Annotated in this window: 53 protein-coding genes and 1 tRNA gene (2 of these 54 only partly in view); 13 read left to right on the forward strand and 41 right to left on the reverse strand. The window is 67.8% G+C overall.

Annotation, left to right across the window (positions count from 1 at the left end):
• Positions 1-1354, forward strand: the 3' portion of a protein-coding gene (locus L5G33_RS05305; RefSeq protein ID WP_236997108.1) for a precorrin-2 C(20)-methyltransferase. 134 nt of this gene lie to the left of the window's left edge; 1354 of the gene's 1488 nt are visible here — the last part of the coding sequence; the start codon falls outside the window, past its left edge; the stop codon is at positions 1352-1354.
• On the opposite strand, the gene L5G33_RS05310 is transcribed toward L5G33_RS05305, so the two are convergent.
• The 4 genes from L5G33_RS05310 to dprE2 are packed head-to-tail and all read right to left on the reverse strand — an operon-like array spanning position 1342 to position 4925.
• On the reverse strand, positions 1342-2094 hold the full coding sequence (locus L5G33_RS05310; protein WP_236997109.1) for a cobalt-precorrin-6A reductase: 753 nt from the start codon (positions 2092-2094) through the stop codon (positions 1342-1344). The two genes, L5G33_RS05305 and L5G33_RS05310, sit on opposite strands and share 13 nt — an antisense overlap.
• The gene (cobM, locus tag L5G33_RS05315) at positions 2087-2863 is read right to left on the reverse strand and encodes a precorrin-4 C(11)-methyltransferase (RefSeq protein ID WP_236997110.1); all 777 of its coding nucleotides are present in this window, start codon (positions 2861-2863) and stop codon (positions 2087-2089) included. Before cobM ends, L5G33_RS05310 begins: the two co-directional genes overlap by 8 nt.
• Positions 2860-4179 (reverse strand): precorrin-6y C5,15-methyltransferase (decarboxylating) subunit CbiE, encoded by a 1320-nt coding sequence (gene cbiE, locus L5G33_RS05320; RefSeq protein WP_236997111.1) that lies wholly within the window; start codon positions 4177-4179, stop codon positions 2860-2862. Before cbiE ends, cobM begins: the two co-directional genes overlap by 4 nt.
• Positions 4176-4925, reverse strand: coding sequence for a decaprenylphospho-beta-D-erythro-pentofuranosid-2-ulose 2-reductase (gene dprE2 / locus L5G33_RS05325; protein WP_236997112.1), 750 nt, complete (start codon positions 4923-4925; stop codon positions 4176-4178). Before dprE2 ends, cbiE begins: the two co-directional genes overlap by 4 nt.
• A gap of 65 nt (positions 4926-4990) precedes the next feature.
• Between dprE2 and L5G33_RS05330 the strand changes: the two genes are divergently transcribed.
• Entirely contained in the window at positions 4991-5404 is a 414-nt protein-coding gene (locus tag L5G33_RS05330; protein WP_236997113.1) for a PPOX class F420-dependent oxidoreductase, read from the forward strand.
• Positions 5405-5417: 13 nt separating this feature from the next.
• Positions 5418-5996 (forward strand): SagB/ThcOx family dehydrogenase, encoded by a 579-nt coding sequence (locus L5G33_RS05335; RefSeq protein ID WP_236997114.1) that lies wholly within the window; start codon positions 5418-5420, stop codon positions 5994-5996.
• Between the two features lie 262 nt (positions 5997-6258).
• Here L5G33_RS05335 and L5G33_RS05340 read toward each other — a convergent pair whose 3' ends face one another.
• Positions 6259-7371, reverse strand: coding sequence for a M24 family metallopeptidase (locus L5G33_RS05340; protein ID WP_236997115.1), 1113 nt, complete (start codon positions 7369-7371; stop codon positions 6259-6261).
• A 40-nt stretch (positions 7372-7411) separates the two neighbouring features.
• Between L5G33_RS05340 and L5G33_RS05345 the strand changes: the two genes are divergently transcribed.
• On the forward strand, positions 7412-8377 hold the full coding sequence (locus L5G33_RS05345) for a 5'-3' exonuclease (RefSeq protein ID WP_236997116.1): 966 nt from the start codon (positions 7412-7414) through the stop codon (positions 8375-8377).
• 53 nt (positions 8378-8430) lie between these two features.
• Here the strand turns inward: L5G33_RS05345 and L5G33_RS05350 are convergent, their stop codons facing one another.
• The 14 genes from L5G33_RS05350 to L5G33_RS05415 form a co-directional block, all read right to left on the reverse strand.
• Entirely contained in the window at positions 8431-9483 is a 1053-nt protein-coding gene (locus L5G33_RS05350) for a DUF4333 domain-containing protein (protein ID WP_236997117.1), read from the reverse strand.
• 102 nt (positions 9484-9585) lie between these two features.
• Complete coding sequence (locus L5G33_RS05355; protein WP_236997118.1) at positions 9586-12333, reverse strand: DEAD/DEAH box helicase; 2748 nt, start codon at positions 12331-12333, stop codon at positions 9586-9588.
• Between the two features lie 3 nt (positions 12334-12336).
• The gene (gene tatC, locus L5G33_RS05360) at positions 12337-13338 is read right to left on the reverse strand and encodes a twin-arginine translocase subunit TatC (RefSeq protein ID WP_236997119.1); all 1002 of its coding nucleotides are present in this window, start codon (positions 13336-13338) and stop codon (positions 12337-12339) included.
• An 18-nt stretch (positions 13339-13356) separates the two neighbouring features.
• Entirely contained in the window at positions 13357-13641 is a 285-nt protein-coding gene (tatA, locus tag L5G33_RS05365) for a Sec-independent protein translocase subunit TatA (protein ID WP_236997120.1), read from the reverse strand.
• 99 nt (positions 13642-13740) lie between these two features.
• The gene (locus L5G33_RS05370; RefSeq protein WP_236997121.1) at positions 13741-14709 is read right to left on the reverse strand and encodes a helix-turn-helix transcriptional regulator; all 969 of its coding nucleotides are present in this window, start codon (positions 14707-14709) and stop codon (positions 13741-13743) included.
• Entirely contained in the window at positions 14706-15647 is a 942-nt protein-coding gene (locus tag L5G33_RS05375; RefSeq protein ID WP_236997182.1) for a helix-turn-helix transcriptional regulator, read from the reverse strand. The genes L5G33_RS05370 and L5G33_RS05375 overlap by 4 nt, the downstream gene beginning before the upstream one ends.
• 67 nt (positions 15648-15714) lie before the next feature.
• Positions 15715-17073 carry a Pup--protein ligase gene (pafA, locus tag L5G33_RS05380; RefSeq protein WP_236997122.1) on the reverse strand — a complete coding sequence of 453 codons (1359 nt, stop codon included), beginning with the start codon at positions 17071-17073 and terminating at the stop codon, positions 15715-15717.
• A 93-nt stretch (positions 17074-17166) separates the two neighbouring features.
• Positions 17167-17892: a proteasome subunit alpha gene (prcA, locus tag L5G33_RS05385; RefSeq protein ID WP_236997123.1), complete on the reverse strand. Its 726-nt coding sequence runs from the start codon at positions 17890-17892 to the stop codon at positions 17167-17169.
• The gene (prcB, locus tag L5G33_RS05390) at positions 17889-18734 is read right to left on the reverse strand and encodes a proteasome subunit beta (protein WP_236997124.1); all 846 of its coding nucleotides are present in this window, start codon (positions 18732-18734) and stop codon (positions 17889-17891) included. Before prcB ends, prcA begins: the two co-directional genes overlap by 4 nt.
• Positions 18731-18922 (reverse strand): ubiquitin-like protein Pup, encoded by a 192-nt coding sequence (locus L5G33_RS05395; RefSeq protein WP_236997125.1) that lies wholly within the window; start codon positions 18920-18922, stop codon positions 18731-18733. The genes prcB and L5G33_RS05395 overlap by 4 nt, the downstream gene beginning before the upstream one ends.
• Before the next feature lie 73 nt (positions 18923-18995).
• Positions 18996-20501 carry a depupylase/deamidase Dop gene (dop, locus tag L5G33_RS05400; protein WP_236997126.1) on the reverse strand — a complete coding sequence of 502 codons (1506 nt, stop codon included), beginning with the start codon at positions 20499-20501 and terminating at the stop codon, positions 18996-18998.
• Positions 20502-20582: 81 nt separating this feature from the next.
• Positions 20583-23195, reverse strand: coding sequence for an FHA domain-containing protein (locus L5G33_RS05405; RefSeq protein WP_236997127.1), 2613 nt, complete (start codon positions 23193-23195; stop codon positions 20583-20585).
• A gap of 59 nt (positions 23196-23254) precedes the next feature.
• Positions 23255-24922: a proteasome ATPase gene (arc, locus tag L5G33_RS05410; protein ID WP_236997128.1), complete on the reverse strand. Its 1668-nt coding sequence runs from the start codon at positions 24920-24922 to the stop codon at positions 23255-23257.
• 84 nt (positions 24923-25006) lie between these two features.
• Positions 25007-25837 (reverse strand): tRNA (adenine-N1)-methyltransferase, encoded by an 831-nt coding sequence (locus L5G33_RS05415; protein WP_236997129.1) that lies wholly within the window; start codon positions 25835-25837, stop codon positions 25007-25009.
• Positions 25838-25899: 62 nt separating this feature from the next.
• On the opposite strand from L5G33_RS05415, the gene L5G33_RS05420 reads away from it, so the two are divergent.
• Positions 25900-26757, forward strand: a complete 858-nt coding sequence (locus L5G33_RS05420; protein ID WP_236997130.1) for a thioesterase family protein — start codon at positions 25900-25902, stop codon at positions 26755-26757.
• A gap of 59 nt (positions 26758-26816) precedes the next feature.
• Here L5G33_RS05420 and hisG read toward each other — a convergent pair whose 3' ends face one another.
• The 4 genes from hisG to metH form a co-directional block, all read right to left on the reverse strand.
• On the reverse strand, positions 26817-27665 hold the full coding sequence (hisG, locus tag L5G33_RS05425; protein ID WP_236997131.1) for an ATP phosphoribosyltransferase: 849 nt from the start codon (positions 27663-27665) through the stop codon (positions 26817-26819).
• A 13-nt stretch (positions 27666-27678) separates the two neighbouring features.
• Positions 27679-27942: a phosphoribosyl-ATP diphosphatase gene (locus L5G33_RS05430; RefSeq protein ID WP_236997132.1), complete on the reverse strand. Its 264-nt coding sequence runs from the start codon at positions 27940-27942 to the stop codon at positions 27679-27681.
• A 120-nt stretch (positions 27943-28062) separates the two neighbouring features.
• Positions 28063-28746: an HAD family hydrolase gene (locus tag L5G33_RS05435; protein ID WP_236997133.1), complete on the reverse strand. Its 684-nt coding sequence runs from the start codon at positions 28744-28746 to the stop codon at positions 28063-28065.
• Between the two features lie 66 nt (positions 28747-28812).
• Positions 28813-32424 (reverse strand): methionine synthase, encoded by a 3612-nt coding sequence (gene metH / locus L5G33_RS05440; RefSeq protein WP_236997134.1) that lies wholly within the window; start codon positions 32422-32424, stop codon positions 28813-28815.
• A gap of 51 nt (positions 32425-32475) precedes the next feature.
• Between metH and L5G33_RS05445 the strand changes: the two genes are divergently transcribed.
• Complete coding sequence (locus tag L5G33_RS05445) at positions 32476-33348, forward strand: PAC2 family protein (protein WP_236997135.1); 873 nt, start codon at positions 32476-32478, stop codon at positions 33346-33348.
• A gap of 15 nt (positions 33349-33363) precedes the next feature.
• Here the strand turns inward: L5G33_RS05445 and L5G33_RS05450 are convergent, their stop codons facing one another.
• The 6 genes from L5G33_RS05450 to L5G33_RS05475 all read right to left on the reverse strand — a co-directional run bounded on the left by L5G33_RS05450 (position 33364) and on the right by L5G33_RS05475 (position 38268).
• Entirely contained in the window at positions 33364-33672 is a 309-nt protein-coding gene (locus L5G33_RS05450; protein WP_236997136.1) for a hypothetical protein, read from the reverse strand.
• A 4-nt stretch (positions 33673-33676) separates the two neighbouring features.
• Entirely contained in the window at positions 33677-34927 is a 1251-nt protein-coding gene (mshC, locus tag L5G33_RS05455) for a cysteine--1-D-myo-inosityl 2-amino-2-deoxy-alpha-D-glucopyranoside ligase (RefSeq protein WP_236997137.1), read from the reverse strand.
• Positions 34928-35005: 78 nt separating this feature from the next.
• Positions 35006-35821, reverse strand: coding sequence for an SCO1664 family protein (locus L5G33_RS05460; RefSeq protein WP_236997138.1), 816 nt, complete (start codon positions 35819-35821; stop codon positions 35006-35008).
• Complete coding sequence (locus L5G33_RS05465) at positions 35818-36534, reverse strand: DUF3090 domain-containing protein (RefSeq protein ID WP_236997139.1); 717 nt, start codon at positions 36532-36534, stop codon at positions 35818-35820. The genes L5G33_RS05460 and L5G33_RS05465 overlap by 4 nt, the downstream gene beginning before the upstream one ends.
• A 45-nt stretch (positions 36535-36579) precedes the next feature.
• Positions 36580-37254, reverse strand: a complete 675-nt coding sequence (locus L5G33_RS05470; protein WP_236997140.1) for an MSMEG_4193 family putative phosphomutase — start codon at positions 37252-37254, stop codon at positions 36580-36582.
• Positions 37255-37422: 168 nt separating this feature from the next.
• Positions 37423-38268: an undecaprenyl-diphosphate phosphatase gene (locus L5G33_RS05475; RefSeq protein ID WP_236997141.1), complete on the reverse strand. Its 846-nt coding sequence runs from the start codon at positions 38266-38268 to the stop codon at positions 37423-37425.
• A gap of 57 nt (positions 38269-38325) precedes the next feature.
• Here L5G33_RS05475 and L5G33_RS05480 point away from each other — a divergent pair, with 57 nt between their 5' ends.
• Together L5G33_RS05480 and L5G33_RS05485 are read left to right on the forward strand one after the other, a co-directional pair.
• On the forward strand, positions 38326-39363 hold the full coding sequence (locus L5G33_RS05480) for a YncE family protein (protein ID WP_236997142.1): 1038 nt from the start codon (positions 38326-38328) through the stop codon (positions 39361-39363).
• Between the two features lie 67 nt (positions 39364-39430).
• Complete coding sequence (locus tag L5G33_RS05485) at positions 39431-40531, forward strand: quinone-dependent dihydroorotate dehydrogenase (protein WP_236997143.1); 1101 nt, start codon at positions 39431-39433, stop codon at positions 40529-40531.
• A 55-nt stretch (positions 40532-40586) separates the two neighbouring features.
• Here the strand turns inward: L5G33_RS05485 and L5G33_RS05490 are convergent, their stop codons facing one another.
• Both L5G33_RS05490 and L5G33_RS05495 read right to left on the reverse strand, forming a co-directional pair.
• Positions 40587-41126 (reverse strand): YbhB/YbcL family Raf kinase inhibitor-like protein, encoded by a 540-nt coding sequence (locus L5G33_RS05490; protein WP_236997144.1) that lies wholly within the window; start codon positions 41124-41126, stop codon positions 40587-40589.
• 40 nt (positions 41127-41166) lie between these two features.
• Positions 41167-42498, reverse strand: a complete 1332-nt coding sequence (locus L5G33_RS05495) for a M20/M25/M40 family metallo-hydrolase (RefSeq protein ID WP_236997145.1) — start codon at positions 42496-42498, stop codon at positions 41167-41169.
• Between the two features lie 91 nt (positions 42499-42589).
• Here L5G33_RS05495 and L5G33_RS05500 point away from each other — a divergent pair.
• Positions 42590-42675, forward strand: a tRNA-Leu gene (locus L5G33_RS05500).
• A 209-nt stretch (positions 42676-42884) separates the two neighbouring features.
• Here the strand turns inward: L5G33_RS05500 and meaB are convergent.
• Genes meaB through L5G33_RS05515 form a run of 3 tightly spaced genes read right to left on the reverse strand, consistent with a single transcriptional unit; the run spans position 42885 to position 48094 of the window.
• Positions 42885-43880, reverse strand: a complete 996-nt coding sequence (gene meaB / locus L5G33_RS05505; RefSeq protein ID WP_236997146.1) for a methylmalonyl Co-A mutase-associated GTPase MeaB — start codon at positions 43878-43880, stop codon at positions 42885-42887.
• A 46-nt stretch (positions 43881-43926) separates the two neighbouring features.
• Positions 43927-46170, reverse strand: a complete 2244-nt coding sequence (scpA, locus tag L5G33_RS05510; protein ID WP_236997147.1) for a methylmalonyl-CoA mutase — start codon at positions 46168-46170, stop codon at positions 43927-43929.
• A gap of 4 nt (positions 46171-46174) precedes the next feature.
• Positions 46175-48094, reverse strand: coding sequence for a methylmalonyl-CoA mutase family protein (locus L5G33_RS05515; RefSeq protein ID WP_236997148.1), 1920 nt, complete (start codon positions 48092-48094; stop codon positions 46175-46177).
• Between the two features lie 111 nt (positions 48095-48205).
• On the opposite strand from L5G33_RS05515, the gene L5G33_RS05520 reads away from it, so the two are divergent.
• From L5G33_RS05520 to L5G33_RS05530, 3 genes are all read left to right on the forward strand, one after another.
• Positions 48206-48946 carry a TVP38/TMEM64 family protein gene (locus L5G33_RS05520; RefSeq protein WP_236997149.1) on the forward strand — a complete coding sequence of 247 codons (741 nt, stop codon included), beginning with the start codon at positions 48206-48208 and terminating at the stop codon, positions 48944-48946.
• Between the two features lie 89 nt (positions 48947-49035).
• Positions 49036-49617, forward strand: coding sequence for a hypothetical protein (locus L5G33_RS05525; RefSeq protein ID WP_236997150.1), 582 nt, complete (start codon positions 49036-49038; stop codon positions 49615-49617).
• A complete protein-coding gene (locus L5G33_RS05530; RefSeq protein ID WP_236997151.1) occupies positions 49614-50183 on the forward strand; it encodes a hypothetical protein in 570 nt (189 codons plus the stop codon). Before L5G33_RS05525 ends, L5G33_RS05530 begins: the two co-directional genes overlap by 4 nt.
• Before the next feature lie 47 nt (positions 50184-50230).
• Here L5G33_RS05530 and L5G33_RS05535 read toward each other — a convergent pair whose 3' ends face one another.
• Entirely contained in the window at positions 50231-51070 is an 840-nt protein-coding gene (locus tag L5G33_RS05535) for a DUF3097 domain-containing protein (protein WP_236997183.1), read from the reverse strand.
• A gap of 87 nt (positions 51071-51157) precedes the next feature.
• Between L5G33_RS05535 and L5G33_RS05540 the strand changes: the two genes are divergently transcribed.
• Positions 51158-51946: an Rv1486c family protein gene (locus L5G33_RS05540; RefSeq protein ID WP_236997152.1), complete on the forward strand. Its 789-nt coding sequence runs from the start codon at positions 51158-51160 to the stop codon at positions 51944-51946.
• 25 nt (positions 51947-51971) lie between these two features.
• On the opposite strand, the gene L5G33_RS05545 is transcribed toward L5G33_RS05540, so the two are convergent.
• From L5G33_RS05545 to L5G33_RS05570, 6 genes are all read right to left on the reverse strand, one after another.
• A complete protein-coding gene (locus tag L5G33_RS05545; RefSeq protein WP_236997153.1) occupies positions 51972-53042 on the reverse strand; it encodes a ferrochelatase in 1071 nt (356 codons plus the stop codon).
• Between the two features lies 1 nt (position 53043).
• Entirely contained in the window at positions 53044-53877 is an 834-nt protein-coding gene (inhA, locus tag L5G33_RS05550) for an NADH-dependent enoyl-ACP reductase InhA (RefSeq protein WP_236997154.1), read from the reverse strand.
• A gap of 46 nt (positions 53878-53923) precedes the next feature.
• Positions 53924-54658 carry a 3-oxoacyl-ACP reductase FabG1 gene (gene fabG1 / locus L5G33_RS05555; RefSeq protein WP_236997155.1) on the reverse strand — a complete coding sequence of 245 codons (735 nt, stop codon included), beginning with the start codon at positions 54656-54658 and terminating at the stop codon, positions 53924-53926.
• Between the two features lie 138 nt (positions 54659-54796).
• A complete protein-coding gene (locus L5G33_RS05560; RefSeq protein WP_236997156.1) occupies positions 54797-55789 on the reverse strand; it encodes a VWA domain-containing protein in 993 nt (330 codons plus the stop codon).
• Entirely contained in the window at positions 55786-56727 is a 942-nt protein-coding gene (locus L5G33_RS05565; protein WP_236997157.1) for a DUF58 domain-containing protein, read from the reverse strand. The genes L5G33_RS05560 and L5G33_RS05565 overlap by 4 nt, the downstream gene beginning before the upstream one ends.
• Positions 56714-57369: the 3' portion of an AAA family ATPase gene (locus tag L5G33_RS05570; RefSeq protein WP_236997158.1), read on the reverse strand. The gene runs 472 nt beyond the window's last position; 656 of the gene's 1128 nt are visible here — the last part of the coding sequence; its start codon lies off the right edge, out of view; the stop codon is at positions 56714-56716. Before L5G33_RS05570 ends, L5G33_RS05565 begins: the two co-directional genes overlap by 14 nt.

A 57369-nucleotide genomic window follows, 5' to 3' on the forward strand; every position in this document is an offset into this window, starting at 1 on the left:
GTCGGTGGCGCGCCCCTACCTGCGCGACGGGCAGACCCACGAACGACTCATGTATCCGCTGACGGTCGAGACCACCGACCACCCCGGCGGATATGCGGGAGCGATGAGCGACTTCTACACCGCGAGTGCGGCCCGACTCGCCGAGCATCTGGACGCCGGCCGCGACGTCGTGCTCCTGGCCGAAGGCGATCCGCTCTTCTTCAGCTCGTACATGCACATGCACAAGCGTCTCATCGACCGGTTCGACGCCGAGATCATCCCGGGCGTCACCTCGGTGAGCGCGGCGTCGGCCGCTGTCGGCATCCCGCTGGTCGAGGGCGAGGAGACCCTGACCGTGCTGCCCGGGACGGCGGAGCCGGGTGAGCTCGTCGCCGGCTTCCGTTCGGGGAAAGCACTCGCCGTGATGAAACTCGGTCGAACCTTCGTCAAGGTCCGCGACGCTCTCGTGGCGGCCGGCCGGCTCGACGAGGCGTGGTATGTCGAGCGTGCGTCGACCGATCGCCAGCGGGTGGAACGCGTCGCCGACGTCGATCCGGCGACGGTCCCCTACTTCTCGCTGATCGTCGTGCCGGGCGGCCGCAACAATCCGTTCGCGGGCGAGACGTCGAGCGCCGGCGAAGTGGTCGTCGTCGGCCTGGGCCCCGGCCCGGTGGACCAGACGACCCCGCAGGTGTCCGCAGAGCTCGCCGCCGCGACCGACCTCATCGGCTACCGCACCTACCTCAAGCGGGTCGCCGCACGGCCCGGGCAACGCGTGCACGCCAGCGACAACCGGGTCGAAGCCGAACGCGCCGAGTTCGCGCTGGACCTCGCGTCACGCGGCGGCCGCGTCGTCGTCGTCTCATCCGGCGACCCTGGCGTGTTCGCGATGGCGGCGGCGGTGGCCGAGGTAGCGTCCGAACCTGCCTGGCAGCACGTCCGCGTCCGCGTGGTTCCGGGGGTGAGCGCCGCGCACGCCGTCGCCGCTGCCGCCGGTGCGCCGTTGGGGCACGACTTCGCGGTCATCTCACTGTCCGACCTGCTCAAACCCGGTGCGGTGATCGAGGACCGACTACGCCACGCGATCGCCGCGGACCTCGCCGTCGCGATCTACAACCCGGCGTCGTCGAAGCGGACCGAGCAGATCGTCCGGTTGAAGGAACTCCTCGCCGAGCTCGTCCCCGCGGACCGCGTCGTGATCCAGGGGCGCGACGTCGGAGGCCACGGCGAACGCGTGTCCGTGACGACCGCTGCCGAGTTCGATCCGTCGACGGTCGACATGCGCACCCTGGTGATCATCGGTTCGTCGTCGACGGTCGCAGCGCGTCGCTCGGGCGGCGACCTGGCGTTCACGCCCCGCCATTACGGCCGATAGCGCTGCAGCAGCATCCGTACCCGCGCGGCCGCGTCGTCGGCGGTCGGCGCCGTCTCGATCGACGTCGGCTCACTCGGCCGGTCGACGACGACCACCTCGATTCCCCGTTCGGCGGCCGCACGGAGTTTCGCGGAGGTCAGCGGCCCGCCGCTGTTCTTCGTCACGAGCAGATCGATCGCGTGCCACTCCAACAACTCCCGCTCAGACTCCACCGTGTACGGTCCCCGCGAGCGCAGGAGCTCGTGGTGCGGCGGGAGCTCCGTGTCGGGCGCATCGACGACGCGGATCAGGAACCAGGCGTCGTCGACGCAGGCGAACGCTCCAACATCCTGGCGACCGGTGGTGAGGAAGACCCGGCCACCGCGTGCAGCGACGACGGTCGCCGCCGCATTGATGTCCGGCACACGAGTCCAGCGGTCCGCCGGTTCCGGCTCCCACGCCGGGCGCGCCAAGCGTAGGTATGCCACTCCGGCGGCCGCACACGCCGCCACGGCGTTCGGCGTGATCCGTGCGGCGAACGGATGCGTCGCATCGACGACGACGCGGACCCCGTTCCCGCGAAGATAGTCCGCGAGCCCGTCCCGGCCGCCGAACCCGCCGATCCGCACCTCGCCGACCGGCAACCGTGGGCTCTGCACCCGGCCCGCCAGTGAACTCACCAGGTCGACGCCGTCGTCGACGAGCGCGGCGGCGACGGCACGCGCCTCGCCGGTGCCGCCCAGGACGAGGACGTCAGGCATCGGCGGCACCGGTGCGCAGCTTGCTCATCCGGGTATGCGAGTACAGGTAGCTGTCCACGAGAGCCGGATGTGCGGCTCCGTCGAGCGCCGCTCCGACGAAGATGACCGCGGTCTTGGTGATACCGGCGTCGGCCAATGATTGCGGAAGGTCGGCGAGTGGCGCTCGCACGATCTGCTGATCGCCGCGCGAGGCGAACGCGACGGTGGCGGTCGGGCAGCCGGCGCCGTAGTGCGGCATGAGGTCGGCGACGATCTGCTCGGTGCGGTGCGCGGCGAGGTGCAACGCCAACGTCACCCCGGTGCGTGCGAGCGACGCGAGGTCCTCCCCCGGCGGCATGTTCGTTGACAGGGTCGACACACGGGTGATGAGTAGGCTCTGCGCGACGCCCGGCACGGTGAGTTCGGCGTCCAGTGCCGCGGCGGCCGCCGCGAACGCCGGAACACCGGGAACCAACTCGTACGGGATGTCGAGGTCGCGCAGCCGCCTGGTCTGCTCAGTGAGCGCCGAGTACAGCGCGAGGTCGCCCGAATGCAGCCGCGCGACGTCGTGGCCGGCGGCGTGAGCCGCCGCGATCTCGGCGACGATCCGGGTGAGCGGCATCGTCGCGGTGTCGACAGCAACGGCGCCGTCCGGCAGCCGGTCGAGGAGTTCTCTGGGTACGAGGGATCCCGCGTACAGGCAGGTCTGGCATCGTGCGAGGAGGTCGGCGCCGCGCACGGTGATCAGGTCTGCGGCTCCGGGGCCTGCCCCGATGAAGTAGACGGTCATCGCATTCCTTCGTCATCGGTTCGGACAGCTGTCCACTGGACGATCGGCAGCGCCGGCCGCCACGCCGTCGAACGGCCAAGCGGTGCAGCACGTTCGACACTGACGCGCATCAGGTCGCCTCCCCACCGGTCGGCCGCGTCGGAGATGAGGCGTTCGGTCTGCAACGTGACCGCGTTGGCGACGATCCGACCCCCCGTAGGCAGTGCCGCCCACGCCCGTTCGAGGAGGTCGGCGGACAGTCCGCCGCCGACGAAGACGGTGTCCGGCCTCGGGGCGTCGGTCAATGCGTCCGGTGCGGCGCCGCGCAGTTCCAGTCGGTCGGCGACGCCGTGCCTACGCGCGTTCTCGACGATGTGCGACGTTCGTGCCGGGTCGGCCTCGAAGGCGACGGCCCGGCCCGTCTGGGCCAGCCGCAACCATTCGATGCAGATGCTCCCGGCGCCGGCGCCGATGTCCCAGAAGGTTTGACCGTCGGCGGGCCGCAGCGCGCTGACGGTGAGCGCGCGGATCGGGCGCTTGGTCAACTGGCCGTCATTGGTGAACTCGTCGTCGTCGAGTCCCGGCGCGCGACTGTGTGCGGGCCCGACACAGTCGACGGCGACGATGTTGAGTGGGGACGGCGTGCCCGTCCAGGTGGCGGCGTGCCCGCTGTCGACGCGTTCGGTCCGTGCGCCGAGGTCGGACAGCACCGTCATCGACGACGCGCCGAATCCGGCGGCGGTCAACAGATCTGCGACGTCGGCGGGCGTCGCCGCGTCCCGCGAGAGGACGAGCGTCCGCGCACCGCCGGTGAGATGGCCGAGAAGTGTCTCGACGGGCGCGGTCACCAGGCTGACGACGCGGGTGCGGGCGAGATCCCAGCCGAGACGTGCCGCGGCCAGGGATGCGCTCGACGGGTGCGGGATCACCCGGACGCGCTCAGCGCCGAACGCGCGGACGAGCGAGGCACCCACCCCGTGGAACATCGGGTCGCCGCTGGCCAACACGTGGATCGGCGCCGCCGCGGCCGTCGAGTCCGGGCTATTCGAGTCTGGGCTATTCGAGTTTGGGTTATTCGAGTTTGGGTTATTCGAGTTTGGGTTATTCGAGTTTGGGTCAATCGAGTGTGCGGCGATCCCGTCTGCGAGTTCGGCCAGGTGCGCACTCATCGGGCTCCGCCAGACCACGCGATCGGCGCGGACTTCACCGGGCAGGAGGCGCAGTTGCCGGGTCGATCCGTAGACGATCCTGGCCCGCGACAGTTCGGCCTGTGCGGCGGCGGCGAGCCCGGACCAACCGTCGGCGCCGACGCCGACGACGATGACGTCGGCGCTCACCGCGACAACCGTCGCCAGATCGCGCGCGGCACGAATCGCATCGCGAACGCGACCGCCCGCAGCCTGCCGGGGATCCAGACCTCGCCACGCCGTTTGCGGTAGGCGGTCGCGACTGCGTCGGCGACTTGATCGGCAGTCACCGACATCGGTGCGGGTTCGACGCCGGACGCCATCAGATCCCGGGTCATCGCACCGATGACGAAACCAGGGCGGGCCAACAGCAGGTGGACGCCGCTGCCGTGCAACGCATCCGCAAGGCCGCTCGCGAAACCGTCGAGGCCGGCTTTGGTCGACCCGTAGACGTAATTGCCCTTGCGGACCCGGACTCCGGCGATCGACGAGTAGACGATGATGGTGCCCGATCCCTGCTCGCGAAGCGCCACCGCGAGGGGCGTGAGGACGCTGATCTGCGCGTAATAGTCCGTGTGGGCGATCGCGAGGGCGTGTTCGACGTCCGTCTCGGCGCGAGCGGCGTCGCCGAGAATGCCGAACGCGATGATCGCCGCTTCGATCGGCCCGTGGTCGGCGACGATCGACGCGATGAGACCGGGGTGCGACGACACGTCGTCGGCGTCGAAGGCGACCGTGTGCACCCGCGTCGCGCCCGCGGCCTGCAACACCCGGGACTCCACGGCGAGATCGTCCGGTCGTCTGGCCGCGAGCACGACCGCATTGCCTGCGGCCAGCCTGACTGCGGTGGCGACGCCGATCTCGCTGCGTCCGCCGAAGAGCACAATGGTTCCCACCCCTGCAGTATTCCAGTCGCCCGCCGATGGGTGTCGAGACGGCGCGCGCCGATAGTGTCGAACACATGCCGCACACTCTCTCGGACCTCTCGCCCGCCGCCCACGACCTTCTCACCGAGCGGCATATCGCGACGTTGGCAACGGTGCGCGCCGACGGCACGCCACACGTCTGCCCGGTCGGTGTCACCGTCGACCTCGACGCCGGAGTCGCACGGGTGATCACCTCCGGCGGTAACCAGAAGGCGACGAACGCGGCACGCGGCGGGTACGCCGCTCTGACGCATGTCGACGGTGCTCGATGGCTGACCGTCGAAGGTCCGGCTCGGGTGCTCACCGACGCGGACTCAGTCCACGACGCCGAAGTCCGCTACGAGGCTCGGTATCGACAGCCGAGGGAGAACCCCAAGCGCGTGGTCATCGAAGTGACGTGCCAGCGGGTCCTCGGTTCGGCCACGATGTTCACCGAGCCCGACGCATGATCGCGGCTGTCGGATGACAGGACTGACCGATCTCCTGGCCCGTCGCCGGTCTACGAAGGCGTACCGGCGCGATCCGATCGATGCCGACGTGCTGCGCGATCTCGTCGCCACGGTGGCCGGACCGAGTCGTCATGGGCGGCGCGGGCACGGGTCTGCACACGCCCGATACGACGTCCACATCACCGTGATCACGCACGCGGTGACCGGTGTCGCGGCCGCGGCGTACCGCTACGATCAGCCGCTCGACGACCTCGTGCCGGTCACCACCGGCGACTTCCTCGCAGCGGTCGCGGACGCGACTATCGACGCGGACTGGCTCGCGGACTGTCCGGCCGCCCTTGTTCTCTCCGCCGACACCGCGGCAGCCGACGACGCGTTCGCCGATCAGGGGAAGGACCGGGGCACACGCTTCTGTTGGATCGAGACCGGCCTGATCGCGCAGAACGTCTACCTCTGGGCGGCCGAGACCGGTTTCGGCACCGTCCTCCTCGGCGGCGTCGACGACGACGCGATCGCGGCGGCCGCCGCTCAGTGGCTCCCGCCGGGACACATCGTCACCGCGGTCATGCCGGTCGGCACAGTTCCGCACTGAGTCTCCGCGGGAATGCTGCCCCTGGCCGCGTTGGCCGGGGCCCGCGGTCGGCCGCGCACGATCGCGGTCGCATGACGTGCCGCCCCCGCCAACCGAACCAACACCGCTGAGGCCCGACACCGTCGCCACGACGTTGCCCGACCTGAGCGGTGTTGGTTTGCGGGGTTGACACCCCACATCCTCCACGAGGCCGGCGACCACAGTGACGAGTTATCGTCACTGACGAGCTACCAGCCTGGTGACGAACGTGTGGGCGCCGGCACTAGAGCTGCACCAGACCGTGCGGACGGGTGTTCAACGGCTCGCAGCCGTCCGCGGTGAGCACGACGATGTCTTCGATGCGGGCGCCCCATTCCCCTGCGACATAGATGCCGGGTTCGATGCTGAACGCCATACCCTCGCGGAGCACATCGTCGTTGCCAGCGACGATGTACGGCTCCTCGTGCACGGACAGACCGATACCGTGTCCGGTCCGGTGAATGAACTGATCCCCGTACCCCGCGTCCTCGATGACGGTCCGCGCGGCAGCGTCGACGGCTTCGGCGGTGACCCCCGGTCGCGCAACCGCGACCGCGGCAGCCTGGGCCCTCTCCAGGACGTCGTACGCGGCGGCGATGTCGGCGCGCGGCGGACCGAAGCAGTAGGTGCGTGTCGAATCGGAGTTGTAGCCGGGCTCGACGGGTCCGCCGATGTCGATCACCACGATGTCGTCGGCACCGATCACCCGGTCGGAGTGCTCGTGGTGCGGGTCAGCACCGTTCGGACCCGAACCGACAATGATGAACTCCGCGCGCGTGTGGCCCTCCGCGAGGATCGCGGCGTCGATGTCCGCGGCGACCTCGGCCTCCGTGCGCCCGGGGACCAGGAACTCGCCCATTCGTGCGTGGACGCGGTCAATCGCGGCCCCGGCGCGGCGCAAGGCCTCGATCTCGGCGTCGTCCTTGATCATGCGGAGCTCGCGGAGGACGGTAGTCGCCAGCTCGGGTACTCGCGGTGTCCGAGCCGCCAACGGAATCAGATGCAGTGCGGGCAGCGCGTCGGACACGGCCAGTCGAGCATCCGACGCAAGGGACTCGGTCGCCAACGCGTACGGGTCCTGGCCGTCGACCCAGTCGACGACGTCGACCGGCAGGTCACCAATCGCCGAATCACGCAGTGACGCCAATTCCAGGCGAGCGGTCACGACCCGCGCACGACCGTCCGCCGGGACGACGAGAGCGGTGAGTCGCTCGAAGGTATCGGCATCCGAACCCGTCAGATAACGGAAGTCGGGGCCGGTTCCGACGATGATCGCGTCGATCCCGGCATCCCGGGCCAGGATCGCTGCGCGATCGAGTCGTTGCGCGTACACGGTGGAGTCGAATCGGGCTGCCATGCGCCCCAGGGTATTGCACGCATATGCAAGAGTGTTGTTCATGACCGGATCGGTGATGCTGCTCGACGGTGCCAGCCTGTGGTTCCGTTCCTTCTACGCTCTGCCCGAGAAGATGACGTCGCCCGACGGACGTCCCGTGAATGCGGTACGCGGATTCGTCGACACGATCGCCGCACTGGTCACCGAACACCGGCCGACGCGCCTCGTCGTCTGCCTCGACCTCGACTGGCGGCCGACGTTCCGGACCGACCTGATCCCGTCCTACAAGGCGCACCGCGTCGCGACCCCGGGCGACGGCACGACGACAGGCGATGTCGAAGAGGTCCCCGACACGCTGACCCCACAGGTCGACATGATCATCGAAGCGCTGCGCTGCGCGGGCATCACGACGTCCGGCGCGCACGGATGCGAAGCGGACGACGTGATCGGAACACTCGCCTTCGCCGAAGCCGCCGACTCAGTCCTCGTCGTCAGCGGCGACCGCGACCTGCTTCAAGTAGTCGCCGATGACCCGGTGACGGTCCGCGTCCTCTACGTCGGACGCGGCCTCAAGAACGCAGAACTCATGGGGCCCGCCGAGGTGGCTGCGAAATATAACGTGCCCGAAGACCGTGCGGGCACCGCGTACGCCGAGATGTCGATCCTGCGCGGCGACCCGTCCGACGGGCTGCCAGGCGTCCCCGGCATCGGCGACAAGACCGCAGCCAAACTCATTACCGAGTACGGCGACCTCGACGCGCTCGAAGTCGCCGCCCACGACCCGGGATCGGCGCTGGCCGCCCGTGCCCGGAAGTCGATCCTCGCGTCGACGGACTACCTGACCGCGGCGCGCGTCGTCGTCGCCGTCCGGACCGACGCGGACACCGTCGAGAGCCGGACCGACGATCGCTTGCCCACCACGCCCGACGACGTCGACGGTCTACGCGCACTCGTCGCCGAACTCGGCGTCTCCGCCAGCGTCAACCGGCTCGCCAAAGCATTGGAGTGGGACGAGACCTTCTCATAGGTCGCGCCCCACTTCAATGGGTCAAACAGTGACGAGAGATTAGGGACGACAGATCAGTTGGTTGGACGTGACACTTCGTATGTGCCGTCCGAGTCCTTCACAGTGACGGTCACGTGCTTGTTCTCGCCGTTGACGGTCACCGAGCAGGTGAACGTGGTGCCCGACTCGGCCTTCTGGCCGTCGGGGCAGCTGGCATCCTTCACGTCGGAGATGCCGTAGCCGTCCGGCTGCGGGTCGGTGAGGATCTTCTGCACACCTGACTGGACGGCGTCCTGATTGAGGCCGCCCTTCGCCCAGTTCGGCCACACGAAAGCCGTGATCAGCACGATCGCGGCGATGATCACCACAGCGCCACCGACGATCGCGATCAACTTGCCCTTGCCACCGGAACTGCCGCCCGCGCCCGGCTGCTGGGTGTACGGGTTCAACGTCGGATCGGCGCCGTACTGGGGTTGCCCGTACTGGGGTTGGCCAGCTTGGGGTTGTCCGTACGCCGGCGGCCCGTACTGGGGTTGGCCGTACTGGGCTTGGCCCGGTTGGGGTTGACCATACTGGGGCTGACCCTGGCCGTACTGGGGCTGCCCCTGCCCGAACTGGGGCTGGCCGGCAGCACCGTAGGCCGGCGCCCCGTACGAGGACTGCCCATACTGGGCTTGGCCGGGCTGGGCTTGGCCGGGCTGGGCTTGGCCGGGCTGGGGCTGACCGTACTGGCCCTGACCGTATTGGGGTGCCTGTTGGACCGTCGTCGGGTCCGACGGAACTCCCGACTGAGAGAACGGTGTAGTGCCCGCTGCGAACGGCTGCTGGCCCGCCTGCACCGGCTGCTGCGCGAACTCGGTCGGCTGGTACGCCGACTGCTGCTGCGCGGCGGGCGACGCATCCGACTGGGCTGAACTCTGCTGGGTTGAACTCTGCTGGGCTGAACTCTGCTGGGGCACACCGGATTCGGGAGCTGGTGTCGCCGGCAACTGCGAGATAGTCGTCGCGTCTGAGCCTTCCGGCCCCTCGGTCGGCGACGGGGCCGCCGGGAGGTCCGGACGCTGCACGATCGACGTCCTGTCGTCGTCCGGCGTACCCGCGTCAGTCGGCTCGTTACCGTTGGTCATCTCGGACCTCTCCTCATCACTCTCACATACCCGATCTGCGTTGGATGTCACGCTACCGCAGCGTGACCGGTGCACCCGGTATGAATCCTCGGTGTCGACCCGTCAATCGAGTTCGGAGGCGACGACGCCGCGGCGCACGCCGGCGACGGCGCGGCGGGCGGCGCCCGCCAGCGGCGCATTGGGATCGACACTGCCGCGGATCTGTTCGAGCAGGTCGATGACCTGCCGGTTCCAGCGGACGAAGTCGCCGGGCGACAACAGGTTTCCCTGTTCGGTCGCCGCGAGCAACGCCTCCCTCAGCGAACGGCCCGACGCCCACGCCGAGACGGCCGCGCAGAAGCCGGTATCCGGCTCACGTGTTTGAACGACTCCGTGCCGTTCCTGGACACGATTGGTCGCCTCCCACACCTCGAGCGTCCCGGTCAACGCATCGCGCAGCGCGCGGTTCCCGGGCATCGAGTCGACGCCTCCCCGGTACGAATCACGGCGCGATTGGAACAGCACCGCCGACACGACCGCGGCCAGATCCGGTGGCGATAACCGATCCCAGACTCCAGCGCGGATGCATTCGGCGACCAGAAGATCGCTCTCGCTGTAGATGCGGCGCAGCACCGCGCCCGTCGGCGTCACCCGGATCGATCCTTCGCCGTCGTCCTCCAGATAACTCAAGTCGAGCAGCACCCCGACAACGGCGTCGAAGTCGTTCTCCAACTGGGACGTACGCTCCTGGACGGCCGTCCTCAACGAGTCGACTTCACGTTGGACGCGGGCCTTCCGCTCCGCGAGCCGATACAGATCGTCCAGGCCGGACGCCTTGTGCAACGGGTGGCGACGGAGTCGCCCCCGCATCTCCTCCAACTCGTAGTCGGTAGGCGCGGCCTTCTTCTTGACTCTGCCGCGCGGCCGTTCGATGCCCGACTTGCGCAGCGCCGCCGCGATCTCGCGTCGAGCGTGGCGCGTGCGCGTGTCCTTCGGGACCCGCAGATCGCCGAGGACATCCGGCGGATTGACGAACTCGGCGGACCCGATGCGGCCGACCCAGCCGTCCTCGCTCAACACGAGCGGTTTCGGGTCGGCGCCCTTCCACGCCGGATCGAGGACCACGGCAAGACCTCGATGCCTGCCGGACTGCACCGACACGACCTGTCCGCGGGTGAGCGCACCGAGGCTCTCGGCGACTGCCTGCTCGCCGTCGAGACGCCGCACGAACCGCTGGGCACGCTCCCGCTGCTTGATGGCCGCACGGAGGTCGACGTACTCGGCGAACACATCCGGGTCGAGGGAGTGCCTCGTCGACGCCGCATCGAGTTCGGTGTCGACCTTGCGCAGCGACCGCTGCGCCGAATCGAGCTGACGGGCCTGGCCGACCACCGACCGATCGGTCTGGAACTGGGCGAATGAACGCCGCAGCAGGGTGCGCGAACCGTCCAACCCGAGTCGGTCGATCAGGTTCATGGCCATGTTGTATTCGGGCGCGAACGAACTCTTCAGCGGGAACGTCCGCGCACCCGCCAGACCCGCGACCCGGTCGGGCAGCACTTCGGGCGTCCACACGACGACGGCGTGGCCCTCCACGTCGATGCCGCGGCGTCCCGCGCGGCCGGTCAGCTGCGTGTACTCCCCCGGCGTCAGATCCACGTGCGACTCGCCGTTGTACTTCACGAGGCGCTCCAGGACGACACTGCGAGCGGGCATGTTGATGCCGAGAGCGAGGGTCTCGGTCGCGAAGACCACCTTGACCAACCCGAGGGTGAACAACTCCTCGACAGCTTGGCGAAAGGTCGGCAGCATGCCTGCGTGATGGGCGGCGAACCCGCGACGCAGACCCGACCGCCAGGCGTCGACGCCAAGGACGTCGGCGTCCCCCGGAGCCAATTCCGTCAGGTGTCGCTCGACGACCTCGTCGACCTGGTCGACCTCGTCGGGATCGAGCAGCCGCAGATCCGACCGCAGGCACTGCGCCAACGCGCCCTCACATCCCGCACGCGAGAAGATGAACGTGATCGCGGGCAGCAGCCCCTCGTTCTCGAGCATCGAGACCAACCGCGGTCGTGAGACCCCCGTGGTGCGGGTGCCGCGCCTGCCGCGCTCGCGCGCGAGGCGATCCCGGTAAGTGCCGACCGCATCCGCGCCCAATACCCGATGCTTGATGTAGCGGGTCAGCTCCGGGTTGACCTCCGGTCTCCCGCCGTCACGACGCCGCCGGTCGAACAACTCGAACATCCGGTTGCCCACCAGCATGTGCTGGTGCAGCGGAACCGGGCGATGTTCGTCGACGACCACCGCGGTATCGCCGCGGACGGTGGTGATCCAGTCGGCGAACTCCTCAGCGTTGCTAACCGTCGCCGACAGACTCACCACGCGCACCGCAGGATCGAGGCCGAGAATGACCTCCTCCCAGACGGCTCCGCGGAAACGATCGGCGAGGAAGTGCACCTCGTCCATGACGACGTGCGACAGTCCGTGCAGCGCGGGTGAATCCGCGTAGATCATGTTCCGAAGCACTTCGGTCGTCATGATGACGACGGGTGCAGACGAGTTGATCGAGTTGTCGCCGGTCAACAGGCCGACGTTCTCCGCGCCGTGGACGGCGATCAGATCGTGATACTTCTGGTTGCTGAGCGCCTTGATCGGCGTCGTATAGAAGCATTTGCCGCCCTGCGCCAACGCCAGGTGGACGGCAAACTCGCCGACGATCGTCTTTCCGGCGCCCGTCGGCGCACACACCAGCACTCCGAGACCGTCCTCGAGCGCGGTACAACCGCGAATCTGGAAGTCGTCGATCGCGAAATCCAGGCGACCGGTGAAAGCAGTGAGTTCGGGACCGGTGATCTCAGCGCGCGTAGTCATCCCCTACAGGATCTCATCGAACGACGACGCGGCGCGCACCGAACCGCGGTCGGACGTGCCGTCGATTGTTCCCGCGGGGCCGACCGGGGCCGGTCGCGCCAGTCGCGACGCCGATTCCGAGCGATCGACCTCGTCGAGCGGTGCGGCTTCGTCATCGTCGACGTTCATCCAGTCGGGGCTGTGCTTGCCCCTGCGGCGATCGTGAATCCGGGAGAACTGAATCGCGACCTCCAGTAGCACCGTGAGAGCCATCGACAGCGCGAGCATGGTGAACGGGTCCTGGCCCGGCGTGACGATGGCCGCGAAGACGAACATCGCGAAGATCAGGCCGCGACGCCAGGCTTTGAGTCGCTCGTACTTGAGTACGCCGACGATATTCAGCGCGATGATCAACAACGGTAGTTCGAAGCTGATGCCGAAGATGATCAGCAGGTGCAGCATGAAACTGAAGTACTGGTCACCGGAGAGAGCGGTCACCTGGACATCGTTGCCGACGGTCAGCAGGAACTCGAACGCCTTCGCGACGACGATGTACGCAAGCACCGCGCCGCCGACGAACAGGACGGCGGACGCCGAGACGAAACTGACCGCGTACTTGCGTTCGTTGTCGCGGAGGCCGGGCGTGATGAATCTCCACAGTTGGTAGAACCACACCGGGCAGGCGAGGACAATGCCTGCGGTGAGCGCGACCTGCAGGCGGAGCATGAACTGGTCGAACGGACCAGTCGCGAGGAGACGGCATGCGCCGTCCGGCGTGAGGGTGGCGCGAGTCGACGCCGGGAGATCACAGTAGGGGCCGCGCAGGAGTTCGCCGAGCGACTCGATGCGCCACGGACCGTAGCTGTACCAGATGAAGCCGATGATCGTCGTGACGACGATCGCCGCGAGCGCGACGAGGAGCCGGTAGCGAAGCTCGTACAGGTGCTCCCGCAACGGCATCGAGCCGTCCGGGTTGACCTTGCTGCGTCGTTGTCGGGGATCGAGTCGGCGGAAGTTGATTCGCACGCGAGTGTCAGTGCGCGGCTATGCCGACTTTTTTATCTCGGCCGACTTCTTAGTCTCGTCCGTGACCGTAACGTTGACGTCGACGTCCTGGTCGCGTGCGGTGAGCTCACGCGGCTCGCCTGCCTTCGACTCGTCTGCCTTCGACTTGTCGTCGCCGTCGTTCGCCATCTCGGCCATCTCGGACTTGAAGATGCGCATCGAACGCCCGACACCGCGCGCCGCTTCGGGCAGCTTCTTGGAACCGAACAGCACGACGAGCACGACCAGCACGATTGCCCAGTGCCACCAGGAAAGGGCGCCCATGAAGAAACCTCCGTTGCAGAAACTCAATGTCCCAAGATATCAATGTCTAGCCTTACTGTACCCGCTGGAGCGTGATCCGTCCCTGCACGTCTGCGACGGTCAGTATCGCGCTCGCGCCGCGGCGGCGGTCGCCTTGACCGCCTCGGCGACGTCGCCGTCGACGGTCGGCTCGGCGAGCCGGACCCGTCCACCGAAACCGAGCAGGAAACGCTCAAGCCACTGCGGCGACCCGTAGCGCAGGGTCGCCGTGACGGCCACGTCCTCGGCCAGGTCCGCATCGTCGGTGTCGAGGTCGACGGCGTAGTACTCGAGCAGCCACCGGGCGTCTGGATCGATCTCGATCCGGGCCGTCGGCAGGTCGTCGGTCAGGGTGGACGCGCCTGCCGGCTGGGTGTGCGCGGGGGCCCGCTCGGGCGGCGCCGACGGCTCGTCGAGCGGCTCCGCGTCAAGGACACGGTCAAAGCGGAACAGTCGGACGGCGTCTGACGACCGGCACCACGCCTCCAGGTAGCTGTGGCCGTCGACGGCCTTGATCATGATCGGGTCGACGATACGCTCGGTCACCTCGTCGCGGCTCGGCGTGTAGTAGCGAATCTCGAGCGCTACACCGTCGGTGACGGCGCTCCGGATCCGTTGGCGGACCGGCTCGTCGGCAGTCGGCGCGGCGTCGACGGTCGACACCGCGGACGAGGGCGTCCCGCCGACCGCGGCCTCGATCTTCGCCATGGCGCGGCGCACGGCGTCGGCGTCGACCGCCCCGGTGTCGAGCAGGGTCCGCAGGGCGATGATCAGGGCGTTCGCCTCAGTGCCAGTCAGCTTCAACGGTCGGTCCATGCCTGCGGTGAATCCGACGTGGACGTAGCCGCTGGAGAACTCGATGTCGATCAGATCGTCGGGCATATACCCGGGGAGCCCGCACAGGAAGAGCTGTTCAAGGTCTTTCGTCAACTGCTTCTGCGTGAGGCCGAGGTCGGCGGCCGCCGTCGACAGCTTGATCCCCGGGCGGGCCAGGAAGTATGGGACCATCGCAAGCAGGCGGGACAGCCGGGCGGGCGACGCGGCGTTCATCGCGTTCCTCCTTGTCCCGCGGCGAGACAGTCGAGCTCGGCGATCACCGTCGCACGCAGGTCGGCCGGTTCCAGAACCACCGCGTCGGCCCCGGCACTGAGCACCGCACGGATCACTCCGACGCGGGAACGAACATCGATCTCGGCGACGTCGCCGTCCTCGGATCCCAGCGGCTGCGAGGTCACCGACCGTGCCATCCGTCGCAGACCGTGCGCGCGTCCCTTCGCCAGCCACACGCGCGCGGTGAGGTTCTGCGCGTCGTTCGCGCGGGAGACGGCCTCGTCGACGAGAGCGTTCAGATCCAGGCCCGCGGGCACGTGCACGGCCCCTCGGTCGGACGCCGGAGCGACGTCGTCGATGCGGGACGTCCGGAAGGTGCGGGTCGCGTCGCGGTCGAGGTCGTGGCCGATCACATACCAGCGTCCGCGGTTGCCGACCACTCCCCACGGCTCGACGCGGCGGGTCGACCGCCCACGGGTCGACCGGTGTGTGAAGGTGACGGCCTGCGCGGCGCCGATCGCGTCGATGAGACCGCGGATCGCGGTCTCCGATCCCACCGATCGGGGTCCCCCCGCTTGCTCGACCCCGAGCTCGTCGGGGGCGACCACGTCGACACCCGCCGCGCGGAGTTTGAGGACGGCCGACTGTGAGACGGCGGCGAGATCCGGGACGCGCCAGACAGCGGCGGCAGCGGCGACCGCGGCAGCCTCCTCGGTGTCCAACCGGATGTCGGGCAGCGCGTAGTCGTCCGGCTTGATGAGGTACCCCTCTGCGCCGACGCCGTTACGCCCGGTCACGACCGGAATCCCCAACTCGCGCAGCTCGTTCTTATCCCGTTCGAGCATGCGTTTGAACGTCTCGTCACTCTGCCCTGAGGCGTCGTAGCCGACGATGTTGGCGCGCACGTACTCGGCGGTGACGTACTGGCGCGCCGACATCAGGCAGATGACGAGGTTGAGGAGGCGTTCGGCCTTCGGAGTGGATGCCACGCGGTGATCCTAAGGCCTACAGCGAGGAGATCAGACGTTCGACGCGCTCGTCGACGCTTCGGAACGGGTCCTTGCAGAGGACGGTGCGCTGCGCCTGATCGTTGAGCTTGAGGTGGACCCAGTCGACGGTGAAGTCGCGTTCGGCCTTCGTCGCCGCCACGACGAACTCGCCCCGCAGTTTGGCGCGTGTGGTCTGCGGTGGGGTGTGCACGGCACGGTCGATGTCGTCGTCGGCCACGACGCGCGCGACCAGACCTTTGCGCTGCAGCACGTCGAACACGCCGCGGCCGCGGCGGATGTCGTGGTACGCGAGGTCGAGCTGCGCGATCTTCGGGTCCGACAGGTCCATGCCGTAGCGATCCTGGTACCGGCGGAACAGCTTCTGCTTGATCACCCAGTCGATCTCGGTGTCGACCCCGCTGTAATCACCGGTCTCGATCGCGTCGAGGGTGCGGCCCCACAGGTCGACGACGCGGTCCATCGTCGGATCGGGCGTGCGGCTCTCCAGGTGTTTGACGGCGCGCGCGTGGTACTCGCGTTGGATCGCGAGGGCCGTCGACGTGCGGCCGCCCGCCAAACGGATCTCGCGCCGTCCGGTGACGTCGTGGCTGATGTCGCGGATGGCCCGGATCGGGTTGTCGAGCGCGAAGTCGTGGAACGAGATGCCCGATTCGATCATCTCCAGGACCAGCAGCGCCGATCCCACCTTCAGCATCGTCGTGGTCTCCGCCATGTTGGAGTCGCCGACGATCACGTGGAGACGACGGTACTTCTCGGCGTCCGCGTGCGGCTCGTCACGCGTGTTGATGATCGGACGCGACCGCGTGGTCGCCGACGACACGCCTTCCCAGATGTGGTCGGCACGCTGCGACAGGCACATCGTCGAATCCTGGCCGACGGTCAGCACCTTGCCTGCCCCGCAGATCAGTTGACGGGTCACCAGGAACGGCAGCAGCACGTCGGACACCCGCCCGAACTCGCCCATCCGGTTCACCAGGTAGTTCTCGTGGCAGCCGTACGAGTTGCCCGCGGAGTCGGTGTTGTTCTTGAACAGGTAGAGGTCACCGCCGATGCCTTCGTCGGCGAGACGCTTCTCGGCATCGACCATGAGGTCTTCCAGGATCCGTTCGCCCGCCCGGTCGTGGGCGATCAACTGCTCGATCGAATCGCATTCGGCGGTCGCGTACTCGGGGTGCGATCCGACATCGAGGTAGAGCCGGGCGCCGTTTTCCAGGAACACGTTCGACGACCGGCCCCAGGCGACGACACGCCGGAACAGGTAGCGCGCGACCTCGTCCGGGCTCAGTCGCCGCTGTCCGTGCGATGTGCACGTGACACCGAACTCGGTCTCGATGCCCATGATTCGACGTTCCACGTCAGTCTCCCAGCTCCACCGTCAGTCTCCCAACTCCACGTCAGTCTCCAACTCCAGTCAGTTCTCCAACTCCAGTCAGTTCTCCAACTCCAGTCAGCCTTCTGCCAGCAGGCCGGTGACCTGCTGGTCGCTGAGCCGTTTGAACGCCCGACGAGGCCGGGTCCGGTCGAGGATCGCGGCCTCGATCTCGGCGACCGGTAACAACGGTGGCGCGGCGTCCGCGTCGGGTCCCGCATCACCGTCTTTGGGGGTCGCGAGGGCCCGTGCGGCGACCGTCAACGCGTCGTTCAACGTCATCGCGGCCCGGTACGCATCCTTCATCGCGGCGACGATCGGTTCGGTCGCACCGCCCATCACCAGGAACGACTGCTCGTCGACGATGGACCCGTCGTACCCGATGCGGTACAGCTGCGACGGTGTGTCCGCGCCGGCCCGACCGACTTCGGCGACGCACAGCTCGACCTCGAACGGTTTGGCCTGTTCGGTGAACACCGTGCCGAGCGTGTTCGCGTATGCGCTGGCCAGCGACAGACCGGTGACGTCGGCACGATCGTAGGAGTAGCCGCGCAGGTCGGCGAGTTGGATGCCCGCCTTGCGTAGGCTCTCGAACTCGTTGTACTTGCCGACCGCGGCGAACCCGATCCGGTCGTAGATCTCACTGATCTTGCGCAGGGTGTTCGACGGGTTGTGCGCGACGAACAGCACACCGTCCCGGTACGTCACGGCGATCACACTGCGTCCACGGGCGATGCCCTTGCGGGCGAGCTCGGAACGGTCGCGCATGATCTGCTCTGCGCTCGCGTAGTACGGGAACGTCATCGTCGATCCCCTCCGTCCTCGTGGGCGGCGAGTCGTCGGTCGACGACCGCCTGCGCGGCATCGGCGATCTCGGGCTCGGCGACGTCGCGGGCACCGTCGGCGTCGATACGCACCGCCGTCGGGAAGATCCGGCGGACCATGTCGGGGCCGCCGGTCGCGGAGTCATCGTCGGCGGCGTCGTAGAGGGCTTCGACCGCTACGGCGAGCGCGTCGTCAGCGGTCAGATCCGAGCGGTACAGCTTCTTCAACGACGAGCGTGCGAAGACCGATCCCGAACCGATGGCCTCGTAGCCGCCGCGTTCCTCGTGCTGTGACCCGGCGACGTCGAAGGAGAAGATGCGCCCGAACGACGGTTCCGGTGCACCGTCGGTCGGCTGGTAGCCGACGAGCAGCGGAATGGCGGCGAGTCCCTGCAGCGCGGCGCCAAGGTTGCTGCGCACCATCGACGCGAGTCGAGAAGCCTTGCCGTTCAACGTGAGGCTGACGCCTTCGATCTTCTCGTAGTGCTCGAGCTCGACGGCGAAAAGTCGCACCATCTCGATCGCGATGCCCGCGGTCCCCGCGATGCCCGCCGCGGAGTGCTCGTCGGTGATGTAGACCTTCTGCACGTCGCGCGTCGCGATGATGTTGCCCATCGTCGACCGACGGTCGCCCGCCAGGATCACACCTCCGAGGTAGCTGACCGCGACGATGGTCGTGCCGTGCGGGATCTGGTCGGCGGCGTCGCTCGGCACCTGTCCCCCGGTAGACGCGCCCGGCAGCTGGTCGGGTGCGTTCACGCGGAGGAAGTCGGTGAACGACGAGATGTCATGCCTGGACTGGCCGCCGACACCGGCGGTCACTGCCCGCCCTTCTGGACGTAGGCGCGGACGAAGTCTTCAGCGTTCTCTTCCAACACGTCGTCGATCTCGTCGAGCAGATCATCGGTCTCGACGGCCAGCTTCTCGCGACGCTCCTGCCCGGCGGCTCCTGAGCCGGTCACCTCGTCGTCGCCCGAACCGCCGCCCCGTTTCGCCTGCTCCTGCGCCATCATCGCCTCCTGAAGAGTGGTTGTCCCTCAACACTACCGGGGCTCTGCGATGTGCCGTGCGGCGAATCGCCGGTCAGGTCGCGGTCAGCTGATCGACGAGATCGACAGCGGACGTGGCGGTGTCGAGAAGTTCGCCGACGTGTGCGCGGGTGCCGCGCAGCGGTTCGGGCATCGGGATGCGGACGAGCGAGTCACTGCCGACGTCGAAGATCACCGAATCCCAGCTCGCGGCCGCGATGTCCGAGCCGAAGCGACGCACCGATTCGCCGCGGAAGTAGGCCCGCGTGGACTCCGGCGGCGCCGAGACCGCGGCCGTCACCTGTTCCTCGGTGACGAGTCGTTTCATCGAGCCCCGCGCAACGAGACGGTTGTAGAGTCCCTTGTCGAGACGGACGTCCGAGTACTGCAGGTCGATCAGCTGCAGACGCGACGCCCCCCAGCCGAGCCCCTCCCGGTTGCGGAAGCCTTCGAGCAGGCGCAGCTTGGCGGGCCAGTCCAGGATGTCCGCGCACTCCATCGGGTCGCGTTCGAGCTTGTCGAGCACGTCGGCCCACGTCTGCAGGACGTGCGCGGCACGCTCGTCGTGTGCCGCGTGCGCGTCGCGGTGCGCCGAGACGCGTGCGAAGTACTCGCGTTGGAGGGCGAGCGCGGTCATCTCCCGTCCGTCGGCAAGTGCGACCGTCGCCCGCAGGGTCGGATCGTGGCTGATGGCGTGCACGGCCTCGACCGGGCGCGCGAGTGCGAGGTCGGTGAGGTCCACCCCCGCTTCGATGAGGTCGAGGACGAGTGCCGTCGTGCCGACCTTGAGGTAGGTCGCGGTCTCGGCGAGGTTCGCGTCACCGATGATCACGTGAAGCCTGCGGTACTTGTCGGGGTCGGCGTGCGGCTCGTCACGGGTGTTGATCAAGCCCCGCTTGAGCGTGGTCTCTAAACCGACCTCGACCTCGATGTAGTCGGCGCGCTGGGACAGCTGATAGCCGGCTTCCTCGCCGCGCTGGCCGATGCCGACACGACCGGACCCGCAGATCACCTGTCGGGACGCGAAGAAGGGCATGAGGCCGACGATGATCGAGTCGAACGGAGTGCCCCGACGCATCAGGTAGTTCTCGTGCGTGCCGTACGACGCACCCTTGCCGTCGATGTTGTTCTTATACAGTTGCAGCCGTGGTGCGCCGGGGACGCTCGCGACGTACCGTGCGGCCTCCTCCATCACTCGCTCGCCGGCCTTGTCCCAAATCACCGCGTCCATCGGATCGGTCACCTCGGGCGCCGAATACTCCGGGTGCGCGTGGTCGACGTAGAGGCGGGCGCCGTTGGTGAGGATCATGTTCGCTGCGCCGATCTCGTCTGCGTCGATGATCGGCGCGGGACCTGAGTGGCGACCGAGGTCGAAGCCTCGCGCGTCGCGCATCGGCGACTCCTCTTCGAAGTCCCACCGGGTCCGCCGCTCGCGCCGCGGAACCGCGGCGGCGGCAGCGTAGGCGAGGACAGCCTGCGTCGACGTCATGATCGGGTTCGCGGCCGGGTCTCCGGGCGCCGAGATGCCGTATTCGACTTCGGTGCCGATGATGCGCTCCATGCGCCCAGCCTAACGGGACTCGCGAGCGCTCCGCGAACGACGGGCGCTCCCCGCGTCACCGGGTCGGACGCACGCTCGGTCTCACCGTCTGCGCAGCCGCAGTCGCGAGTAGACGAGTGCGATCAGCAGCACCGCCATCAGTGCGAGTACACCGTAGGCGAGCGCCGTGTGTCCGGCCGTCGGCGTCCACCACGGGTACTCCACGGACTCTCCCGGCGTGGCTTTGACCTGGCTCGCCTCCGGATTGATCTGCGGAATGTCGACGGCTTGGGCTGCCGCCGTGTACCCCCAGTAGGCGGGGAAGACCCACCCGAGTTGTACGGCGCCGGCCGCGCTGATCGGGAACAGGCCGCCGCAGAAGACGAGCTGGACCATCACCACGATGACGAGCGGCGGCATCGTTTGCTCATTGGATCGGACCAGCGACGAGATCGCGAGCCCGACCAGCGTGCTCACACACGCGAGGGCCGCCACCGCGACAAAAAGGGCCGCGGCGGGCGGCAGCACCACGCCGCCGTATTCGGGGATGTCGCGCAGTCCGTACGTGATGCCGAGCATGATCGCACTCTGCACCGCCGTCACCAGGAAGAACACGACGACCTTGGCCGCCAGATATGCGCCCGGACGCAGCCCGACCGCCCGTTCGCGTTCGAAGATCGGACGTTCGCCGACGAGGTCGCGGACGGTCAGGGCTGCGCCCATGAACGCGGCACCGATGACGAGAACCACGAGGAGCTGCACGGCTTCGACGGGATCGGTCGCGATCATCGCGCCCGGATCGCTCGAACTGATGCCGAACCCGGTGGATCCGGGGATCACCAGCGTGAGCAGACCGAGCACGATCGGCAGCAGCAACAGAAAGATCAAGTATCCGCGATCGGCGAGGATCAAGCGCAGCTGGCGGCGGGCCACCGTCGAGGTCTGACGCCCGACGCTCGCCTGGTGCGCCTTCACCGGCGGCCCGACCGCCGGAGCGCGCGCAGGCGACGACGTGCGCGGATGCCGTTGCCGGTAGTTGTGCCACGCCAGGTCGGGCTGGTCCGCGGTGAACGCGAAGATCTCCGCCCAGTCGGTGGTGCCGAGTTCGGAGCCGACGTCCTGCGGTGAACCGCTGAACGCCGTCTTTCCGCCCGGCGCCAGCAGAAGCACCTGATCGCAGAGGTTGAGGTAGGTCAGCGAATGGGTCACCACCAGGACCACGCGGCCGGCGTCGGCGAGGCGACGCAGCGTCTGCATCACCTGACGGTCCAACGCAGGATCCAGACCGGACGTCGGCTCGTCGAGGATGAGCAGCGACGGCCCGGTCAACAGTTCCATGGCGACGGACGCGCGCTTGCGTTGGCCGCCGGAGAGCTTGTCGACGCGAGTGTCGACGTGTTCGGTCAACTGGAGTTCGGAAAGGACGCCGTCGATCACTCGGTCGCGGTCGGCCGTCGACAGGTCCGAGGGCAGACGCAGTTCGGCGGCGTAGCGCAGCGCCTGCCGCAACGTCAGCTTGCGGTGCAGCACGTCGTCCTGCGGGACCATGCCGATCCGGGTCCGCAGTGCCTCGTACTCGCTGTGCACTCCCCGGCCCTCAAACCGCACCACGCCGACTGTCGGATCGCCCAGGCCCGCAACGATCTTCGAGATCGTCGACTTGCCGGCACCGGACGGTCCGATGATCGCGGTGAGCGAACCGGGTCCGGCGTCGAACGAGATGTCGTTGAGCAGGGTCTTACCGTCGATAGTCAACGAGACGCCGTCCACCTGGACGCCGCCCGCGACGTCGGTCTGCGGTCGGCCACGGACGAGGGAACCACCGGACATGACGAAGTCGGAGTTGCCGATCGTCACGACGTCGTTGTCGGTCAACCGGTGCGCCATGACGCGCTGCCCGTTGACGAACGTCCCGTTGACGCTTCCGAGGTCTTCCAGGAGCAGGCCCTGCGGCGTTGAGGTCAGCTTCGCGTGGTGCCGCGACGCGAGGACATCGCTGACGATGATGTCGTTGTCCGGGGTGCGTCCGATCGACTGTGTGCCCGCCACCGCGATGGCCTCGCGCCCGCGCAGACTGTCGGGGACCTCGAAGATCGCGGACGCATTCTGGTGCAGCGCCGCAAGATGGGGTGCGTCGGGGAGTTCCCCGAACCGTGGAGCCGTAGCGGAGCTGACCGCACGCGTGGTGCCCGGTCGGATCGGGTCTGGGTGTATCGGGCTCGGGTAGGCAGGCGGCGTCGGCGGGCGCCGCTGCTGCTGTACCGGAACCCGCTGGGCCGGTGTGGGGTGCGAGATCGGGCGTTGGGCTTGTGCACGAACCGGCTGCGACGGTGGCGCGGGCCGCTGAGTCGGCTGGTGCCCCCGACCGCTTTCGCCGGGCGGAACGATCGTCGGCGGCGACGGCGCGAGCGGAGTCAACTCAAGGACGGGGCCGGTCTGGCCGTCACCCAGATTGATTCGGGCTCCGCCTGCGACCGTGACGACCGTCTGGCGGACGCCGCCGACGAACATCCCGTTGGTGCTGCCCGCATCGATGACCTGCCAACCGTCGCCTGCGGACCATTCGATCGACAGATGCCGCCGCGAGACGAGTGGGTGGTCGACCACGACGTCGTTGTCGGGGGTCCGGCCGAGCGAGGCAGGCGAGTCCCGAATCGTCTGCTGCGCGCCCTGACCGACGCGGACCCGCAGCGGACTGACTCCTTGAGTGTTCATCGCACAACACCATATCCGGTGAACGTCGGCTGAGACGTTCACCGGAATGACTTCGCAAACTACAGATACTGCCCGGTGTTCGATTCGGTGTCGATGGCGCGGCTGGCACCGCTCCCCTTACCGGTGACGAGCGTCCGAATGTAGACGATGCGCTCGCCCTTCTTACCCGAGATCCGAGCCCAGTCGTCCGGGTTGGTGGTGTTCGGCAGGTCTTCGTTCTCCGAGAACTCGTCGAGGATCGAGTCCATGAGGTGCCCGATCCGCAGGCCGCGCTGCCCACTCTCCAGGTGCGCCTTGATCGCGTACTTCTTCGCGCGGTCGACGATGTTCTGGATCATCGCGCCGGAGTTGAAGTCCTTGAAGTACATGATCTCTTTGTCGCCATTGGCGTAGGTCACTTCGAGGAAGCGGTTGTCGTCGGTCTCCGCGTACATCCGCTCGACGACGCGCTGGATCATCGCGTCCACACAGGCCTGCGGCTGCCCGCCGAACTCGGCGACGTCGTCCGGGTGCAACGGCAGATCGACGGTCAGGTACTTGGAGAAGATGTCGATCGCCGACTCGGCGTCGGGACGCTCGATCTTGATCTTCACGTCCAAGCGGCCCGGGCGGAGGATCGCGGGATCGATCATATCCTCGCGGTTCGACGCGCCGATCACGATCACGTTCTCGAGGCCTTCGACACCATCGATCTCGCTGAGCAGCTGCGGGACGACGGTCGTCTCGACGTCGGAGGAGACGCCCGAACCGCGGGTGCGAAAGATCGAGTCCATCTCGTCGAAGAACACGATCACCGGGGTTCCTTCGGACGCCTTCTCTCGGGCGCGCTGGAAAATCAACCGGATGTGGCGTTCGGTCTCGCCGACGAACTTGTTGAGGAGTTCGGGGCCCTTGATGTTCAAGAAGTACGATTTCGCCTCGGCCGAGTTGTCGCCGCGGTGTTCGGCAATCTGCCGCGCGAGCGAGTTCGCGACCGCTTTCGCAATGAGCGTCTTGCCGTTGCCGGGAGGACCGTACAGGAGCACGCCCTTCGGCGGACGCAACGAGTATTCGGAAAACAGGTCGCTGTGCAGGAACGGCAGTTCGACGGCGTCGCGGATCTGCTCGATCTGTCGGCGCAGACCACCGATGTCCGTGTAGTCCACGTCCGGCACCTCTTCGAGGACGAGGTCCTCCACTTCAGCCTTCGGGATCCGCTCGAGCGCATAACCGGCCTTGCCGTCGACGAGAAGCGAATCGCCGGGCCGCAGCTTCCGGTCGGACTCGCCTCCCCCGTCGATGTGGACGAGCGTGTCGGCGAGCTGCACCACCCGCTCCTCGTCGGTGTGCCCGACGACGAGCGCACGGCGACCGCCGTCAAGGACCTCACGGAGAGTGGATATCTCACCGACCTCGTCATAGCCGAGTGCTTCGACGACGGTCAGCGCTTCGTTCAATCGAACCGACTGGCCGCGGTTCAACGCCGCGACGTCGATGTTCGGCGACACCGTCAATCGCATCTTGCGTCCGGAGGTGAACACGTCGACGTTGTCGTCGGAGGCGACACCGAGGAGGACGCCGTAGCCGCTCGGCGGCTGACCGAGATTGTCGACCTCTTCGCGCAGTGCGACGAGCTGTTGGCGTGCTTCCCTGAGCGTGTCGAGAAGCTTCGCGTTGCGCTCGGTCAGTTTGTCGATCTGCTCCTGCGGAGTTTGTCCCTGCGCACCAGACTCCGTCGTCGGGGTCATCGGTCCTCCTTCGTCCCTGTACAACCTGTGATGTCGTACAGCTTGTGACGTTGTACAAACTGTGACGCTGTACCTGCTTCTACGCTACCCGCGTGTCGGACGGCGTTTCACCCGGAGGGTTTCCGTGCCGTCGGCCAGTCGGCGTGCCGTGATGAGGAACGCGGTGTGACCCTGCATGCGGTGCTCGGGGCGAACAGCGAGACCGACGGCGCTCCACTCCCGGACCAGCGACTCCCAGGCGCGCGGTTCGGTCCAGCACTGCAGGTCCCGCAGGCCTTCCATCACTTTCGACAGCTGCGTGACGGTGGCGACGTAGACGGTGAGGACACCGCCGGGCTTGAGCGTCTTCGACACGAGTTCGAGCTGTTCCCACGGCGCGAGCATGTCGAGGATGATGCGGTCGTACTGGTCGGCCGGATCATGGTTGGCGAGGTCGTCGACCACCAGTCGCCAGTTGTCCGGCCGCTTGCCGAGGAAGGTCTCGACGTTGCGGACCGCATGCTCGGCGTGATCGTCGCGCACCTCGTACGACAGGACCGACCCTTCGGTCCCGACCGCGCGCAGCAGCGACAGCGTCAACGATCCCGATCCGGCGCCTGCTTCGAGGACGCGAGCGCCGGGGAAGATGTCTCCCTCGGAGACGATCTGCGCGGTGTCCTTCGGGTAGATCACCTGGGCGCCGCGCGGCATCGACAGGATGTAGTCGGTGAGCAGCGGACGGAGCGCGAGATACTCGGTTCCGTTGACCGTTGTGACGATCGACCCCTCATTCGCGCCGAGCAGGTCGTTGTGTTCGATACCGCCCTTGTGGGTGTGGAACTGCTTGTCCGGTTCGAGGACGACAGTGAACTTGCGCCCCTTGGAATCGGTGAGTTGCACGCGGTCGCCCTCGGCGAATGGGCCGGTCGTCGGCATCGGTGTGGGTGTCCTTCGGGTCGAGGGCGAGCTGAGACTCCCCCAAGCATAGAGTGGCGCTCATGTCTGAGCATGCACCGGCAGCCCCCAGCTACTACCGTCCGATCGCCGCGCCCGACGGCGCCGATCCCGGGTACGAGTACTTCGTCCCGACGGCGGCAACGGTGAGCGTCTGGTCGTCGGACATCCAGCACGGCGGTCCGCCCGCCGGTCTGATGATGCGTGCATTGATCCGCGCCGCAGGCGACGACGGGAAGGCGTTCACGCGGGTCACCACGGAGATTCTCGGCGCGATGGGCCTGGGCGTGAACCGAGTCCGCGCATCGGTGGTGCGACCGGGCAAGCGCATCTCTCAGGTGGCCGCCGATCTCGAGGTGCAGGCGCCGTCCGGCGAGTTCCGGGTCGTGGCACGCACCGTCGCGTGGCGGATCATGACCGGCGACTCGTCGCCCGTCGAGCATTCGCCGGTGCCACCGCTTCCCGCCGGACCGGACGAGCTCCCGCAGATCGTGGGTTTCCCCGACGATGGTGAGATGGCTGTCCCGTGGGGCAAGATCGGCTTCATCGGGACCACCGTCATCGCACGCCAGGCCGGTCGGAACGGGCAAACCCCTGCCGTCTGGATTCGCCCTGCGATCGGGTTGATCGAAGACGAGGAGATGTCACCGCTCGAATCGATGTTCACGGTGCTCGACGTCGCGAACGGCGTCGGCACACAGCTCGATCCGACCCAGTGGTCGTGGATGAACATGGACACGACCGTGCATCTCGTCGCACAGCCGACGAGCCCCTGGTTGGGCTTAGACGCGGACCTCGCGATCGGGGCCGCCGGTTACGGCGCTAGCTTCGCCGACCTGTACGACGTCTCCGGCTTCATCGGCCGGTCCGCCCAGACCGATATGATCGCCCCCGCCGGCTGAGCGGACGCTGACCGGAGAGGCCCGTGCGCGACGCATCACAAAGGTGCGTGCGCGACGCGTCAGAAACGGCAGCTGCGGATGTCGGAGGCGAGGATGGCGCGGACGCCGAGCTCAGACAGGTCGTCCATCAACGACTGGTGCGTCTTGCGCGGGACCATCGCTCGGACGGCGAGCCAATCCGGGTCGAGCATCGGTGACACCGTCGGGGACTCGATACCCGGAGTCTTGGCGACGGCGGCGTCCAGGAGGGTCTTCGGGCAGTCGTAGTCGATCATCACGTACTGCTGACCGAAGACGACGCCCTGCACGCGTGCGATGAACTGTTTCGCAGCCTTCGACGGCTCAGGCGATTCGGGATTGCGGATCAAGACCGCTTCGGAGTCGCACAGCGAGTCGCCGAAAGCCGTGAGATCGTGCAGTCGCAGGGTCCGCCCGGAGCCGACGACGTCGGCGATCGCATCGGCGACCCCCAATTGGATGGAGATCTCGACGGCGCCGTCGAGGCGGATGATCTCCGCTTCGATCCGTCGTTCGGCGAGGTCGCGGCGCACGAGATTCGGGTATGACGTCGCGATCCGCTTGCCGGCGAGATCTTCGACCCCCCACCCCTGGTCGGCAGGCGCGGCGTACCGAAAGGACGACGACCCGAAGCCGAGCGCCACCTCTTCGAGTACCTCGGCGCCGGAGTCGGCGGCCAGGTCACGCCCGGTGATTCCGAGATCGAGGGTCCCCGCTCCGACGTAGATCGCGACGTCTTTGGGACGCAGGAAGTAGAACTCGACGTCGTTGTTGACGTCGATGACGGACAGGTCCTTCGGATCGGCCCGCTTGCGGTAGCCGGCTTCGGAGAGGATCCCGGCAGCGGCTTCAGACAATGCGCCCTTGTTCGGGACTGCGACACGCAACATGAGTCAGACGTTCCTAGAGGTAGCGGTAGATGTCGGCCGGGTTCAGGCCGCGTTTGATCATCATGACCTGGAGCCAGTAGACGAGCTGCGAGATCTCTTCCGAGAGCGCGTCGTCGGACTCGTGTTCGGCGGCCAACCACACTTCGCCCGCTTCTTCGATGATCTTCTTGCCGAGCGTATGGACGCCGTGGTCAAGCGCGGCCACGGTGCCGCTGCCTTCGGGGCGGGTCTCGGCCTTGTCGGCCAGCTCAGCGAAGAGTTCGTCGAAGGTTTTCACGTGACCTATTTTCGCACGACGCGCACGACGTCGGATGACCGGCCCGTTGATCCGGTGAGAGCGCCGCGACCAGCTTCCGCCCCGCCGGTTGAGCGATGTGAGGGGAGCCAGCGACGGTGCTCAAACGTGGGGGTGCGCGAGGGCGGCCGCCAGGTCGTCGAGGGTGAGACCGACGAGCGAGTCCCGGTAGGTGTACGTGGCGCGCGGCTGCACCTCGATCGCCGACGGCACGATGATCGCGCGCACGCCCGCGGCGAACGTCGCGGCCGCACCTGCGGGCGAGTCCTCGACCGCCAGGCAGCGGCCGATCGGGAAACCGACGAGTTCGGCGGCACGACGGTAGATGTGCGGCGCGGGTTTGCCAGCCTCGACCTCGTCGCCGCACACCGTCGTGACGAACCGTTCGGCGCCGATCGTCGACAACAGCACGTCGGTCACCTCCCGCATCGTGTTCGTCACGAGAACCATCGGGATGTCGGCTCCGGCAACCAACTCGAGCGCGTCGACCGCGCCCGGCCGCCACCGCGGGCCGCCGTCGAACAACTCGAGGACACGCTGAACCATCCAGTCTTCGTCGGCGTCGAAGTCACGACCGGCCTCGGGGACGAGGGCCGCGTCGTACACCTTCGTCATCGCGTCGACCGAACTGTTTCCCATCGTCGAATCCCGCAGCGCGTCGGTCATCTCGATGTCGAGCCGGTTCGCGAACTCGACGAGAACCTTCTCCCACAACGGTTCGGTGTCGAGCAGCGTCCCGTCCATATCCCAGAACAGGGCGTCGGGAAGGCGTGCGTCATCGGTCACTGGTGTCCTCCTGGAATGGGTCGGGCGCGAACTGGTCCGACCCCCACCCTAGGCACGCCAACCGATCTACGTGTTGAAGTACTTGGCCTCCGGGTGGTGCAAAACGAACGCGTCCGTCGACTGCTCGGGATGCAACTGCAGTTCCTCGGACAGTTCGACGCCGATTCGGCCCGGCTCCAACAGGTCGATCATCTTCGCGCGGTCCGCCAAGTTCGGGCACGCCCCGTATCCGAATGAGTAGCGGGCGCCCCGGTACTCGAGGTCGAAGAAGCCCTGCGGCAGGTCCGGGTCCTCGTCGGCCATCACGCCACCGGTGAACGACAGTTCGCTGCGCACACGCTGATGCCAATACTCGGCGAGTGCCTCGGTCAACTGCACACCGATGCCGTGAACCTCCAGGTAGTCGCGGTACGAGTCCGCCGCGAACAGTTCGTTGGCGAAGTCGGCGATCGGCGTGCCCATCGTCACCAACTGGAAGGGCAGCACGTCTACCTTCCCGTCGGCGAGCGCCTGCTCACGGGACCGGATGAAGTCGGCGATGCACAGGAACTTCGAACGCTGCTGGCGCGGGAACTCGAAACTGTGCCGGACCGGCGACGACGGATCCGGCGATTCGAGCACGTGGACGGTGTCGCCCTCACTCACCGCAGGGAAGTAGCCGTAGACGACGGCGGCGTGCTGCAGGATGCCCGCCGTCGAGAGCCGGTCGATCCATTCGCGCAGCCGCGGCCGCCCCTCGGTCTCGACGAGATCCTCGTAGCCCGGCCCGTCGTCGCCACGCGTGCCGCGAAGGCCCCACTGGCCGAGGAACAAAGCACGCTCGTCGAGCATCGCCGAGTAGTCGGCGACCGGGATGCCCTTGACGATCCGAGTGCCCCAGAACGGCGGCGTAGGAACCTCGTTGTCGGCGGCGACGTCCGACCGCGCGGGAACCTCGACGGGAACCTCGGCGGCCTTGCGCTTCTCGGCGATCCGCTTGGAACGTTCGCGTCGCTCTTTGCGTTCGGCGACCTTCGCGGCCGCAGCTTTGGCCTCCGGGCTGTCCGGGTCCGGCCCCTCACCACGTTTGATCGCCATGATCTCGTCCATGAGGGTCAGTCCCTCGAACGCGTCGCGGGCGTACCGGACGTCACCCTCGTAGATGTCGGCGAGGTCGCCCTCGACGTACGTTCGGGTCAGCGCGGCGCCGCCGAGGAGGACGGGGAGTTCGCTCTTGCCGCGCGAGTTCATCTCCTCCAAGTTCTCCTTCATCACGACCGTCGACTTCACGAGCAGCCCCGACATGCCGACGACATCGGCCCGATGCTCCTCGGCCGCGGACAGAATCGTCGCGATCGGCTGCTTGATGCCGATGTTGACGACGTCGTACCCGTTGTTGCTCAGAATGATGTCGACGAGGTTTTTTCCGATGTCGTGGACATCACCCTTCACGGTCGCCAGGACGATGCGCCCCTTGCCGTCGTCGTCGGAGGCCTCCATGAACTGTTCGAGATGCGCGACTGCGGCCTTCATCACCTCCGCGGATTGCAAGACGAACGGCAGCTGCATCTGACCCGAGCCGAACAGCTCGCCCACAGTCTTCATGCCGGCGAGCAGGTGGTCGTTGATGATGCTCAATGGCGGAACCGTCGACCGTGCCTCGTCGAGGTCTTCGATGAGACCGTTGCGTTCACCGTCGACGATGCGTTGCGCGAGCCGCTCGAACAACGGCATCCGGGCCAGTTCAGCGGCACGCGATTCGCGCGCCGACGCCGCCGAGACGCCCTCGAACAGCTGCATGAGCTTCTGCAGCGGGTCGTAGCCTGCATCGTCCGGTCCGTCCGCGCCCTGCTCGCGTCGCCGGTTGTACACCAGGTCGAGAGCGGTCTCTCGTTGCTCGTCGGGGATGCGAGCCATCGGCAGAATCTTCGACGCGTGGACGATCGCCGTATCCAGGCCCGCGGCGACGCACTCGTGCAGGAACACCGAGTTCAGCACCTGGCGGGCCGCCGGATTGAGCCCGAACGAGATGTTCGAGATGCCGAGCGTGAAGTGAACCTCGGGGTGCGACTCCTTGATCCGGCGGATCGCTTCGATCGTCTCGATGCCGTCGCGACGGACCTCTTCCTGCCCGGTCGAGATCGGGAAGGTGAGGGCGTCGATGATGATGTCCTCGTCGGCCAGCCCCCAGTTCTCGGTGAGGTCGGTGATCAACCGCTCAGCTATCGCGACCTTGTGGTCGGCGGTGCGCGCCTGCCCCTCCTCGTCGATGGTGAGAGCGACGACCGCCGCTCCGTGTTCGACGACGTGCGCCATGATCCGAGCGAAACGGGAGTCGGGGCCGTCACCGTCCTCGTAATTCACCGAGTTGACCGCGCACCGGCCGCCGAGATGTTCGAGGCCGGCCTTGATCACGTCCGGCTCGGTCGAGTCGATCATGATCGGGAGCGTCGACGCCGTCGCGAAACGACTCGCCAACTCCGTCATGTCGAGCGCACCGTCGCGGCCCACGTAGTCGATATTGAGGTCGAGCATGTGGGCTCCGTCGCGCGTCTGCGCCTTCGCGATGTCCAGACACTTCTGGTATTCGCCCGCGAGCATCGCCTCACGGAACGCCTTGGACCCGTTCGAGTTGGTGCGTTCGGCGACGACGAGGAAGCTGGCGTCCTGATCGAACGGGACCGCCGTGTAGAGCGACGACGTCTCCGACACGTGGTCGGGGGTGCGCTCGCGTGCCTGCAGGACGCTCACCGCGTCGGCAACCCGACGAATGTGCTCGGGCGTGGTGCCGCAGCAGCCGCCGACGAACTGGAGACCGTAGTCGGTGACGAACGACGAGAGCGCGTCGGCCAGTTCGGGCGCCGTGAGCGGGTATTCGGCTCCGTTCTTGCCGAGCACCGGGAGGCCTGCGTTCGGCATCACCGAGATCGGCACCCGCGAATGCTTGGAGAGGTAGCGCAGGTGCTCGCTCATCTCCGCGGGGCCGGTCGCGCAGTTCAGCCCGATGACGTCAACGCCGAGCGGCTCGATCGCGGCCAACGCCGCGCCGATCTCCGACCCGACGAGCATCGTGCCAGTGGTCTCGACGGTGATGTGGGCGATGATCGGCAGATGCCGACCGAACTCGTCCATAGCCCGGCGGGCCGCGACGACGGCCGCCTTCAACTGCAGCAGATCCTGGCAGGTCTCGATGAGGATCGCGTCGGCTCCACCGTCGAGCATGCCGAGCACGCACTCCTGGTAGGCGTCCCGGATCGCGGCGAACGTCGTGTGACCCAGGCTCGGCAGTTTGGTGCCGGGGCCGATGGAACCGAGGACGAACCGGTCGGTGCCGTCCGCGGACGGGCCCATCTCATCGGCCACCCCGCGTGCGATGGCCGTGCCCTTGTAGGCGAGTTCACGGATCCGGTCCGCGATGTCGTAGTCGCCGAGGTTCGACAGGTTGCAGCCGAAGGTGTTCGTCTCGACAGCGTCGGCACCCGCTTCGAAGTAACGTCGGTGGATGCTGGCGAGCACGTCCGGACGGGTCTCGTTGAGAATCTCGTTGCAGCCTTCGAGGCCGAGGAAGTCCGTGTCGACGTCGAGATCTGCGTTCTGCAGCATCGTTCCCATGGCTCCGTCGCCGATCAGTACGCGGCTCGACATCGCCTGCAGGAATGTCGAGTCGTAGTTGTCTGGTCGAGTCGAGGAGTATGGCATGCCCCCTAGGGTAGTTCGCCCCAGTTCGTACTCCCCCGTAGGCTCTGCCCAGTGAACTCTCCGCGTCCCCCTGGACTACCCGTACTGCGCCGCCCGGTCATGATCGTCGCCTTCGGCGGATGGAACGACGCGGGCGATTCCGCCACCGGTGCGGTGGAACATCTGGCTCTGACCTGGGAGGCCACCGATCTTCAAGAGATCGATGGCGAGGAGTTCTACGATTTCGCGTCGACGCGGCCCACGATCGCCCAAGTCGACGGGGTGACCCGACGCATACAGTGGCCGAGCACGTCGGTGTCGTACGCGACGCTCCCCGACAGCGAGCGCGACGTCGTGTTCGTCCTCGGCCCGGAACCGAATCTGCGGTGGCGAACCTTCTCCACGCAGCTCGTCGACCTCGCCGAGGCGCTCGGCGTCGAGCTCGTGGTGATGCTGGGCGCGTTGCTGGCCGACACCCCGCACACTCGGCCGGTGCCGGTGTCGGGGTCCGCCGAGACGAAGTCCGCCGCGACCCGCTTCGGGTTGTCGCCGAGCAAGTATGAGGGGCCGACCGGGATCACCGGAGTGCTGCAGGACGCGTTTGTCCAGGCGGGCGTTCCGTCGATCTCACTGTGGGCGGCGGTGCCGCACTACATCGCGCACCCGCCGAACCCGAAGGCCGTACTCGCCCTGCTGGACCGTCTCGAAGCGGTCATCGAGGTATCGATCGACACTGGGCCGCTCGCCGAGCAGGCCCAGCAATGGCAGGAGGCCGTCGACGAGATGATGTCGGACGACGACGACATGGCGGCGTATGTTCGGGAGCTCGAGGAGACCGAGGACGCAGCGTCGTCGGACGACGAGGGCGCGCTCACCGAAGTCGACGGCGACACCTTGGCCGCCGAGTTCGAGCGGTACCTGCGTCGCCGCAACGAAGGCCAGTGACGCTAATGCGTCGGTTCAGCCGATCTGTTCGATCTCGACCACCGGGGTCGTGATCCGCCAGGTCCGCACGTCCGGGTCGTCGGCGGCCGATACCCAGAACTGAGCCGGCTCGCCGACAGTGCACTGTTTGACGCCGAGCAGCGGGATGTCCTGCGAGTCGCGCCGCAGCTCGCTGACCTCCCACCGTTGGTCATCGTGCCTGCCGACGCCGGGCGCACGCAGCAACGTCATCTCGCCGAAGTCGAGCACGTACGTCGATGTGTGCGTGACGACGGTCCACACTCCTTCGGAGGTGCTGGCTGGAATGGTGGTCTTCCGAGGCATGCCGTCACCCTCGCGGTGCGATGTCGACGCCGAGGAGTGCATCGACCGCGTCCGCGATCAGCCCAGGCGACTCGGTCGAGGAGCCGATCCCGAGGATCGCGTCCGCAGCCCAGGCGTCGACTGCGGCGAGCGCTTTCGGCGTGTCCAGGTCGTCGGCGAGGTGCTGGCGCAGCCGGGCGACGGTGTCCGTCGCGTCCGGCGCGGTCGCCACGCGTGCGGCCCGTCGCCACGTCGCCAGGCGCCGTTCGCCGTCGGATAGCACCTGATCGGTCCACATTCGGTCCTGGCGGTAGTGGCCGCTGAGCAGGCCGAGGCGGACGGCACTCGCGTCGACGCCGTTGGCGCGCAGCACCGACACCTTCACCAAGTTTCCGAGGCTCTTGGACATCTTCTCCCCGTCCAGCCCGATCATGCCGGTATGGACGTAGGTGCGCGCGAACCGTCGCTCACCGGTGGCGGCCTCGGCGTGCGCGGCGGAGAACTCGTGGTGCGGGAAGATCAGGTCGCTGCCGCCGCCCTGAACGTCGAACCCCATCCCGAGCCGGTTGAGCGCGATGGCCGAGCACTCGATGTGCCAGCCGGGTCTGCCGTCGCCGAACGGCGACGGCCAAGCGGGTTCGCCGGGACGCTGCACACGCCACAGCAGCGCGTCGAGCGGATTGCGCTTGCCCTCCCGGTCCGGATCGCCGCCGCGTTCGGCGAAGAACGTGGCCATGGTCTGTACGTCGTAGTTCGACTCGTAGCCGAACTGGGGCGTCGCGTCGACGTCGAAGTAGACGTCCGGATACTCGGGGTCGTCGACGATGTACGCGGCTCCGATCTCCAAGAGCCGCTCAACGGCGGCGACGACCTCGTCGACTGATTCGACGGCTCCGATGTAGTCACGGGGCGCCAACACGCGGAGTGCTGCCATGTCGTCGCGGAAGAGGTCGATCTCCCCCGACCCGAGGTCACGCCAGTCGACGCCGTCACGCTCCGCACGCTCGAACAGCGGATCGTCGACATCGGTGATGTTCTGGACATAGTGCACGTCGTGGCCCTGATCGCGCAGGACCCGGTTGATCAGGTCGAACGTCACATAGGTCGCGGCGTGGCCGAGGTGGGTGGCGTCGTACGGGGTGATACCGCAGACGTACATGGTGGCTACCGGCCCCGGAGCCAGTGGTTTCACCTGTGCGTCGGACGTGTCGTAGAGGCGGAGGGCCGGTGCGGTGCCGGGCACGGAGGGAATCTGGGGCGACGACCACGACTGCATGCGTCCAACTGTATGTGTGGTGTGCCCGGGCCGAGAATCGGGGCCTGTCGGAAGGTGGACCGTCATCGGCTCAACCGGTCAGAAGGGAGGCCACGGGATGGCGCGTTCGGATGGCGGCATCGGCAGCACCCCGTCGTCGCCGAGGACGCGGGCGCGACGGCGCACGGCCGCGATCTCCTCGTCGGTAATCAGTCCGCGCAGACGCACGGTGAGTACGTCGTCGGGGTCGGCGAGCCGCTGCGCCAGCCGGCACAGATCGTCGCTCGACTCGGCGGGCAGCGGCCGACCCGCCCAGCCCCATAGAACGGTGCGGAGTTTTTTCTCGGCGTGCAGACAGATCCCGTGATCGATCCCGTACAGGTGTCCGTCCCCGTCAACGAGAATGTGGCCGCCCTTACGGTCGGCGTTGTTGATGACCACGTCGAACACGGCGAGCCGCAACAAGTCCGGGCGATCGGCGTGCACCAGTGCGACCAGACGTCCGTCCTCGTCGTAGGCATGCAGGACGGGCATCTGGTCGTCGGCGATCTCGTCGAGGGGCGCCAGGTCGACCGGGTCGGGTCCGGACGGCTCGTCGGGCACGTGAATCCACCGCTGCACCATGCCGGGACCGAGGTCGGCGTCGGCGGGGCCGTCGTCGCGCAATACCGTCTCGGGCACGAGATCCCACCCCAACGCGTCACTGATCAGATAGGTCGCCACCTCGCGCCCGGCCAGGTGCCCGTCGGGAAAGTCCCAGAGCGGGGCCTCGCCGCGGATCGGCTTGTAGACGCACATGAACTCGGCGTCGCCGTCGGAGACCCGGCAAGCCAACGCCAGGTTGCTCGCCGTCGGGACCCGACCGAGAACGGTGAGGTCCCCGCCTGCGAGGACCTCGAGAACGTCGGAGTTCACTCGCGCGTGTCGTCGTCAGACTCGTCAGACTCGCCGGATTCATCAGACTCGTCGTCGAAGTCGTCCTCGACCTCGAACGCAGTGTCGACTCCAGGGACGACTCGCCCCAACGCGGCGAGCACGTCGGGATCGATGAACTCGATCGACCGCGAGAACTCGACGTCGCGCTTGTACCCGTTGCTGCGTGCGCAGATGTGCCCGCTCGGGTCGAGCGGCTGGTTGCACAGCGGGCATAGCGGCCGTCCGGCGGAGATGACCCGCATCGATCGTGCGCTGAACTCGCGTGCTGCGTCGGCGTTCAGGAAGATCCGGACCGTGTCCGGTCCTTCGTCGGTGTCGTCGAGGATGACGCTCTCGTCCAACGGCTGCTCGGTGATCGCCAGGAGTTCGACGACTACCGACGAGGCTTCGGCGTCCCAGCCGAGCCCCATCGAGCCGACCCGGAACTCCGCATCGATCGGCATCGTCAGCGGTGCCGTGTCCGCGACGGCATCCGTCTCCGGCGGCACGGACGCACCGAACCGCCGGGCGACCTCGTCGAGGAGGTAGCCGAGACGATCAGCGAGAATCAGGACCTGCTGTTTTTCGAGTTCGACACTCATCAACCGCTGGTCCTGCGAGACCTGGAGGAAGAACGTCCGATCGCCGGGCTCGCCGACCGTGCCCGCCACGAAACGGTTCGGCGTCCGGAACTCATGAATGGTGCGCGACACGTCTACTCCGCTTTCCTTCTCATCGTCTTCACGGTACCCGCGGACTCAGGCGCCCGCTCCGCCGCCGACCTCGGCGTCTGCGTGCACCCGCGGCGCGGGCAGGGTCAGCGAACCGCCGTTGTTGACGGTCAGCACGTACGGACGGTCGTGCGGGTATCCGATCACGGTGATCGATGCCGGGTCGACGACGATGCGTTGAAACGCGTCCAAGTGCATGCCGAGCGCATCGGCGACGACGGACTTGATGACGTCCCCGTGCGAGCACGCCAGCCAGACTCCGTGTCCGTCCGCGCCGCTGTACTCCCGGTCGAGCGCGCGAACGGCGGCCGTCGCTCGCCGCGACACGTCGGCGAGGCCTTCGCCGTCGGGGAACACCGCGTGCGACGGGTTTCGCTGCACCGTCTTCCACAGCGGTTCGTTGACGAGGTCGGTGAGCTTGCGTCCGCTCCACTGCCCGTAGTCGACCTCCGCGAGCCGGTCGTCGATCACTTCGGGGACCCCGTCCAACTGGTCGACGAGCGGCGCGACGGTCTCCCCGCACCGCTGCAGCGGTGACCGGACGACCGCCTGCAGCCGGCTCGCGACGTCACCGAGGCGACCGATGAGGTCGAGCGACTGGGCACGCCCCTTGTCGTCGAGCGCGACGCCCGGGGTCCGTCCCGCGAGGACGCCGGAGGTGTTGGCCGTCGATCGTCCGTGCCGGACGAGGATCACCGTCATGGCGTTCAGGCTACGGCGTGACGGCAGGCCGATGACAGCAGACGGGTGATGACGAGACTGCCGTGATGACGAGACTGCCGTGATGAGAAGGCTGGGGTGATGACGAGACTGCCGTGATGACGAGACTGCCGTGATGAGAAGGCTGGGGTGATGACAAGGCTGGGGGCGTCAGGTCGTGATGACGCCCGCGGTCAGCAGGATGAGAACGAGGAGACCGAGCGCGATGCGGTAGCCGGCGAACCAGGCGAGTGAGTGGCCCGACACGAATTTGAGCAGCCAGGCGATCGACACGTAGCCGAGCACGAAAGCGATGAAGGTGGCGACCAGGATCTGTGGTCCGGACGCGCTCACCCCGCTCCCGTCGGGATTGAAGGCGTCCGGCAGGCTGAACAGACCGGACGCGAGGACCGCGGGAATCGCGATCAGGAATGAGAAACGGAACGCGGCTTCCCGCTTCATCCCGAAGAACAGGCCGGCGCTCGCCGTGCCACCCGACCGGGAGACACCCGGGATCAGCGCGAGACACTGCGCGATGCCCATCGCGAGCGCGTCGCGCGGCCTCATCTGCTCCAGGGACTTGCCGGGCCGTTGGGCCGCGGTGATCTCCGCGGCGAGGAACACGAACGAGAACGCGATCAGCATGATCGCCACCAGCCAGAGGTTGCGGCCCGCGGTACGGATCTCGTCTTTGAGGAGATAGCCGAGGAGGCCGATCGGGATGGTGGCGAGAATCACATACCAGCCGAGTCGGTAGTCGAGGTCGCGACGAGACGAGTCGCGGAGGCCGGCGAACCACGCGACGACGATCCGGCCGATGTCCTTCGCGAAGTACAGCAGCACCGCGAGTTCGGTACCCAGCTGGGTGACCGCGGTGAACGACGCGCCCGCGTCCTGGCCGAACCAGATCTGCGACACGATGCGCAGATGCCCGGACGAGGAGATCGGTAGGAACTCGGTCACGCCCTGCAGTGCTCCGAGCACCACCGCCTGCAGCCAACTCATCGATTCGATCACGAGGGTGGATGCTACCCATCGAACCTTGATTTTCTCTTATCCAGCAAGATGGATGCCATGCGTGTGCGAACCAGATGGACGGCCGGACTTCTCGCGGTGGCAGTGACTCTCACTCTGACGGCCTGCGGCTCCGACTCCGACGACGGGGACTCGTCGTCGCTCGACACGCTCCCCGTCGCGACCGCCGCGACGTCGCCGACCGACACCGCGAAGCCCGCAGGCACCGTCGTCGCACAGGACGCGGCGACGGCGATCGCGGTCGCCGGATCGACGACCGCGGTGCTCGGCGCCGACGGCCGCACCGTCACCCTCCACCACGGCGCGGGGCAGGACGCGCCCGCGCCGAATCGTGTCGCCCTGCCGATCGACGGCGTCGTCGATCTGATCGCCCTGGACGATCACTTCCTGGCTGTGGGACCGCGCGGACTCGTCCGCGTCGACGGTGACGGGCGCACGTCGGTCGCCGATGCGCCGATCGATTCCCCGCTCTCGCTGGCCGTCGACGGCGACAAGGTCCTCGTCGGCACGGCGAAGGGCAAGGTGCTCGTGCTGTCCGCGGCCGGTGAGCGGATCGACGAGTTCGGCGGCTTCGCACGCGTCGATGACATCCTCGTCGCGCCGACGTCGGCGACCGACGTCGAGGGCCAGGTCAGCGTGTTCGACCGCGCCCAGTCGGCGATCCTTCCGATCGACGTCGAGAGCGGCGACCGTAAGGCGTCGCTGCGCGCGGGCAACGGCGCGACGAACGCCGTCGTCGACCGCTTCGGTCGCATCATGGTGACAGGGACCCGCGACGACGAGTTCTACGCGTTCTTCGGTGATCCGATCGTGATGCGATTGCGCCACCCCGCCCCCGCGAGTCCGTTCGCGCTCGCCTACGACGAGAAGCACGACCTGCTGTGGGTGTCCTCGACCGCCGAGAACGAGGCCGTCGCCTACGACCTGTCGCGGGGTGACGCCCGCGAACGGGGCCGGGTCCCGACTGTCGGTCAAGTGACCGCGATGGCGGTCGACCCGACGAGCGGCGACCTGCTGCTCGCATCTGGTCGCGGCGACGGTCTGCAGGTCGTCGCCCCGACTGTGATCGCGTCGTGAGCGCCGCGTCGCCGAACCCACCCGTGTCCCGCCTTCACCCCGCGTTCCGAGACTTGGAGTCGTCACCATGTTGAGTACGTTGAACCGATTGGTCTATCCCCCGCTCCTCAAGGTGATGTTCCTGGTTCCGCCGGAGCGGATCCACCGGATCATGGCCTGGATGATCGGTCTCGCCGGGAGGCTCTCGGTGGTCCGCACCCTGCTGTCGCGGGTGTTCGCGGGATCCGATCCCGCCCTGCGCAGTACCGTCTTCGGTGTCGACTTCCCGGCGCCCATCGGTCTCGCCGCAGGCTTCGACAAGTCCGCCGAGTGCGTCAACGCGTGGGGGCAGCTCGGTTTCGGCTACGCCGAGATCGGCACGATCACCGGGCAGCCGCAGCCCGGCAACCCTGGGCCGCGACTCTTCCGGCTTCCCGCAGACCGTGCACTCATCAATCGGATGGGATTCAACAATCCGGGCGCGGCCGCGGCAGCGGCGAAACTCGTCGAGGCTCGGCCCGGTCCGGTCCGGGTGCCGATCGGCGCCAACATCGGCAAGACGAAAGTCGTGCCACTCGATGGCGCCGTCGACGACTACCGGTTCTCGGCGAGCCTGCTCGGCCCGCTCGCCGACTTCGTCGTGGTCAACGTCAGTTCCCCGAACACGCCGGGACTGCGTGACCTACAGGCCGTCGAGTCGTTGCGTCCGGTGCTGGCCGCGGTCCTGGAGGTCGCGTCGGTCCCAGTCCTGGTGAAGATCGCGCCGGACCTGTCCGATGAGGACATCGACGCCGTCGCCGATCTCGCGGAGGAGCTCGGTCTCGCGGGCATCGTCGCCACGAACACGACGATCGGCCGTGGCGGCCTCACCACGCCACGAGGCGACGTCGACGCGGTGGGTGCTGGCGGGCTGTCGGGCCCGCCGGTCGCGGACCGCTCGCTCGCGGTGCTGCGCCGACTGTACAGCCGTGTCGGCGGTCGGATGGCCTTGGTGAGTGTCGGCGGAATCGAGACCGTCGACCAGGCGTGGGAACGGATCTGCGCAGGCGCCGATCTCCTCCAGGTCTACACCGGCTTCATCTACGGTGGCCCCGGCTGGCTCCGCGACCTCAACGACGGCATCGCCGGACGGCTCCGCTCGCACGGCTTCTCGTCACTGAGCGAGGCGGTCGGTTCCGCGAACCGCTGATCGAGCACAGTCGGCCGCGCCGTCTGGACTCCGCTCGATCAGCAGCGCGGGTCCGCTATTCTCCCGGCAGCTCGAACACTGCGGACAGCGTGCCGCGGGCGATGGCGCGGGAGAACAGGTTGAATCCGAGGAACGCCGGGGTCGCGCCGTCTGGCAGGTCGAGTGATTCCACGTCGACGGCGTGCACAGCGAAGATGTAACGGTGCGGACCGTGTCCCGGAGGCGGGCCTGCACCGACGAACTGGGCGAGCCCCGCGTCGTTGCCCAGGGTGACGGCTCCGGCAGGGAGGTCGGCCGAGTCGGGCGATCCCGCACCGGCGGGCAGCGACGTGGTGGTCGCGGGGATGTCCGCGACCGCCCAGTGCCAGAAACCCGAGGCGGTCGGCGCGTCCGGGTCGAAGCAGGTCACCGCGAAGCTCTTCGTCTCCGCGGGAAAGCCAGACCAGCTCAACTGCGGTGAGACGTCGTCTCCCCCGGCGCCGAAGATCGTCGACACTTGCGGGGTGGGCAGTGTCTGTCCCTCCGTGAAGTCGTTCGACGTCACAGTGATGTCGGGCAGACTCGGCAGAACCGAGTACGGATCGAATGCAGTCACGATCGTTTCCTTTCGCCCTCCGCGGCCACGGCCCACACGCTCAGCAGTGGTGGAGGAAATGCTCAAGAACCTTGGTACCGAACAGAATCGACTCTACCGGCACCCGCTCGTCGACTCCGTGGAACAGCGCCGCGAAATCGAGTTCCGGCGGCAGTTGCAAGGGTGCGAACCCGAAGCATCGGATACCGAGCTTGGCGAACGCTTTCGCGTCGGTGCCGCCGGAGAGCATGTACGGCACGGTGCGGCCGTTCTCGTCGTGGGCGACGACAGCGTCGTTCATGGCGTCGACGAGGTGGCCGTCGAATGTCGTCTCGTAGGCGTCGAGGTGGGTGATCCATTCGCGGGTGATGTTGGGCCCGATGAGTTCGTCGATGGTCGCCTCGAACTCCTTCTGGCGGCCGGGCAGGACGCGGCAGTCGATGACCGCTTCGGCCTGCTGCGGAATCACGTTGGCCTTGTAGCCGGCCGACAGCATCGTCGGGTTCGCGGTGTCGCGGAGCGTCGCGCCGACGATGCGGGCCAGGTTGCCGATCTTGAACAGGGCCGTTTCCAGGTCGGGCGTCTCGGGGCTGAAGTCGAGCCCGGTCTCCTCCGACAGCGCTGTAAGGAACTCCGACACCGACTCGGTCATCACGAGCGGGAACCGATGGGCGCCGATCCTCGCGACAGCGGCGGCGATCTCGGTGACTGCGTTGTCGGAGTGCAGGAAAGAGCCGTGGCCCGCGGTGGCGTTGCATGTGAGTCTCATCCACGCCAGGCCCTTCTCGGCCGTCTCGACGAGGTACAGCCGGCGTACGGTGCCGTCCGGACGGTCGACGGTCAACGAGAACCCGCCGACCTCACCGACCGCCTCGGAGATGCCGTCGAACAGCTCCGGACGGTTCTTGACCAGCCACTGCGATCCCAGTGTGCCGCCTGCCTCCTCGTCGGCGAGGAATGCGAACACGATGTCGCGCGGCGGCACGGTGCCGTCGCGCTTGAACTGGCGTGCCAGCGCCAGCGCCATGCCGGCCATGTCTTTCATGTCGATCGCGCCGCGACCCCAGATGTAGCCGTCTCGGATCGCTCCGGAGAACGGGTGCACGCTCCAGTCCTCGGCCTGAGCGGGCACCACGTCGAGGTGCGCGTGGATCAGAAGTGCGCCGCGCTGCCGGTCTGCGCCTTCGAGGCGTGCGAACACGTTGGCGCGGCCAGGCATCCCCGATTCGACGTACTCGGTCGCGTAACCGACCTCCGCCAACTGCTCCTGCACCCAGCGAGCGCAGTCCGCCTCACCGACCGTGGTCTCCGGGACACCGGTGTTGGATGTGTCGAACTGGATGAGTCGACTCACGATGTCGACGACTTCTTCGGTTGCTTGAATCGGGCTCACACCCTCAATTACTAGGCGATTTGGGATACCGGGGCAACCTTGGTTATTGTTGTCGAGCACGAGCGAAACGCCCGTGCAACAACTGAATCGAGTCCGAGTGGCGGAATGGCAGACGCGCTAGCTTGAGGTGCTAGTGTCCTATTAACGGACGTGGGGGTTCAAGTCCCCCCTCGGACACTCTGTAACGAAGCCGCGACATCGTGTGAACGATGCCGCGGCTTTCTCGTGGACGCGGTCTCTCATGGACACGGTCTCTCGTTGACACGGTCGGGCACAACCCTCACGTATGTGGTCCTTCGAACCGAAATCTCGGCGTTCTGGCCGTCTACGTGAGGCTTGTGCCCGAGTCCCCTTATCAGGACCCCGTGTGTACCCGAATCCCGGGTTTAGAAGCCGGCGCCGTCAACGATCTGTTCGGCGGCCAACGCGGGTGTCAGCGAGCCGTCCAGAACGGCAGCCTCCACCTCGGCGCGGATCCCACGCACCCCCGGCGCGGCGTCGATCCGGTTCAGCACGGTCTCGCGCACCATCGTCCACATCCAGTCGACCTGCTGCTGCGCTCGACGGCGAGCGAACTCCCCCGCCTCGGTCAGCACGTCACGATGCTTCTCGACGGCCGCCCAGTAGTCGTCCACACCGGACTTCTCCATCGCGCTCATCGTCAGGACGGGCGGCGTCCACAGCGCATCGTGCGGGTAGATGAAGCCCAACGCGTTCCGCAGTTCGCGTGCAGCGCCGCGCGCCTCGTTGAGGTGCTTCCCGTCCGCCTTGTTGACGACGACGATCTCCGCGAGCTCCAGGACGCCCTTCTTGATGCCTTGCAACGAGTCGCCCGTCCGCGCCAACGTAAGGAAGGTGAACGTGTCGACCATATTCGCGACGCTGACCTCCGACTGGCCGACGCCGACGGTCTCGATGAGCACCACGTCGTATCCGGCGGCCTCGACGAGCACGATCGTCTCGCGGGTCGCCTTCGTGACGCCGCCGAGGGTCCCCGACGTCGGCGACGGACGAACGTAGGCGTCGGCAGCTGCGGACAGCTGACCCATCCGGGTCTTGTCGCCGAGGATCGAACCGCGGGTCCGCGTCGACGACGGGTCGACGGCCAGCACCGCCACCCGATGGCCCTGCGAGATCAGATACATCCCGAGCGCTTCGATAGTCGTCGACTTGCCGACGCCGGGCACGCCGGTGATCCCGACCCGGAACGACTTCCCCGCGTGCGGGCTGACCTGCAGCAGCAACCGCTGCGCCGCCTCGCGGTGATCCGGACGTGTCGATTCGACGAGTGTGATCGCGCGCGCCAGATCGGCGCGACGCCCCGCCAGCACGCCGGCCGCCAATGCGTCGACGTCGATCGATCGTCGTTGCGCCGCGCTCATACGCTCCTCCCGACTCACTTGCCTACCGACTCACGTGCCTGACCACTCACGTGTTCCGGGAGGCCAGGTCCAGGCCCAGTTGGTCCGCCAGCTTGCCGATCAGGTCCACCGCACTGTCGGCGATGACCGTGCCGGGCGGGAAGATCGCCGCGGCGCCCGCCTCGTACAGATCGTCGAAGTCACCCGGCGGGATGACGCCGCCCACGACGATCATGATGTCCTCACGACCGACGGCAGCCAGTGCCTCGCGCAGGGCGGGCACCAGCGTGAGGTGCCCTGCTGCCAACGACGACACACCGACCACGTGGACGTCGTTGTCGGCGGCCTGTGCGGCGACCTCTTCGGGCGTGGCGAACAGCGGACCCACATCGACGTCGAAGCCCAGGTCGGCGAACGCCGTCGCGATCACCTTCTGGCCACGGTCGTGGCCGTCCTGCCCCATCTTCGCGACCAGGACACGCGGACGCCTGCCCTCAGCCTCGGCGAACTCGTCGACCACGGCCAACGCCTCGTCGATGTTCGACACCGCCTCACCCGCTTCGTTTCGATAGACACCGCTGATCGTCTTGATCTCGGCCTGGTGGCGTCCGAAGACCTTCTCCATCGCGTCGGAGATCTCGCCGCCGGTCGCGCCCGCGCGCGCCGCGTCGATCGCCAACGCCATCAGATTGTTGTCCAGTTCACTGCCGCCCGGCTCCGCGGCGGCGCGAGTGAGATTCGCCAGTGCGGCGTCGACCGCAGGCTGGTCGCGGTCGGCCCGCAGCTTCTCCAGCTTCGCGATCTGTTCGGCACGCACCTTCGAGTTCTCGACCTTGAGAACCTCGATCTCCTCGTCCTGCTCCGACCGATACTTGTTGACGCCGATGAGCGGCTGGCGACCCGAGTCGATACGGGCCTGGGTCCGTGCCGCAGCCTCTTCGATGCGGAGCTTGGGCAGTCCCTCCTCGATCGCCTTGGTCATGCCGCCCGCGGACTCGACTTCCTGAATGTGCGCTCGCGCCTTCTCCGCCAACTGATGGGTGAGCCATTCGACGTAGTTCGAGCCGGCCCACGGGTCGATGGGGCGGGTGGTCCCCGACTCCTGCTGCAGCAGCAGCTGCGTGTTGCGCGCGATCCGCGCCGAGAAGTCCGTCGGCAGAGCGATCGCCTCGTCGAGGGCGTTGGTGTGCAGCGACTGCGTGTGTCCCTGGGTCGCCGCCATCGCCTCGATGCACGTGCGTGCGACGTTGTTGTAGACGTCCTGCGCGGTCAGCGACCAGCCCGACGTCTGCGAGTGGGTGCGCAGCGAGAGGCTCTTGGCGTTCGTCGGCTCGAAGTCGGCGACCAACTCACTCCACAGCAGTCGCGCGGCGCGCAGCTTGGCGACCTCCATGAAGAAGTTCATGCCGATGCCCCAGAAGAACGACAGGCGCGGCGCGAACTTATCGATATCCAGGCCGGCCTCGAGACCAGCTCGGATGTACTCGACGCCGTCGGCGAGCGTGTACGCGAGCTCCAGATCGGCCGTCGCACCGGCTTCCTGAATGTGGTAGCCGGAGATCGAGATCGAGTTGAACTTCGGCATCTTGGTGCTCGTGTACGCGAAGATGTCCGAGATGATCCGCATCGACGGCGCAGGCGGATAGATGTAGGTGTTGCGGACCATGAACTCTTTGAGGATGTCGTTCTGGATGGTCCCGGCCAACTTCTCCGGCGGCACGCCCTGCTCTTCGGCGGCGACGACGTACAACGCGAGGATCGGCAGTACGGCGCCGTTCATCGTCATCGACACCGAGACGCTGCCCAGGTCGATGCCGTCGAACAGCTGACGCATGTCGAGGATCGAGTCGATCGCGACGCCCGCCATGCCGACGTCGCCCGCGACGCGCGGATGGTCCGAGTCGTAGCCGCGGTGCGTCGCCAGGTCGAACGCCACCGACAGGCCCTTCTGCCCTGCGGCCAGGTTGCGCCGGTAGAAGGCGTTCGACTCGGCTGCCGTCGAGAAGCCCGCATACTGCCGGACCGTCCACGGCTGGTTGACGTACATCGTCGGGTACGGACCGCGGATGAACGGAGCCTCGCCGGGGATCGAGTCGAGCGGGTAACCGCCGTCTGCTGCGGCCGCGTCGCGGTCGGCTCGGGTGTAGACGGGGCGAACCGCGATCTGCTCCGGCGTGTCCCAGGTGACCTGGTCGGCCGTGTAGCCGTGCGGGATCGCGAAACCGTCGGTGAGGGCTTCACCGCTGCCCGCTTCGGCGGCCGGAGTCGTCAGTTCGACGTCGGCGAAACTCGGAATGGTGGTGTCACTCATGCGTTCACGCTCCCGCAGTCGCAGTAGAGGCAGTGTCAGGGTCGAGGGCGTCGAGCAGCTCGGTCAGAACAGCGACGGCGTCGATGCCGACCTTCAGGTGGCCATCGACAGCCTCGTCGGCGGTCCACTCGCGTTCGGGCCCGGCGACCAGGAGTCGGCCCACGCCCGCGGTGCGAGCGGCCGAGGCCGCCGCTGCACCGTTGTCCGCGTAACGCGCCTTGGTGCCGCACAGGACGGTGACGGTGCTCGGGTTCGCCTCGACGGCCGCGGCGACCTCGCCCGGGGTCAACGGTCCGGGGTTGACGACGTCGATACCGCCCGCGGCGAGCAGGTTCGCGACGAACGTCGTCCGGCCGTTGTGCTCAGCGATCGGACCGAGCGGCAGCATCAGTACCTGCGGACGCGTCGGCGCGGCGTCGGCGCGGTCGCGCAGAGCTTCGAATCGGCGGGCGACGCGGGCCAGCGTGGGCGCCGCGGTCGGCAGATTATCGGTGTCGGCCGAACCGACACCCAACCTCGGCTCCCCCAGGTTCGGGAACTCGCTGACGCCGGTGACCGCAGCGGTGCGGTGCGCGACGGCGTCCTCCCGCGCTGCCAACGCCTGCGACACCTGTGCGGCGACGTCTCCTGCGTCGAGCGCGGCCCGGTATCCGCCCTGAATCTCGACGTCGGTGAACACCGACCAAGCGGCAGCCGCGAGCTCGGCGGTCAACGATTCGACGTACCAGGATCCGCCTGCCGGGTCGAGGACGCGACCCAGATTCGACTCCTCCAAAAGGAGCAGCTGTGTGTTCCGCGCGATGCGTCGCGTGAAGGAGGTACGCGACGTGCGGGCGTCGACCGGGATCGCGGCGTCGAAGGTGTGGACGGTGACCTGGTCGGCCCCGCCGACACCCGCACCGAATGCGGCGACGGTGCTGCGCAGCATGTTCACCCAGGGGTCGCGCTGGGTGAACATCGCCAGATCGGTCACCGCGTGGGTAACGGCGGCGCCCGCCTCTGCCGCGTCGAGCACGTCGGCCACGCGTGCCCACATCGTGCGGAGCGCTCGGAGCTTGGCGATGCCCGCGAACTGGTCGTCGTCGACCGAGACTGCAAACGTCACCTGGCGCAACGCTGCGGCGATGTCCAGACCTGCGGCGACGGCGTCGCGCACGTGGGCGACCGCGGCCGCGACGGCCAGGCCGAGTTCTTGCGCGTTCGACGCACCCGCCTGGGCGAAGTCGGCGCCGTCGACGCGGAAGGTGCGGACTCCTTCGGGCGCCTCAGCGGCGAGTGCTGCGGCGTCGGATGCCGACACGGTGGGGCGGCCCGAAAACGCGGCCGTGTACGGCGAGAGGCCGAGGCTGTGAGTCGTGGCGGCGGTGATGGCAGCCTGCTCCGGGGCTGCGGGCGCCGCAGCGAGGACGGCGAGGAACGCGCGGGCGGCGGCGATGCCGTCGGCTCCCGCGTCCAGCGTCACCGGCATCAGATCGAGGTACACGCCCTCGAGCACGCTCGACAGATCCTCGGGGCTCAGGCTGTCGCGCCCCCGGCTGTCGACTGTCAGCCACAGGCCGCTCGTGCCGTTGCCCGCGGCGTCGAGGATGCTCTCGTTGATCGCGGACGCGTCGCGCTGGTCGGTGGAGTCGCCGAAACGCTCGGTGACGCGCCACCCCTGGGTGACGTCGCGGACAGGGTCTGCGCCGCGGACGAACGGGAACGAGCCCGGCACACCGGGTTCGGCGGCCTCGTCCTTACGGGTGTAGAGGGGCCGGACGACGACGCCGTCCCGCGTCGGAGTGGACAACAGCGCCTCGGGGCTGTCGGTCAACTCGTCCGGGGTGACGCGCGCCGATTTGGCCAGCACCCCGGCTGCTGCTTTCGTCCAGCGGTCGTACGCCTGGCTCAACCGGGGGTCCACCGGATTCTCACCTGCCGTCATGGGTCAGCAGCCTTCCCTCATACGCGATTTGAAACGTGCCTGAAGCACCTTAACCGATCGATCGCTCGGCCAGCGCATCAGCCTGTGACCTTCATCGTAGGATGAGTGTCGATGCGCCCTGATGCACACGGCCGAGAAGGCTTGACCGAAGAAGCCGTCCCACTCGAAGGTGCGACGGGGCTCAACCCGCTCGACGGAGCGGCGACCGTCGGTCGCTCCCGAGCGACGCGCCGAGCGGTCATCGGACTGATCGGTGTGGTCGTGGTCCTCATCGGTGCCTACTTCGTCCCACTCCCGTCGATCAGCCTGGCGAGGGAATGGTCGGACAGCCTGGGGCCGTGGTTCGCGTGGGTCTTCTTCGGCGTGTACACGATCGCCTGCATCGCACCGCTCCCCCGCACCCCGTTCACGGTGGCGGCAGGCGTCCTGTTCGGACCTGCGCTCGGCTTCGTCGGCTCGTTGACAGCCGCGACACTGGCCGCGGCCGTCGCGTTCGTGCTCGCCCGCAGGCTCGGCCGGGCCCGAGTCGCACCGCTGCTGGCCAAACCCGTGGTGGCGACGGTGGAGAGACGACTCGAGCGACGGGGCTGGCTCGCGGTCGGCTCGCTGCGGCTGATCCCGGTGTGCCCGTTCGCGCTCGTCAATTACGTGTCCGGCCTGTCGGCGGTGCGCCCGGTCCCGTATCTCGTCGCGTCGGTGGTCGGCACCGCGCCGGGCACCGCCGCCGTCGTCTTCCTGGCCGACGCACTGACCGGGGAGACGCACCCGGCCATGGTGTTCGTCTCCGGCGGCCTCTTCGCCGTCGGGTTGGTCGGTCTGGTCATCGACGCCCGCATGCCCGTCAATGAGTGACCCTTGCCCGCGAGGAATCAGGCCTATAGCCTTGTTTAGAGCCATATCAAGCCAGCAAGCCTGATCTACTGCCTTGGAGGTGCAGAACCGTGTACGTGCTCACCGTCGACCAACGTGGGAGCAGAACCGATCGGGACCGGGTCCCCGACATCATCGACCGATACGCGACGGCCCACACTGTCCGCCCGTTCGATCGCACCGCAGGCGACGAAGTCCAAGCGGTGTTCGACGCCGCCGACGAGATCACGGCGATCGCCGTCGACCTCGCCGCCACCGACAACTGGAGCGTCGGCATCGGCGTCGGCACCGTGGATCTTCCACTGCCCGCCGCCACCCGCGCGGGCCGGGGCCGAGCGTTCGAGGCGGCGCGCGAAGCCGTCGAAGCCGCGAAACGCGATCGACGACGGATCCGGGTGGTCGGCTCGTCCGACTGGACCGTCCACGCTCAGACCGCGGCCGGCCTCCTCGTCGACGTCCTCGCGAACCGCTCCGAGGCCGGACGCGAAGCAGTCGCACTCATGCGTACCGGCATCACGCAGGCCACCGCGGCCGACCGGCTCGGCATCACCCCGCAAGCCATGTCGTCACGGCTCGCGGCAGCAGGCTGGGACCTGCAGATTCCCGCCGAAGCCCTCCTCGCCCGGCTATTGACCGAGGCGGACGCACGATGATCCCCATCCCCCTGCTCGCCGTCGCGGTGATCGTCTCGATCATCGGCAGCGTGCTGCGCAGCAGGCTCGTCGACGACCCGCGTGCCACCGATCGACAGGTGCTGGTGGCCGACGGCGTGACCGCTGTCGGCGTCACCGTCCTCCTCGCCGTCGCCGCGATCGGAGCGTGGATCGCCGACCCGGTGACCGGCGGCCCGTACGTCGCGGCCGCGGTACTCACCGTCGTCGCCGCGGCGGCGACGGGCAGCAACGTCGTCCGCCTCGTCCTCGCCGCAGGCGGGATACCCACCCGCGCGGACAATCACGATGATCCGAGCGACGACGAGCCCGACCAGACCCCGCTGCGCGGCGGCCGGATCATCGGGGTGCTCGAACGCGCGAGTGTCGCCGCGTGCCTCCTCATGTCCTGGCCGGCCGGACTCGCGGTGATCCTGGCCGTCAAGAGTCTCGCCCGGTTCTCCGAACTGCGCGCGCCGCGCGCCAGCGAACAGTTCATTCTCGGCACCTTCGCCTCGGTGATGTGGGCGTGCGGCGTCGCCGGGATCGGCTGGTTGATCGCGATGTGACGCGCGTGAGCGTGAGGGGCCCGCACGCGCCGCCACCGCGCCGGGCGTCACCGGTCGGCGTCGTCCGGACCGACGGTCACGAAGTCGATGAGTTCCTCCACGCTCCGCAGCAACGGGACCTCGAGGTCCCGGAAGCTGGACACGCCTGCCAGCACCCGGCGCCATCCGTCGCGGGGAGTCCCCCACCCGAGCTCGTCGCAGATCCCGGTCTTCCAGTCGATCCCCATCGGGATCTTCGGCCACGCGGTGATCTTGACCGACGCGGGCTTCACCGCTTCCCACACATCGATGTACGGGTGACCGCACACCAGGACGTTCTCCCCCACCTCGGCGGTCAGCTTCGCTTCCTTCGTGCCGGCGACGAGGTGGTCGACGAGCACTCCCGCTCGACGGTTCGACGCGGGTTCGAACTCGGCGAGCGCCTCGTCGAGGTTATCCAAGCCGTCGAGGCTCACCACCACGACGCCCTCGGCGCGGAGGTCGTCGCCCCACACCCGTTCGAGGAGTGTCGCGTCGTGGACGCCTTCGACGAAGATCCGGCTCGCACGAGCGGTCCGCGCACGCTGTTTGGGCAGAGCGCGTGACCCGGAAGCCGTCTGGATGCTCTGCGGCGCGTTGGGCCCGCGACCCTTCGGTCGGACGAGCGTCACGGGTTTTCCGTCGATGAGGAATGCGGCCGGGTACATGTGGAACACCCGGACCCGGCCGTGCCGGTCCTCCAAACGAACCATGTCGCCCGCATAGCTGCGTTCCATGCCGACGACTGCGCCACAGAATCCGGTGGCCAGGTCTTCGACGACGAGGTCGCGCTCCGCCGCGATCTCTGGGGCCTTCGGCTTGCTCCTGCGGGGTGAGGCCAGCACGTCGCGGCCGTAACGATCGTCCATCACGGTGCACCACCCTATGGCATGCGGACGACAGGGGGCATGAGGACGGTCAGGCCGGTGCGACTCTCCGCGTATTGTGGACAGGCGATGAGCACTCCGGAAATCACCATGATGCGCGCCTGGCCGACGGCGACTCTCGCCGTGTGGGCCGCCGCACGCGACGCGCAACGCTGCGCGCCGGACGACGTGCTGCACACGTTGCACGACTTCGCGCAAGCCCACGAACTCGACGGCGTCGACGAATCCGGTGACGCGCTCGCCGTGCTCGACGCCGTCGCGGGCAATGCGCATCTCGCGGTCCGCCTGCCGGCCCCCGGCGACGCTCAGGGGCTGCCGCCCGACCCGATCACCGACGCCGCGATGGCGGCGGGCGAAGTCCTCCTGATCGACCCTCGTCCCCGCCCGGCGGCGGGGCCGGTGGACGCGCTGGCGTTGATCGCCCGCGGCACGCCCGAACGCTGCCGGTGGACGCTGCTGCGATCACGGACGCCGATCGCCGTCGACCGGCTGTCCGCCGACCTCCCGCTCGGCGACCTCGAGTACCAGCTGCGCGAGGCGGTCAGCGAGGCCGCACAGATCATCGCGGGACTGTCGGGCATGCGGTCGTCCTCACCTGCCGACCTCCGGGACGCACTGGCCGCGATGACGCAGGCACGTCGCGTCGACCTCCCACCGCACGACAACCCCCGGGTCGACCGCGTGCTCGCGTCGGCCGCACAGATCGACGCGATCGTCGCGTTGGCGGGGACGTCGTCGATCGGTGTCACCGGTGTGCAGCACGATCTCGCCGACGATCGGTTCCGCGCGCTGACCGCGCTCACTCGCACGGCACGCACGGCCGCGATCAACACGTGCATCGTCGACTATCGACGGTGAACGCCCGCACCGCGAACAGCCGGGCCTAGCCGGACCGCGCGGGTCGCTTCACCGGGACGCAGCAGTCGGGTCGACAGATTCGGCCGTCGTCGCCGCACCCCATCGCGGTGATGTCGCCGCCGCCGTCGGCGTACCGTTCGACGATGTCGGCGACCAACGAGACGAACCGCGCCGATGTGCCGACGGTCGGGACACGGACATACTCTATGCCGAGTTCGGCGGCCAACTCGGCGCCTTCGGTGTCGAGATCCCACACCACTTCGAGATGGTCGGACACGAAACCGACCGGACACACCACCACGCGAGACACACCGTGGGACGATAGCGCGCGCAGATGGTCGCAGATGTCCGGAGCGAGCCACGGGATCTGGGGCGGGCCCGACCGGGACTGCCACACCACGTCGAACTCGGTGACACCGACCAGACCCGCGACGGCGGCCGACGCGTCGGACACCTGCCGCGAGTACAGCCGACCGCCGTCGGCGGCAGGGCCCGCCGCTCGGTCGGCGGACTCCGGTATCGAGTGCGCCGTGAACACCAGCCGCGGCGGCGGACCGTCCGGGAACCGGTTCAAACCCTCCCGCACCGCGTCGGCGACGGCGCCGCGGAACTCCGGCTCGTCACAGAACTGCGGCAGCTTGCGGAGCACGACGTCGCGGCCGACGCCGGCGTCGGCGATCGCGCCCGCGATGTCCTCGTGGTACTGCCTGCACCCGGAGTATCCGCCCCACGCCGACGTCGGGAACACCAGGATTCGACGGTGCCCGTCCTCGACCATCGACGACACCGTGTCCGCCGCCAACGGATGCCAGTTGCGGTTGCCGAAATAGATCGGCAACGCCGACCGCCCACGCCCGTCGAGTTCACCCCTGAGCGCGCCGATCATGTCGAGATTCAACCGGTTGATCGGCGACACCCCGCCGAAGTGCAGGTAGTGCTGCACCACGTCGTCGAGACGTTCGGGCGGAACGCCGCGACCACGCGTCACGTTCTCCAGGAACGGGCGCACGTCCTCGGGCTTGTCGGGACCGCCGAAGGAGAGGAAGAGCAGCGCGTCGAACGGCTCGTCGGCCGGTCGAACCTCTGACGCGGTCATGTCAGTTCAGGAAGTCGTCCGGGAACCAGGTGTTGTGGCTCGCGCCGCCGTCGACGTAGACGATCGAACCGGTCGTCGCGGGCAGGAAGTCCGAGAGCAGCGTGCACACGCTGGTGCCGACCACGCCCGGATCGTCGACGTTCCAGCCGATCGGCGACGCACCGTCCCAGTACTTGTTCAACATGTTCAGCTTCTTGGCGTCGTCGGTCGCCGTACCCGAGATGGCTTTCGCGGCAAGGGTCTTGATCGGTCCCGCCGCCACGAGGTTGGAGCGGATCCGCTTGGCTTCGCCGACCTCGCGGGCGACGTACCGGTTCACCGACTCGAGGGCCGCCTTGGCGACGCCCATCCAGTTGTAGTCGGGCAGCGCGGTGCGCGGATCAAAGTCCATGCCGACGATGGAGCCGCCCTCGTTCATCACGGGCAGCGCCGCCCGTGCGAGCGATGCGTAGCTCCACGCCGAGATCTCGAACGACCGTGCGACGTCGGGGCCCGGCCCCTCCAGGAACGGCACCGCGTCCGGGCCCATCAGCGTCTTCGGCGCGAACGCGATCGAGTGAACGACGCCGTCGACGCCCTGCGGGGCGATCGCCCGGACCGCGTCGGCGAGGGCGCCGAGGCTCTCCTCATCGGTGACGTCGAGCGGAATCGCGGGCGGCACCTCCTGCGGCAGACGCTTGGCGATGCGGTCGATGAGTCGCAGACGCTCGGGGATCCCGGTGATGATCACCGTCGCCCCCTGCTCCTGCGCAACCCGCGCGGTGTGGAACGCGATCGACGCGTCGGTAATGATGCCGGTGACGAGGATCGTCTTTCCGTCGAGAATGCCGGTCACGAGATGCTCCTACTCGAGGTGTTGGGGAGGTCGGACGGGTGCGGGCTCAGTGGCCCATGCCCATGCCGCCGTCGACGGGCAGCACCGCCCCGCTGATGTACCCGCCCTGGTCGGAGGCGAGGAAGCTGATGGCAGCCGCGACGTCTTCGGGCTTGCCGGTCCGGCCGAGCGGAATGGCCTGCTTGGCCATCTCGACGTAGCGGTCCTCCATCGCAGCGGTCATGTCCGTCTCGATGAAGCCCGGAGCCACCACATTCGCGGTGATGTTGCGCGACCCGAGTTCACGCGCGATCGACCGGGCCAGACCGATGAGACCAGCCTTCGACGCCGCGTAGTTCGCCTGCCCGGGGATGCCGGACGTCGCGACGACCGACCCGAGGAAGATCATGCGCCCGAACTTGGCCCGCTGCATGCCCTTGGTCGCGACTTTCGCGCAGCGGAAGGCTCCGGTCAGGTTGGTGTCGACGACCTTGGTGAAGCTCTCCTCGGAGAGACGCATCAGCAGCATGTTCTCGTCGATGCCCGCGTTGGCGACCAGCACCTCGACGGGCCCCTGGTGCTCAGCGACCTCGGCGAACGCGCGCTCGACCGATGCGGTGTCGGTCACGTCGCACTGCACACCGAACAGGCCGTCCGGCGCGCCCGAGCCGCGGTGGGTCACCGCGACCTTGTGTCCGTCGGCCGCGAGCCGGCGAGCGGCAGCCAATCCGATACCGCGGTTGCCGCCGGTCACGAGGACCGAACGCGGCGTCTGTTCGGGGGTCTGTGTGGTCTCTGCCATGGTTGATCAACCTATCTCAGGGAGGACGCGACTGCGAACGCGGTCTGGGTCCAGGGCACTCTGGGTCTGCGGGTCTACGGAAGTCTGGGTCTACGGAAGTCTGGGTCTACGGAAGTCTGGGTCTACGGAAGTCTGGGTCTACGGAAGTCTGCGGTTGAGTAGCAAGCCGGCGACCGCGCCCAGTAGAACGATCAACGTTCCGGCCAACAACCACGGACGCGAATTGTCTCCTCGCTGTTTCTCGTAGCCGATCTGCTTCTGCAATGTGTCGTAGACCTTGTTCAGCTCGTCGAGACTCGACGCGGTGAAGAAGTCGCCGCCGGACAGGTTCGCGATGGTCCGCAACGACTCGTCGTCCACCGGGACGCCGACCCGTTCGGTCCCGCCGCCCGGCGCTTCGATGTCGACGGTGCCGTGCAACGTGCCGAACGAGATCGTCGACACCGGTATCTCCTCTTCCTTCGCCTTGCGGGCCGCGGTGAACCCGCCCCGCGGATCGTCCGGACTCTGCGGGACGGTCTGCTTGCCGTCCGAGAGCAGCACGATCCGTGCGGGTGGAGCGGCGTCGTCGCCGCCCAACGCCGCATTCAGCGTCTGGATCAGCTGTAGACCCGCGAAGATGCCTTCACCGGTCGCGGTCTTCTCGGCGAGCTTCAAGTTGTCGAGTGCGGACTTCGTCGCCTCGTGATCGGGCGTCGGCGAGACCAGGGTCGACGCGGTGCCCGCGAACGAGACCAGGCCCAGGTTGATTCCGTCGGTCAGATCGTCGGCGAACCGTTTGCCCGCGGCCTGTGCGGCCTGCAGCCGCGACGGTGCGACGTCTGTCGCCTTCATCGACTGCGAGACGTCGACCACCAGCACGACGGTCGCGCGGTTGCGCGCAACATCGCGTTCGGCGATCGGGCCCGCGAGTGCGATCGTCAGCAGCAGCAGGCCGACGGCCAAGATCGCGAACGGGACATGCCGGAACCTGTCGACTTTCCCGGGCGTCACCGATTTGAGGACGTCCATGTTCGAGAACGCGAGCGCTCGAGCCTTGCGCTTGCGCAGCACGTACACGTACACGCCGACGAGTGCGACGACCAGCAGGATCGACAGCAGCCACCACGGGTTCGCGAACCAATCGCTCATCGGGCGACCCCCGCCGCCATGCCGCGCCGCCGCTCGCCGACGAACCGGACCGTGTCGGAGATCCAGTCGCGGTCGGTGCGCAGCGACATGACCGGGCCTCCGCTGCCGCGGAACGCCCGATGGACCTCGGCGCGATGAGCGCTGGCGGCTGCGGCGAAGTCGGCGCGCAGCTGCGGCGTCGCGTCGACGTCGAGCAGCTCACCGGTCTCCGCGTCACGCAACGTCAGTTGGCCGACGTCGGGGATCTCCATGTCTCGCGGATCGAGCACCTCGACACCCAGGAGTTCGTGGTGGGCGCCGATGGCGCGCAGCGAACGAGTCCAGTCGAGCGGCCCGAGGAAATCGCTGACGACCACCGCGAGACCGCGTCGACGCAGCGGTCTGCGCAGCGCTTCGAGGCCTGCATCGAGATCGCCGCGCACCCCCGGCGCACTTCGTTCGGTGGTGGCGACCGCCTTGAGGAGCTCACGATCGTGGGCCCGCCCCGCTCGCGCCGGGATCCGGACGATGTCGTCCCCAGTCACGATGACGGCCCCGTGCCGGTTTCCGCCGCCCGCGGTCAGGTGCACGATCGCCGCGCACGCCGCGACCGCGAGATCGCGTTTGGTCCGGTCACCCGAACCGAAGTCGAGGCTCGCCGACGCATCGACGACGAACCAGGTCTCGAGTTCACGGTCGGCGATCATCTGCCGCACGTGCGGAGTCGACGTGCGCGCCGTGACCGACCACTCCATCCGCCGGATGTCGTCGCCCGGCTGGTAGGGGCGGGCCTCGCCCGGCTCTGATCCCGGACCCGGGATGAGCCCGAGATGCTCGCCCTGCAGCACGCCGTCGAGCTTGCGGCGCACCGTCAGTTCCAGCGACTTGAGCGCTGCGGTCAGCTGTGGATCGTTGAGCGTCCCCTCATGGAACGACGGGTAGCCGCTAGCGCCCGGCATGGCCCTGCTGATCCGGACCGCTTGTCTGCGGCGCCTGCTGGGCCTGCTGTGCCTGGGCCTGCGGTGCTTGGGGCGCCTGCGCCACCTGAGCCGAAACCGGGACCTGCGCGACCGGTGTCGCACTGACCTGAGGCAGGCCGACCGTCTGCAGGATCCGGGTGATGATGTGCTCGGCGGTGACTTCGTCGGCGAGTGCGTCGTAGCTGAGAACCAGACGGTGCCGGAGCACGTCGGGAATCACCTCGACGACGTCCTGCGGGGTCACGTAGTCGCGCCCGTTGATCAACGCGAGCGCGCGGGCCGCGGCCACGATGCCGAGCGTGGCGCGCGGGGACGCACCGTACGCCAGCCACTGACGGACGTCGGTGAGGCCGACCTCCTCAGGCCGACGCGTGGCGTTGATGACGCGGACCACGTAATCGACGAGCGCATGGTGGACGAACACATTCGCGGCCTTCGCTTGCAGGCGCAACGTGGTCTCCGGGTCGAGGATCGGCGACGCCGACGGCGGCGTGTTGCCCATCCGGTACACGATCTCGCGTTCCTCTTCGACGCTCGGATAGTCGACGAGCACCTTGAACAGGAAGCGGTCACGCTGCGCTTCGGGAAGCGGGTAGACGCCTTCGTTCTCGATCGGGTTCT

The sequence above is a fragment of the Gordonia liuliyuniae genome, assembly GCF_021738805.1.
Lineage (GTDB): Bacteria > Actinomycetota > Actinomycetes > Mycobacteriales > Mycobacteriaceae > Gordonia > Gordonia liuliyuniae.

What these genes read in the sequence shown, in the direction of transcription:
- L5G33_RS05310 (WP_236997109.1), bottom strand. Translation starts at nt 2,094, where the DNA reads ATGCCTGACGTCCTCGTCCTGGGCGGCACCGGCGAGGCGCGTGCCGTC.
- cobM (WP_236997110.1), bottom strand. Translation starts at nt 2,863, where the DNA reads ATGACCGTCTACTTCATCGGGGCAGGCCCCGGAGCCGCAGACCTGATC.
- L5G33_RS05330 (WP_236997113.1), top strand. Translation starts at nt 4,991, where the DNA reads ATGCCGCACACTCTCTCGGACCTCTCGCCCGCCGCCCACGACCTTCTC.
- L5G33_RS05335 (WP_236997114.1), top strand. Translation starts at nt 5,418, where the DNA reads ATGACAGGACTGACCGATCTCCTGGCCCGTCGCCGGTCTACGAAGGCG.
- L5G33_RS05340 (WP_236997115.1), bottom strand. Translation starts at nt 7,371, where the DNA reads ATGGCAGCCCGATTCGACTCCACCGTGTACGCGCAACGACTCGATCGC.
- L5G33_RS05345 (WP_236997116.1), top strand. Translation starts at nt 7,412, where the DNA reads ATGACCGGATCGGTGATGCTGCTCGACGGTGCCAGCCTGTGGTTCCGT.
- L5G33_RS05350 (WP_236997117.1), bottom strand. Translation starts at nt 9,483, where the DNA reads ATGACCAACGGTAACGAGCCGACTGACGCGGGTACGCCGGACGACGAC.
- L5G33_RS05355 (WP_236997118.1), bottom strand. Translation starts at nt 12,333, where the DNA reads ATGACTACGCGCGCTGAGATCACCGGTCCCGAACTCACTGCTTTCACC.
- tatA (WP_236997120.1), bottom strand. Translation starts at nt 13,641, where the DNA reads ATGGGCGCCCTTTCCTGGTGGCACTGGGCAATCGTGCTGGTCGTGCTC.
- L5G33_RS05370 (WP_236997121.1), bottom strand. Translation starts at nt 14,709, where the DNA reads ATGAACGCCGCGTCGCCCGCCCGGCTGTCCCGCCTGCTTGCGATGGTC.
- L5G33_RS05375 (WP_236997182.1), bottom strand. Translation starts at nt 15,647, where the DNA reads ATGTCGGCGCGCCAGTACGTCACCGCCGAGTACGTGCGCGCCAACATC.
- prcA (WP_236997123.1), bottom strand. Translation starts at nt 17,892, where the DNA reads ATGACGTTCCCGTACTACGCGAGCGCAGAGCAGATCATGCGCGACCGT.
- L5G33_RS05395 (WP_236997125.1), bottom strand. Translation starts at nt 18,922, where the DNA reads ATGGCGCAGGAGCAGGCGAAACGGGGCGGCGGTTCGGGCGACGACGAG.
- dop (WP_236997126.1), bottom strand. Translation starts at nt 20,501, where the DNA reads ATGGAGCGCATCATCGGCACCGAAGTCGAATACGGCATCTCGGCGCCC.
- L5G33_RS05405 (WP_236997127.1), bottom strand. Translation starts at nt 23,195, where the DNA reads ATGAACACTCAAGGAGTCAGTCCGCTGCGGGTCCGCGTCGGTCAGGGC.
- arc (WP_236997128.1), bottom strand. Translation starts at nt 24,922, where the DNA reads ATGACCCCGACGACGGAGTCTGGTGCGCAGGGACAAACTCCGCAGGAG.
- L5G33_RS05415 (WP_236997129.1), bottom strand. Translation starts at nt 25,837, where the DNA reads ATGCCGACGACCGGCCCATTCGCCGAGGGCGACCGCGTGCAACTCACC.
- L5G33_RS05420 (WP_236997130.1), top strand. Translation starts at nt 25,900, where the DNA reads ATGTCTGAGCATGCACCGGCAGCCCCCAGCTACTACCGTCCGATCGCC.
- hisG (WP_236997131.1), bottom strand. Translation starts at nt 27,665, where the DNA reads ATGTTGCGTGTCGCAGTCCCGAACAAGGGCGCATTGTCTGAAGCCGCT.
- metH (WP_236997134.1), bottom strand. Translation starts at nt 32,424, where the DNA reads ATGCCATACTCCTCGACTCGACCAGACAACTACGACTCGACATTCCTG.
- L5G33_RS05450 (WP_236997136.1), bottom strand. Translation starts at nt 33,672, where the DNA reads ATGCCTCGGAAGACCACCATTCCAGCCAGCACCTCCGAAGGAGTGTGG.
- mshC (WP_236997137.1), bottom strand. Translation starts at nt 34,927, where the DNA reads ATGCAGTCGTGGTCGTCGCCCCAGATTCCCTCCGTGCCCGGCACCGCA.
- L5G33_RS05470 (WP_236997140.1), bottom strand. Translation starts at nt 37,254, where the DNA reads ATGACGGTGATCCTCGTCCGGCACGGACGATCGACGGCCAACACCTCC.
- L5G33_RS05480 (WP_236997142.1), top strand. Translation starts at nt 38,326, where the DNA reads ATGCGTGTGCGAACCAGATGGACGGCCGGACTTCTCGCGGTGGCAGTG.
- L5G33_RS05485 (WP_236997143.1), top strand. Translation starts at nt 39,431, where the DNA reads ATGTTGAGTACGTTGAACCGATTGGTCTATCCCCCGCTCCTCAAGGTG.
- meaB (WP_236997146.1), bottom strand. Translation starts at nt 43,880, where the DNA reads ATGAGCGCGGCGCAACGACGATCGATCGACGTCGACGCATTGGCGGCC.
- scpA (WP_236997147.1), bottom strand. Translation starts at nt 46,170, where the DNA reads ATGAGTGACACCACCATTCCGAGTTTCGCCGACGTCGAACTGACGACT.
- L5G33_RS05515 (WP_236997148.1), bottom strand. Translation starts at nt 48,094, where the DNA reads ATGACGGCAGGTGAGAATCCGGTGGACCCCCGGTTGAGCCAGGCGTAC.
- L5G33_RS05520 (WP_236997149.1), top strand. Translation starts at nt 48,206, where the DNA reads ATGCGCCCTGATGCACACGGCCGAGAAGGCTTGACCGAAGAAGCCGTC.
- L5G33_RS05530 (WP_236997151.1), top strand. Translation starts at nt 49,614, where the DNA reads ATGATCCCCATCCCCCTGCTCGCCGTCGCGGTGATCGTCTCGATCATC.
- L5G33_RS05535 (WP_236997183.1), bottom strand. Translation starts at nt 51,070, where the DNA reads ATGGACGATCGTTACGGCCGCGACGTGCTGGCCTCACCCCGCAGGAGC.
- L5G33_RS05540 (WP_236997152.1), top strand. Translation starts at nt 51,158, where the DNA reads ATGAGCACTCCGGAAATCACCATGATGCGCGCCTGGCCGACGGCGACT.
- L5G33_RS05545 (WP_236997153.1), bottom strand. Translation starts at nt 53,042, where the DNA reads ATGACCGCGTCAGAGGTTCGACCGGCCGACGAGCCGTTCGACGCGCTG.
- fabG1 (WP_236997155.1), bottom strand. Translation starts at nt 54,658, where the DNA reads ATGGCAGAGACCACACAGACCCCCGAACAGACGCCGCGTTCGGTCCTC.
- L5G33_RS05560 (WP_236997156.1), bottom strand. Translation starts at nt 55,789, where the DNA reads ATGAGCGATTGGTTCGCGAACCCGTGGTGGCTGCTGTCGATCCTGCTG.
- L5G33_RS05565 (WP_236997157.1), bottom strand. Translation starts at nt 56,727, where the DNA reads ATGCCGGGCGCTAGCGGCTACCCGTCGTTCCATGAGGGGACGCTCAAC.